The sequence below is a fragment of the Xanthomonas sp. AM6 genome (assembly GCF_025665335.1).
Classification (GTDB): Bacteria; Pseudomonadota; Gammaproteobacteria; order Xanthomonadales; family Xanthomonadaceae; genus Xanthomonas_A.
Map to the genome: position 1 here is coordinate 2,285,312 of NZ_CP106869.1, position 56,358 is coordinate 2,341,669.

Genomic DNA, 56,358 nt, shown 5'->3' on the forward strand with positions numbered 1-56,358 from the left:
GGTGTTCCTGCTGGCCGGCCTGGTCATTGGATCGCTGAATTCGCAGCAGATCGTCGTCAGTTTCGGTTTCACCGACATCCATACCACCTCCGGTATCGCCATCATCGTGTCGCTGTTCGCCGGCGTGGTGATCGGTGCGGCGCTGGTGCTGGCCGCGCTGGTGATCCCGCTGTACGCCAAGCTGCGCCGCGCCAACAAGGCCGCGATCGCCGCTTCCGCGCCGGCCGTCGCGCCGGCACCGACCTACACCCAGCCCGTGGACGGACGCTGATCTTCGATGGACTTCCTGACCGAGTGGTTCTGGTTCTTCCTGTTCCTTCCGCTGGCAGCGCTGAGCGGTTGGGTCATCGGCCGCCGTGGCGGCCAGCGTCACGGCGACACGCAGGTCAGCCGGCTTTCCAGCACCTATTTCCGCGGCCTGAACTACCTGCTCAACGAAGAGCCGGACAAGGCGATCGAGCTGTTCCTGCACATCGCCGAACTGGACAAGGAAACCTTCGAGACCCAGGTCGCGCTCGGCCATCTGTTCCGCCGGCGCGGTGAAGTCGACCGCGCGATCCGCCTGCACCAGGGCCTGGTGCAGCGCGCCGACCTGAGCGATCCGCAACGCGTGCAGGCCTTGCTGGCGCTGGGCGAGGACTACATGAAGTCCGGCCTGCTGGACCGGGCCGAGACCGTGTTCACCGAGCTGGCGCAGATCGACCAGCGCGCGCCGCAGGCGCTCAAGCACCTGATCGGCATCTACCAGGCCGAACGCGACTGGGAAAAGGCGATCGACAACGCCACCCGCTACGAAGAAGTGACCGGCGAGCCGATGGGCAAGCTGATCGCGCAGTTCGAATGCGAGCTGGCCGACCGCTACCGCGCGTCCGGCAATTCCGAGCTGGCGCGCGCCGCGATCGCGCGTGCCTACCAGGCCGACGCCACCTCGGTGCGCGCCGGCATCCTGGAAGGGCGCATCGACGTGGACGACGGCAACGACGAGGCCGCGATCCGCGCCTTCGAGCGCGCCGCGCGGCACGATCCGGACTACCTGCCGGAGATCATGCCGGCGCTGATGGACTGCTACCGGCGCGGCCATGATCTCAGCGGCGCGCGCGCGTTCCTGTCGGAAATGACCGAGCACTACCGCGGCATCGCCCCGGTGCTGGCGCTGACCCGGCTGATGGAATCGCAGGAAGGCGTGTCCGCGGCGCGCGCGTACCTCGGGCGGCAGCTGAAGGACCGGCCCTCGGTGCGCGGCGAGTCGGCGCTGATCGACCTGACCCTGGCCGAAGGCGCCGATTCCACGGCCACCCTGCAGGACCTCAAGCACATCACCGACCAGCTGCTGGTGCGCAATCCCAGCTACCGCTGCACGCGCTGCGGCTTCGGCGCACGCACCCACCATTGGCAATGCCCGAGCTGCAAGGAGTGGGGCACGGTCAAGCCGCTGCTCAACTACGCGGTGGTGTAGGTGCCGGTTGCAGGGTGGGCGCTGCTCGCGGCGCTGGCGGCGCTCAGCGCGATCGGGACGTGGCTGTCGCGCCGCTACGCACTCAAGCGCAAGTTGATGGACGCGCCCGGCGAGCGTCGCAGCCATGCGATCGCAACGCCGCGCGGCGGCGGCGTCGCTATCGTGGCGGCGGTGCTGGCGGCATGCGCCTATGCGGCATCGGTCTGGCCTCAGCACGGCGTGGCCATCGCCATGTTCGCTGCCGGGCTGGCCTTGGTCGCCGGCATCGGCTGGTGGGACGACCACCGCCCGCTGTCGGCCGCACTGCGTCTGCTGGTGCATGCGGTAGCCGCCAGCCTGCTGGCCGCACTTGTCTACCGAATGCACCAAAACCCGTGGCTGGCCGCGCTGACCTGGTTGGCGACCATCTCGCTGATCAACATCTGGAACTTCATGGATGGCATCAATGGCCTGGCGACCAGCCAGGCGATGCTGGTGGCGCTGGGCTTCGCCGGGTTCCTGTCCGGGCCGCTGCGCTGGGCATGCCTGGCGCTGATCGTGGCCTGCGCCGGCTTCCTGCCGTTCAACTATCCGCGCGCGCGGATCTTCCTGGGCGACGTGGGCAGCGGGGCGCTGGGCTATCTGGTCGCCGCGCTGTTCGCCTTGTGCAACGTCGCGACCGGGCTCACGCCATGGTTGCTGTTGATACCGATCTCGGCGTTCGCCATCGACGCCGGCTTCACGTTGTTGTCGCGCATGCTCGCCGGCGAACGCTGGTGGCAACCGCATGCGCAGCATGTGTACCAGCGTTGGGTCCGCGCGGGCAGCAGCCACACGGTGGTGACGCTCGCCTATGCCCTGTTCAGCGTTGTCGCGATTACAATTGCCTGGTTTGGTGGAACGCTGCGAACCGGGGGGCAGGTTGGATTGGCGCTTGTCTGGTATCTCTCGGCAAGCGCGCTTTGGCTGACTTTGCGTAAGGGAGTGCGCTGAACTCATATGGATAACTGATGCTTTCGATCCGCGACCGTTTCACCGAGATGTTCCCCAAGGCCTCCGTGGTCGTCCACGATCTGGTGATCGTGTGGATCTGCTGGCAGTTGCTGCACGCGGCGCGCTATACGATGCTGCCCGGCGAGCATCCGCTGCCGTTGTGGAACCTCAACACCGCCATCGTGCTGGCGGCGCAGGGGCTGGTGTTCTGGAAGGTCGGCCTGTACCGCGGGCTGTGGCGCTTCGCCAGCGTTCCGGACCTGCTGAACATCTTCAAGGCCAGCTTCTACGGCCTGGTGGCGATCGTGCTGGGGCTGGCCTACAGCCGCTTCGATTCCATCCCGCTGTCGGTATTGATGGTGTATCCGTTCGCGCTGTCGGCGCTGCTGGGCGCGCCGCGGCTGCTGTACCGCGCCTGGAAGGATTACCAGATCGCGCATTCGGACGAGACCGCGCGGCGCGTGCTGATCGTCGGCGCCGGCCGCGCGGCCGAGGCGCTGGTGCGCGACCTGCGCCGTTCCGGCGCCTACCACCCGGTCGGCTTCGTCGACGATGCCGGCCATCTGCACGGCGCCAAGCTGCAGGGCCTGCCGATCCTGGGCCGGATCGACGAGGCCGGGGCGATCGCCAAGGAGACCGCGGCCAAGCTGCTGGTCATCGCGATCCCGTCGCTGGACGCGGCCGGCATGCAGCGGGTGGTGGCGATCTGCGAAGGCACCGGGCTGCCGTTCCGCACCGTGCCGCGCCTGCTCGACGTGCTCGAAGGCCACTACCTGCCGGGCGAACTGAAGGAGGTCGCGATCGAGGACCTGCTCGGGCGCAAGCCGGTGACCCCGGACTGGAAGCTGATCAAGGGCTGGCTGTCCGGGCGCACGGTGATGGTCACCGGCGCCGGCGGCTCGATCGGTTCGGAACTGTGCCGGCAGTGCGCGCGGCACGGCGCGCGCAAGGTGGTGCTGCTGGAGATCGACGAACTGGCGCTGATCACCATCCATGCCGACCTGCACCGCACCTTCCCCGACCTGGAAATCGAGTGCGTGCTGGGCGATTGCGGCGATCCGGCGGTGACCCGCCACGCGATGCGCATCGCCGAGCCGGACGCGGTGTTCCACGCCGCGGCCTACAAGCAGGTGCCGCTGCTGGAGCGGCAGTTCCGCGAAGCGGTCCGCAACAACGTGCTGTCCACCGAGACCGTGGCCCGCGCCTGCGTCGCCGCCAAGGTCTCGACCTTCGTGTTCATCTCCACCGACAAGGCGGTGAACCCGGTCAACGTGCTCGGCGCCTCCAAGCGCTACGCGGAAATGGTGTGCCAGTCGCTGGACGACCAGGCGGTGGGCACGCGCTTCGTCACCGTGCGCTTCGGCAACGTGCTGGATTCGGCCGGCAGCGTGGTGCCGCTGTTCCGCGAGCAGATCCGCCAGGGCGGCCCGGTCACGGTGACCGACCCGCAGGTGACCCGCTACTTCATGACCATTCCCGAGGCCTGCCAGCTGATCGTGCAGGCCGCCGCCTCGGCGTCGCATGGCGCGATCTACACGCTGGACATGGGCGAGCCGGTGCCGATCCGCCTGCTCGCCGAGCAGATGATCCGCCTGGCCGGCAAGCAGCCCGGGCGCGACATCGCGATCGTCTACACCGGCCTGCGCCCGGGCGAGAAGCTGCACGAAACCCTGTTCTATGCCGACGAGAACTATCGGCCCACCTCGCATCCGAAGATCCTGGAAGCCGGCGCGCGCAGCTTCTCGCGCGAGGACATCCTGCAGGGCCTCCAGCAATTGCGTGCCGCGGTGGCCGACTACGACAGCGACGGCATCGAAAAAGTGCTGCGCACGACCATGCCCGAATTCGCGCCGCTGCGACAACAGGGCAGTCACGATAGCTCCGCTACAATCGTTCCTTTCCCCGCACGCGAGGCCAGAAGGCTCTGATGAGCAAGAGAATCCGCAAGGCAGTTTTCCCGGTCGCAGGACTGGGTACCCGCTTTCTTCCCGCCACCAAGACGGTGCCCAAGGAAATGCTGCCGATCATCGATCGGCCGCTGATCCAGTACGCCGTCGACGAGGCGATCGAGGCCGGTTGCGACACCCTGATCTTCGTCACCAACCGCTACAAGCACGCGGTTGCGGATTATTTCGACAAGGCCTACGAGCTGGAGCAGAAGCTCGAGCGCGCCGGCAAGCTCGAGCAACTGGAGCTGGTGCGCCACGTGCTGCCCAACGGCGTGCGCGCGATCTTCGTGACCCAGGCCGAGGCGCTCGGGCTCGGCCATGCCGTGCTGTGCGCCAAGCCGATCATCGGCGACGAGCCGTTCGCGGTGCTGCTGCCCGACGACCTGATCTGGAACCGCGGCCCTGGCGCGCTGACGCAGATGGCCGACGTGGCCGAGCGTTCCGGCGCCAGCGTGATCGCGGTGCAGGACGTGCCGCACGAGAGCACCGGCAGCTACGGCATCGTCGCCACCGAGGCGTTCGACGGCAGCGAAGGCAAGATCACCGCGATCGTCGAGAAGCCCAAGCCGGCCGATGCGCCGAGCGACCTGGCGGTGGTGGGCCGCTACGTGCTCAGTTCCAAGATCTTCGACCTGCTGGAGAAGACCGTGCCGGGTGCGGGCGGCGAGATCCAGCTGACCGACGCGATCGCCGCGCTGATCCAGAGCGATCCGGTGCATGCCTACCGCTTCGAGGGCACCCGCTTCGATTGCGGCACCCACATCGGCCTGATCGAGGCGACCATCCGCTATGCGCTGGACCACGAGAAGTTGAGCAAGCCGGCGCAGGAAATGATGCGCAAGGCGCTGGCCGACGTCGAAGCCGGCGCCAGGTAAGCGCGGCCGCGTTGCCGAAGCGCGCGGGTCCGCCGCGTCGCGTACGGGGTTCGGCAGCCAAACGCCGTCGCAAGAAAAAGGGCAGCCTGGGCTGCCCTTTTTCGTTGCCGAAGCCAGACGCTCAGAGCGCTTCGATGATCCCGGCCGCGCCCATGCCGGTGCCGATGCACATGGTGACCATGCCGTACTTCTGCTGGCGGCGGCGCAGGCCGTGCACCAGGGTCGCGGTGCGGATCGCGCCGGTGGCGCCGAGCGGATGGCCGAGCGCGATCGCGCCGCCCAGCGGGTTGACCTTGGACGGGTCCAGGCCGCTGTCGCGGATCACCGCCAGCGACTGCGCGGCGAAGGCTTCGTTGAGTTCGATCCAGTCGATCTGGTCCTTGCTCAGGCCGGCCTGCTTGAGCGCCTTGGGGATCGCCGCGATCGGGCCGATGCCCATCACTTCCGGGCGCACGCCGGCGACGGAGAAGCTGACGAAGCGGGCGAGGGGGGTGAGCCCGTAGTCCTTGATCGCCTGCTCGGAGGCCAGCAGCACCGCACCGGCGCCGTCGCTCATCTGCGAGGAGTTGCCGGCGGTGACGCTGCCGCCGAACTGGCCGTTGCGGAACACCGGACGCAGCTTGGCCAGGCCTTCGATCGAGCTGTCCGGGCGCGGGCCTTCGTCGGTATCGACCAGGCGCTTGCGCAGCGCGATCACGTTGCCGGCCAGGTCGGGCTGGTGCGAGAGGATCTCGTACGGGGTGATCTCGTCGCGGAATTCGCCGGCGGCGATCGCGGCGATGGCCTTCTGGTGCGAGGCCAGCGCGAACGCATCCTGGTCCTCGCGCGACACCTTCCATTCCTCGGCCACCTTCTCGGCGGTGATGCCCATGCCGTAGGCGATGGCGACGTGGTCGTCGGCGAACACGCTCGGCGACAGCGCGACCTTGTTGCCCATCATCGGCACCATCGACATCGACTCGGTGCCGCCGGCCAGCATCAGGTCGGCGTTGCCCAGGCGGATCTGGTCGGCGGCCAGCGCCACCGCCTGGATGCCGGAGGAGCAGAAGCGGTTGATGGTCTGCCCGGCCACCGAATTGGGCAGGCCGGCCAGCAGCACGCCGATGCGCGCCACGTTCATGCCTTGCTCGCCCTCGGGCATCGCGCAGCCGATGATCGCATCGTCGATGCGCGAGGTGTCGATGCCCGGCGCCTGTGCGACCACCGCGCGCAGCACGTGCGCCAGCATGTCGTCCGGACGGGTATTGCGGAACACGCCCTTGGGCGCCTTGCCGACCGGGGTGCGGGTGGCGGCGACGATGTAGGCGTCTTGGATTTGCTTGCTCATGGCTTTCTCCGAAAGCCGGGATTGGGGATTCGGGATTGGGGATTCGTCGGAGCGGATCCCGGTGCCCGAATGTCTTGTGCCCGGCGGATGAATTGTTGGAGGGAATCGTTGCAGAGGTGGGGAGCCGCAGTTGCGAATCCCCACTCCCCAATCCCGAATCTCAGTTCCTAAGCGGCTTGCCCGTCTTGAGCATGTGCCCGATCCGCGCCTGGGTCTTTTCCTGCTGGGCCAGTTCGACGAAGTGCTTGCGCTCGAGCTTGAGCAGCCACTCCTCGTCGACCAGCGCGCCGCGGTCGACTTCGCCGCCGCACAGCACGGTGGCGATGCGGGTGGCGATCTCGTAGTCGTACTCGCTGATGAAGCGGCCTTCCAGCATGTTGACCAGCAGCATCTTGAAGGTGGCGATGCCGACGTCGCCGGCGACCTGGATGCGCCGTGCCGGCAGCGGCGGGCGGTAGCCGCCCTCGGCCAGCGCGCGCGCTTCGGCCTTGGCGATGTACAGCGCCTCGTAGCTATTGAACACGACCTTGTCGGTGCCGCGCAGCAGGCCCAGTTCCTTGGCGTTGACCGCCGAGGTGGAGACCTTGGCCATCGCCACGGTCTCGAAGGTCTTCTTCAGCTCGGCGAACACGTCGCCGCCGGGGCCGGCCGCCTGCGAGGCGCGCACCGCGATCTCTTTCAGGCCGCCACCGGCCGGCAGCAGGCCGACGCCGGCCTCGACCAGGCCGATGTAGCTTTCCAGCGCGGCCACGGTCTTGGCGCTGTGCATCTGGAATTCGCAGCCGCCGCCCAGGGCCAGGCCGCGCACCGCCGCGACCACCGGCACCAGCGAATACTTGATGCGCTGGCTGGTGGCCTGGAAGTTGGCGACCATCGCCTCGAACGCATCGACCTTGCCGGCCTGCAGCAGGCCCAGCGCGCCGGCCAGGTCGGCGCCGGCGGAGAAGGGCTCCTTCTGCTGCCAGATCACCAGGCCCTTGAAGTCCTTCTCGGCGCGGCCGACCGCTTCCTGCAGGCCGTCGAGCACCTGGTCGGAGACGGTGTTCATCTTGGTCTTGAAGCTGACCACGGCGATGTCGTCGCCGTCGTGCCACAGGCGCAGGCCGTCGTTCTCGAACACGGTCTCGCCCGGGGCGAACTTCTCGCCCAGCAGCGGGTCGGGGAAGCGCTGGCGCTGGTACACCGGCAGCGCCGAGCGCGGCAGCTTGGCGTTGCGCGCCGGGCTGTAGCTGCCCTCGGCGGCGTGCACGCCGTCGCGGCCGTCGAACACCCAGTCCGGCAACGGGGCATTGCTCATGGTCTTGCCGGCGACGATGTCGTCGGCGATCCACTGCGCCACCTGCTTCCAGCCGGCGGCCTGCCAGGTCTCGAACGGGCCCAGCGACCAGCCGTAGCCCCAGCGGATCGCCAGGTCCACGTCGCGCGCGGTTTCGGCGATATCGGCCAGGTGGTAGGCGCTGTAGTGGAACAGGTCGCGGAACGTGGCCCACAGGAACTGCGCCTGCGGGTGCTGGCTCTCGCGCAGCTTGGCGAACTTCTCGGCCGGGTTCTTGATCTTCAGGATCTCGACCACTTCCGGCGCCGCGGCGCGGTCGGCCGGGCGGTAGTCCTGCTTCTCCAGGTCCAGCACCACGATGTCCTTGCCGACCTTGCGGAAGATGCCGGCGCCGACCTTCTGGCCGAGCGCGCCCTTGGCGATCAGCGCGTCCAGCCACTTCGGCGAGGCGAAGTATTGGTGCCACGGATCGTCGGGCAGGGTGTCGGCCATGGTCTTGATGACGTGGGCCATGGTGTCCAGGCCGACCACGTCGGAGGTGCGGTAGGTCGCCGACTTCGGGCGCCCGACCAGCGGGCCGGTCAGCGCATCGACCTCGTCGAAGCCCAGGCCGGACTGCGCGGTGTGGTGGATGGTGGACAGGATCGAGAACACGCCGATGCGGTTGCCGATGAAGTTCGGGGTGTCCTTGGCGTAGACCACGCCCTTGCCCAGGGTGGTGACCAGGAACGCTTCCAGGCCTTCCAGCACGGCGGCATCGGTGCCCTTGGCCGGGATCAGTTCGGCCAGGTGCATGTAGCGCGGCGGGTTGAAGAAGTGCACGCCGCAGAAGCGGTGGCGCAGCTGCTCGGGCAGCACGTCGGAGAGCTTGTTGATGCCCAGGCCGGAGGTATTGGAGGCCAGCACCGCGTGATCGGCCACGAACGGGGCGATCTTCTTGTACAGGTCCTGCTTCCAGTCCATGCGCTCGGCGATGGCTTCGATGATCAGGTCGCAGCCGCGCAGCTGCTCCAGGCCGGAGTCGTAGTTGGCCGGGGTGATCGCCTCGGCCAGTGCCGCGCTGGCCAGCGGCGCCGGGCTCAGCTTGGTCAGGTTGGCGATGGCCTTGAGCACGATGCCGTCGGGATGGCCTTCCTTGGCGGGAAGGTCGAACAGGACGGTGTCGACGCCGGCGTTGGTCAGGTGCGCAGCGATCTGCGCGCCCATCACGCCCGCGCCCAGGACGGCGGCACGGCGGACTAGCAGGGGGTTGGACATAGCGATCAGCCTCTGTGGGTCAACGATTGCGGGTTCGGGTATGAGGAGGGGCTTGCGGGATCAGGGCGCGGCGCGGGCCAGGAAGCCCGCTTCGGCGAAACGGATCAGTTCGCGCGCGGCGTGGGCGCGGTGCGCGCCTTCGCTGACGCCGGCGGGACGCTTGATCAGGCCGAAGTCGGCCATGGCGTAGGTCAGGGCGCCGGCCAGGAAATCCAGGCGCCAGTACAGTTCTTCCTTGCTCAGCTCGGGCACGCACACGGCGATGGCCTTGCCGAATTCGCGCAGCACATGGCCGTAGTGGTCGGACAGGAACTGGCGCAGGCTGTCGTTCTTCTCGGCGTAGGCGCGGGCGATCACGCGCACGAAGGCGCCGCCGCTCTGGCGGTCCTGGGCCATCGCCAGCGCCGGTTCCACGAACGCGGCCAGTACCGGCCCGAGCTGGCCCGGATGCTGGCGCTGCGCGGCCTCCAGCTGCGCCAGGCGCGCGGCGGTCATCTCGTCCATGCGTCGCCGGAACACCTCGTTGACCAGGTTTTCCTTGGAGCCGAAGTGGTAGTTGACCGCGGCGATGTTGACGTCGGCCTGGCTGGTGACCTGGCGCAGCGAGGTGCCGGTGAAGCCGTGCTGGGCGAACAGTTCCTCGGCCGCGCTGAGGATGCGGTCCTTGGTGGAGAAGTGCGCTTGCTTTGCCATGCGGCCGCCGGAATCAATCAAACGATTGTTTGAGTCTAGGCCCGGCCACCGGCCGCGTCATGTTGCAATGCAGCACGATTCAGCCGACACCCGTGCAAACCCCGTTGCGATTGGATAGAATTGTCCATCGCAATTCTGGCTAAGCCCGCGTTTTGACGCGGGTTTTTTTCATGCTAACCTCGGGCCGTCTAGTGGCCCGCCCAACGGAGAACTTCCCATGGCGCTGGAGCGCACCCTGTCCATCATCAAGCCCGATGCCGTCGCCAAGAACGTCATCGGCGAGATCTATTCCCGCTTCGAGAAGGCCGGCCTGAAGGTCGTGGCCGCCAAGTACAAGCAGCTGTCGCGCCGCGAGGCCGAGGGCTTCTACGCCGTGCACCGCGAGCGCCCGTTCTTCAACGCGCTGGTCGAGTTCATGATCTCCGGCCCGGTGATGATCCAGGCGCTGGAAGGCGAGAACGCCGTGGCCGCGCACCGCGACCTGCTCGGCGCCACCAACCCGAAGGACGCCGCGCCGGGCACCATCCGCGCCGATTTCGCCGACTCGATCGACGCCAACGCCGCGCACGGTTCCGACTCGGTCGAGAACGCCGCCAACGAAGTGGCGTATTTCTTCGCCGCCACCGAAGTGGTTTCCCGCTAAGAGGTCATCGTGAACGAGGTCGCCCACACTTCCTTGGCGCTCGCCGATCCGATCCGGACCGGCGCGGCGGCCAAGCAGAATCTGCTCGACCTCGATCGCGAGGGCCTGGAGCGCTTCTTCGCCGAGACCCTCGGCGAGGCGCGCTACCGCGCCCACCAGGTGATGAAGTGGATCCACCACCGCTACGTCACCGACTTCGACCAGATGACCGACCTCGGCAAGGCGCTGCGCGCCAAGCTGCAGCAGCATGCCGAGGTCGTCGTCCCCAATATCGTGTTCGACAAGCCGTCCACCGACGGGACCCACAAGTGGCTGCTGGCCATGGGCACCGACGGCAAGAACGCGATCGAGACCGTGTACATCCCCGACAAGGGCCGCGGCACGCTGTGCGTGTCCTCCCAGGTCGGCTGCGCGCTGAACTGCACGTTCTGTTCGACCGCCACCCAGGGCTTCAACCGCAACCTGTCCACCGCCGAGATCATCGGCCAGGTGTGGGTGGCGGCGCGGCACCTGGGCAACGTGCCGCACCAGCAGCGCCGTCTCACCAACGTGGTGATGATGGGCATGGGCGAGCCGCTGATGAATTTCGACAACGTCGTGCGCGCGATGAGCGTGATGCGCGACGACCTGGGCTACGGCCTGGCCAACAAGCGGGTGACGCTGTCGACCTCCGGCCTGGTGCCGCAGATCGACCGCCTGTCCACCGAGAGCGACGTGTCGCTGGCGGTGTCGCTGCATGCGCCGAACGACGCGCTGCGCGAGACGCTGGTCCCGCTCAACAAGAAATACCCGATCGCCGAGCTGATGGCCTCGTGCGCGCGCTACCTGCGCGCCAACAAGCGCCGCGAGTCGGTGACCTTCGAATACACGCTGATGAAGGGCATCAACGACCAGCCCGAGCATGCGCGGCAGCTGGCGCGGCTGATGCGCCAGTTCGACAACGCGGTGCAGACCAAGGACGCGGGCAAGGTCAACCTGATCCCGTTCAATCCGTTCCCCGGCACGCGCTACGAGCGCTCCGGCGAGACCGAGATCCGCGCGTTCCAGAAGATCCTGCTCGACGCGCAGGTGCTGACCATGGTGCGGCGCACGCGCGGCGACGACATCGATGCGGCCTGCGGCCAGCTCAAGGGGCAGGTGCTGGACCGTACCCGCCGCCAGGCCGACTTCCAGCGCCAGTTGCAGACGCGGGCGGACCGGGATGCGGCGGCCTAGGCATCCGCTGGCCATCGCGGCGTTGGGCGTGGCGCTGCTGGCGCTGGCAGCGTGCGCCGGGCGCGGCACCAAGCCGGGCAAGCTGCGCGGCGTCGAACAGGTCGCGCAGGACTACGATTTCCACGACAGCGGCGCGGTCAAGGCGCGCTACGCGCTGCAGGAGCAGCTGGGCCTGGCCGGCAACCGGCTCAGCGGCGGCGACCTGGCCGGCGCCGAGACCTACGCGCGCAAGGCCTTGGCGCTGGCGCCCGATTCGGTGCAGGCGCATACCTTGCTCGCCGTGGTCGCCGACCGCCGCGGCGATGCCGCCGCCGCCGGCGAGCACTACCGCAAGGCCGCCGAACTGGCGCCGGATCGCGGCGAGGCCTTGAACAACTACGGCGCCTGGCTGTGCGCGAACGGCGCCGCCGCCGAATCGCTGCAGTGGTTCGATCGCGCCCTGGCGGCGCCGGGCTACGCCACGCCGGCGTCGGCCCTGGCCAATGCCGGCGGCTGCGCGCTGCAACTCGGCCAGCGCGAACGCGGCGTGCGCGACCTGCGCAAGGCGCTGGCGCTGGAGCCGGGCAATGCGTATGCGCTGGAGGCGATGGCGCGCGACGAGGCGGCGCAGGCGCGCTTCTTCGAGGCGCGCGCCTTCTCCGAGCGGCGTTTGTCGGCTGCGCCGGCCACCGCATCCGTGTTACAACTTGCTATTCAGATTGAACAAGGGCTGGGCGACAGGGCTGCCGCCGGCCGTTACCAACAGCGGTTGCGCAAGGAGTTTCCCGATGCCGCGACCAAGACTCCCGGGGCTAGTGCATTGTGATCAGTGATTCCAATCCGAACGCTTTCGACGGCGCCAAAGGTTGCGGGCAACACCTCCGCGAAGCGCGCGAAGCGGCGGGCCTGAGCATCGACGACGTCGGTAGCCGCTTGCGCATGCCGGTGCACGTGGTCCGTGCCCTGGAAGAGGAACAGTGGCAGCGCCTGGGCGCGCCGGTGTTCGTGCGCGGGCAGTTGCGCAGCTACGCGCGCCTGCTCGGGGTGGACCTGGAGCCGCTGCTGGAAAGCGCGCGCCTGGCACCGGTGCAACCGGTGGAGCTGATCAGCCACACGCATACGCCGCCGCTGCGGCGCATGCTCGAGAGCGCCACCCGGCGCCTGGTGTACGTGGTGATCACCGCCGGGCTGGCGGTGCCGGTCTGGTATGCGACCCGTACCCATTTCGCCGAGGACGGTCCGAGCACCGCCTCGCTGGACGTGGTGCCCACGGCTCCGGGCGACGCCGCGCAGCCCGCCGCGTCCGCCACCGCCGGCGCCACCAACGCGGCCGCCGCCGCGCCGGCCAACCGCGCCGCGCCCAGCGCCGCGCCGTACATCGCGTCGCTGACCCCGCTGCCGCGTTCCTCGAACGAAACGGAACGCGCTCCCGGCGCGGCGGCGAAGGCCGGCCTGAGCCTGTCGTTCCAGGGCGACAGCTGGGTGCAGATCATCGCGCCGGACGGCACGCCGCTGGAAAAGGCCTTGCTCAAGGCGGGCGAAACGCGCGACTACGCGCCGGGGCAGGTGGGCCGCATCGTGCTCGGCAATGCCTCGGCGGTCCAGGTTCAGCAATCCGGTAGTACCGTGGATCTGACCCCGTACAAGCGCGCGAACGTGGCCCGCTTTGCGGTATCCTCTGACGGTTCCGTGGTGCCAGCGTCCGAGTGACGGCGGCGCGGTTCCTCAATCTCAACATTCCATGTCCCGTCGTTGCGGCGGGGCGAGAGTACGCATGGCGATCGACGACCTGCTCGACGAGCACGAACAAAGCGAACGCGTCCGCACTTGGCTCAGGAAAAACGGCGCCGGCCTGATCGGCGGCATTGCCCTGGGCATCGGCGCGATCATCGGCTGGCAGTGGTGGACCAAGCAGCATTCCAGCGACCTGGCGCAGGCCAATTCCCGCTACGACGCCGTGCTCAAGAGCATCCAGGCCAACCAACTGGACAAGGCGAGCAAGGACATGGCGGCGCTGCAGCAGAGCCCGGCCAACATCTACGCCGAACTGGCCGCGTTGCGCCTGGCCAAGGCGCAGGCCGACGCCGGCAAGTACGACCAGGCCCTGGCGACGCTGCGCGGGCTCAAGACCGAAGGCGAGCTGAAGCGGCTGGTCGACCAGCGCGTGGCGCGGCTGCTGATCCAGACCGGCAAGAGCGACGAAGCGCTGAAGCTGCTGGCCACGGCCGACGACAACCAGAGCCTGGAGATCCGCGGCGATGCGCTGATCGCGCAGGGCAAGCGCGAGGCGGCACGCGATGCGTACGCCAAATCGCTGGCGACCCTGGACGTGGCGGCGCCACAACGGCGACTGCTTGAAACGAAATTGATGGATGCGGGCGGCACCGTGCCGAATCCTGCGGAGCCGATCTGATGAAGGTAGTCATGTTCAAGCGCATCGCGACGGTCGCCCTGCTGGGTTTGGCGCTGTCCGGCTGCAGCACGGTCAAGGGCTGGTTCGCGGGCAAGGACGCGGCCGCCAAGAAGGCCGCCGAGCCGGCCGAGCTGGTCGATTTCAAGCCGTCGGTGAAGGTCGCCAAGCTGTGGTCCACCGATGCCGGCAAGGGCGAGCAGCGCATCGGCGTGCGCCAGCGTCCGGCGGTGGCCGACGGCAAGGTGTACCTGGCCGCGACGTCCGGTTCGGTCTATGCGCTGGACCTGCAGACCGGCAAGACGCTGTGGGAATACGACGCCAAGAAGGCGCGCAAGGAGCGCCTGTCGCAGGTCCAGGAGCAGCCGGAGAGCCAGGTCGAGGGCGAGTCGAGCAAGGGCCTGTCCAAGGACGAGCGCGCCGCCTACAAGCAGCGCCTGCGCAACGAGAAGCAGCAGGCCAAGGAACGCAAGCGGCTGGAGAAGAACCGTCCGCTGCCGCGCTTCGCCGGCGGTCCCGGCGTGGGCGACGGGCTGGTGGTGGTGGGTGGCCTGAACGGCGAAGTGATCGCGCTCGACGCCGCCAGCGGCACCGAGAAGTGGCGCGCCAAGGTGCCCAACGAAGTGATCGCCGCCCCTGTGGTCGCGCAGAACCTGGTGTTCGTGCGCAGCAACGACGGCCACGTCACCGCGTTCGATGCCAGTAACGGGCAGCAGCGCTGGTTCCATACGCAGGAACTGCCGACCCTGACCGTGCGCGGCAACGCGCCGGTGGTGGCCGGCCCGGGCGTGCTGTTCGTCGGCAACGACGATGGCACGCTGTCGGCGCTGGCGATGCAGGACGGGCGCGTGCTGTGGGAGCAGACCATCGGCGTGCCGGAAGGCCGCACCGAACTGGAGCGCATGGCCGACGTGGACGGCGCGCCGGTGCTGGACGGCACTACCGTGTACGCGACCAGCTTCAAGAACCAGACCCTGGCGCTGGAAGGCCCGAGCGGCCGCCCGCTGTGGACCCGCGACCACGGCAGCGCCGGCGGCGTCGGCGTCAGTTCCAGCAGCGTGGTGGTGGCCGACAACGCCGGTTCGGTGTGGGCGCTGGACAAGGCCTCCGGCTCGGCGACCTGGTCGCAGGCCGCGCTGGCGCGGCGCTCGCTGACCGGGGTGGCGATCCAGGGCGATTACGCCGTGGTCGGCGACTACAAGGGCTATCTGCATTGGCTTAAGCTCGACAACGGCGAGATCGCCGCACGCGAGCGGGTGGGACGCAAGGCGCTGGTAGCGCAGCCGGTGGTGGCCGATGGCATCCTGCTGGTCCAGAACACGAAAGGCGACCTGACCGCGTTCCGGTTGGGTCAATAAGGGAAGGAATTCGCGATGCTGCCGCTGGTCGCCCTGGTTGGACGGCCGAATGTCGGCAAGTCCACGCTGTTCAACGCGCTCACGCGCAGCCGCGACGCGCTGGTCCACGACCAGCCCGGCGTCACCCGCGATCGCCACTACGGCGTGTGCCGGCTGGAGCCGGAAACCCCGTTCGTGATCGTCGACACCGGCGGCATTTCCGGCGAGGAAGAAGGCCTGGCCGGCGCCACCGCCGACCAGGCGCGCGCGGCGGCCGGCGAAGCGGACCTGGTGCTGTTCGTGGTCGACGGACGCGAGGGTTCGTCCTCGCTCGACGACGAGATCCTGGCCTGGCTGCGCAAGCTGGCGCGGCCGACGCTGTTGCTGATCAACAAGATCGACGGCACCGACGAGGACCAGGTCCGCGCCGAGTTCGCGCGCTATGGCCTGGGCGAGGCGATCGCGGTCTCGGCCGCGCACCGCCACGGCATCGACGACCTGCTCGAGGAAGTGCTGTCGCGGCTGCCCGAGGAGGGCGCCGGCGAGACGCTGGACACCGATCCCAAGCGCATGCGCATCGCCTTCGTCGGCCGTCCCAACGTCGGCAAGTCGACGCTGGTCAACCGCCTGCTCGGCGAGGAACGGATGATCGCCTCCGAAGTGCCGGGCACCACCCGCGACTCGATCGCGGTGGACCTGCAGCGCGACGACCGCCTGTACCGGCTGATCGACACCGCCGGCCTGCGCCGCCGCGGCCGGGTCGAGGAGGCGGTGGAGAAGTTCAGCGTGTTCAAGACGCTGCAGGCGATCGAGCAATGCGAGGTCGCGGTGCTGCTGCTCGACGCCACCGAAGGCGTCACCGACCAGGACGCCAGCGTGCTCGGTGCGATCCTGGACGCCGGCCGCGCGCTGGTGGTGGCGGTCAACAAGTGGGACGGGCTCACCGACTACCAGCGCGAGCAGGCCGAGGCGCTGCTGTCGCGCAAGCTCGGCTTCGTGCCGTGGGCCGAAGCGGTGCGGATCTCGGCCAAGCACGGCTCGGGCCTGCGCGAGCTGTTCCGCGCGATCCACAACGCGCATGCCTCGGCGATCCGCGAATTTAGCACCAGCGAAGTCAACCAGGCGCTGGAAGTGGCCTATGAGACCAATCCGCCGCCGAGCATCCGCGGCCACGTCTCCAAGCTGCGCTACGTGCATCCGGGCGGCAGCAACCCGCCGACCTTCATCGTCCATGGCACCCGCCTGAAGGTGCTGCCGGAGTCGTACAAGCGCTACCTGGAAAACTTCTTCCGCAAGCGCTTCAAGCTGGTCGGCACGCCGGTGCGCTTCATGTTCCGCGAAGGCGCCAATCCGTACGAAGGCAAGAAGAACGTGCTGACCGAGCGCCAGATCGCCAAGAAGCGGCGGCTGATGAAGCACGTCCGCGGCAAGTAGCCGATGGACGCGCGGCGCGAGGTCACGCTGGGCATCCTCGCCGGCGGCCGCGCGCAACGCCTGGGCGGCCGCGACAAGGCCTGGCTGCAACGCGACGGGCAGCCGCTGGTGCTGGGCCTGGCGCAGGCGCTGGCGCCGTCGGTGGCGGCGGTGCTGGTCAGCGCCAACCGCATGCGGCCGCGCTATGCCGCCGCCGGGCTGCAGGCGCTGCCCGACCGGGTCGCCGCGCCGCCGGGCGCCGCGCGCTCGCTGGGGCCGATCGCCGGCCTGGATGCATTGGCCGCCGCCTGCGCGACGCCGTGGCTGCTGACCTTGCCGGTGGACCTGTGCCGCTTGCCGCCCACGCTGCTGGACAGGCTGATCGCGGCCAGCGGCGCCGGCGAGGGTGCCTATGCCGAGGACGACGACGGCGTGCAGCCGCTGGTGGCGCTGTACCGCGTCGCCGTGCTGCGGCCTGCGCTGGCGGCGGCGCTGGCCAGCGGGCGCTACGCGCCGAGCGCCCTGCAGCAGCGGTTGGCGATGGCCCGCGTGCGCCTGACCGGGGTGACGTTCGGCAACCTCAACACGCCGCAGGACCTGCACGCAGCGGGTATCCTGCCGGCGCCATGAACGACTATCCCACCCGCATTGCCTATTCCGAGGCGCTGGCCATCGTCGCCGCCGTCGCCCAGTCGCGGCCGTTGCCCGCCGAACGCCTGGCGCTGCCGCGCGCCGACGGCCGCATCCTGCTCGAACCGCTGGACGCGCCGATCGACCTGCCGCCGTTCGCCAACAGCGCGATGGACGGCTTCGCGCTGCGCCATGCCGACCTGGCCGCCGATGCGCCGAGCCTGCTGCGCCTGGCTGGCGAGCAGTTCGCCGGCGAGGACCTGCGGCAGGCGCTCGGCGCCGGCGAATGCCTGCGCATCACCACCGGCGCGCCGTTGCCGGCGGGCGCCGATACGGTGGTGATCAAGGAGAACGTGGTCGAGCGCGACGGCCAGGTGCAGGTGCCGGCCGCGCTCGTCGCCGGCGCGCACGTGCGCGCCCGCGGCGAGGACGTGCGCGCCGGCGAGCGCGTGCTCGAGGCCGGCGTGGCATTGACGCCGTCGCGGATCGGCCTGGCCGCCGCGCTCGGCGTGGCGCAGCTGGCGGTGGCGGCGCGGCCGACCGTGGCGGTGTTCGCCACCGGCGACGAGCTGGTCGAGCCGGGCATGCCACTCAGGCCCGGGCAGATCTACAACAGCAACCGCGACATGCTGATGGCGCAGCTGCGCCTGCTCGGCCTGGAGCCGACCGCGTGGCCGACGCTGCCGGACGATCCGCAGCGGATCGAGCGCATGCTCGCCGATGCCGCCTCGGCGTTCGACGTGGTGCTGACCTGCGGCGGCGTGTCCGCCGGCGAGAAGGACTACCTGCCGCGGCTGCTGGCCGAGCGCGGCCGCATCCATTTCTGGAAGGTGCGCATGCGCCCGGGCATGCCGCTGCTGTTCGGCGAGCTGGACCGCGCCCTGTTCCTGGGCCTGCCGGGCAATCCGGTGTCGGTGCTGGCGACCTTCCTGGCGATCGGGCGGCCGTTGCTGGACGCGCTGCAGCAGCGTACCGAGCCGCGCCCGCAATGGCGCGCGCGGCTGGCCTCGGGCTGGGACAAGCGCCACGACCGCCTGGAGTTCCTGCGCGGGCGCATGCGCTGCGACGCGCACGGGCAGCTGTGGGCGGAACCGAACCCCGCCGACGGTTCGCACCGGCTGCGCGGCGCGGCCGACAGCGACGTGCTGCTGCGCCTGGACGAGGGCGCGCGCCGCTTCGACGCCGGCGAGGTGGTCGAGGTGTTCGCGTACTGAGCCGCGTGCATGCGTCGCCGGGCGGGTGTGTGCGTCACGCCGGGCGCCGGCCACCACGTCGCGCCGCTTGCGCGTATTGAGTGCCTGCCGCTTCGGTTCGATGGCGGCGGGACGCGCCACCGGTTTGCGCCGATAATGCGCCCATGAGCATCCGAGAGCTGACCCCGCAGCAGGCCCATGCGCGCATCGCCCGGGGTGCGCGGCTGATCGACGTGCGCGAGGAACACGAGCGTGCATCCGGCATGGCCGAGGGCGCGCTCGGCGTTGCGCGCGCGCAGCTGCAGGACGCGCCGGCCGCGCATCTGGGCGCGACCGACGCCGAGGTGATCCTGATCTGCCAGAGCGGCAGGCGCTCGCACGAGGCGGCGCTGTTCCTGCAGCAGGCGGGTTATTCCGCGGTGGCTTCGGTGCTGGGCGGCACCACGCAGTGGCAGCGCGACGGATTGCCGCTGCAGCGGCCGGCGCTGGCGCCGGAGCAGCAGGAGTTCTTCGAGCGCTATTCGCGCCACCTGCGCCTGCCCGAGGTCGGGATCGAGGGCCAGCGCCGGCTGCAGGGCGCGCGCGTGCTGCTGGTCGGCGCCGGCGGGCTGGGTTCGCCGGCCGGCTTCTACCTGGCCGCGGCCGGGGTCGGCCAGCTGCGCATCGCCGACGACGACGTGGTCGATCGCAGCAACCTGCAACGGCAGATCCTGCACACCGAGGCGCGGGTCGGGCAGCCCAAGGTGGCTTCGGCCGCCGCGGCGCTGGGCGCGCTGAATCCCGGGGTGGCGGTGGAGGCGGTGCGCGAGCGGGTGACCGCGGCCAATGTCGAGCGCCTGCTGCAGGACGTGGACGTGGTACTCGACGGCTCGGACAATTTCCCGGCGCGCTACCTGCTCAACGACGCCTGCGTGAAGCTGGGCAAGCCGCTGGTGTACGGCGCGGTGCAGCGCTTCGAGGGCCAGGTCAGCGTGTTCGACGCCGGCCGCCATCGTGGCCAGGCGCCGTGCTACCGCTGCCTGTTCCCCGAGCCGCCGCCGCCGGAGTTCGCGCCCAGCTGCGCCGAGGCCGGCGTGCTCGGCGTGCTGCCCGGCATCGTCGGCCTGCTGCAGGCCAACGAGGTGCTGAAGCTGCTGCTGGGCATCGGCGAGCCGCTGCGCGGGCGCCTGCTGTACTTCGACGCGCTGGCGATGCGCTTCCGCGAAACCCGCCTGGCCGCCGACCCGCAGTGCCCGCTGTGCGCGCCGGGGCTGGCGTTCCCCGGCTACATCGATTACGCGCAGTTCTGTGGGGCGGAAACCTGAGCGTGACGTCGAGCTGCGACCCCGCGCAACACGCAGTTGCGGTCAGCCGCCGCGCAAACGTCATGAAGCAACAAGCCCTCTCCCCTCGGGAAAGGGGGTGAGGGTATGGCGCGAAAGCGTCTCGCTGTGTTTGAGTGCGCGAGGCTTCGTCCATACCCTCGTCCGCGCCTGCACGGCATCTCGCGCTCGGCGGCGATGGCTTCTTGGTTCCCTCCGGCCAGGATGAGCGATAGATCTCTCAACGTCCTGCCGCAATGCATCGGGACTGAAGTCCCTCCCACAGGCAATGCGCTCGCTTGCAGAGCGGCGGCGATCGCTTTGGCCGCCACGCCGCCTCGCCATGTTGCACGTGCCTGGGCTGGGGCGGTCCCGGCCTTGTGCGTAGAATCGGCGCATGACCAACGCAGTCGACAGCAGTGAATTGATCAAGGTGGTGGCGCTGCTCGGCGCCGCCGTGGTGGCGGTGCCGGTGTTCCGCCGCCTGGGGCTGGGCTCGGTGCTCGGCTATCTCGCCGCGGGCCTGGCGATCGGGCCGTTCGGCTTTGGCTGGTTCGCCGATCCGCAGGCGATCCTGCACGTGGCCGAACTGGGCGTGGTGATGTTCCTGTTCGTCATCGGGCTGGAGATGCGGCCCTCGCACCTGTGGAGCCTGCGCAAGCAGATCTTCGGCCTGGGCACGCTGCAGATCGTGGTCTGCGCCGCGGTGCTGACCGGGGTCGGGCTGGGCCTGGGGATGCCGCTGCCGGTCGCCTTCATCGCCGCGTCCGGGTTCGTGCTCACCTCCACCGCGGTGGTGATGCAATTGCTCGGCGAGCGCGGCGACATCGCGCTGCCGGCCGGGCAGAAGATCGTCGCGATCCTGCTGTTCGAGGACCTGCTGATCGTGCCGTTGCTGGCGGTGGTGGCGTGGATGGCGCCGGTGCCGACCGCGATCGATGCGCCCTCGCGCTGGATCGGCATCGGCATCGGCGCGGCGGCGATCGTCGGCCTGCTGGTGGCCGGGCGCTGGCTGCTGAACCCGCTGTTCCGGCTGCTGGCCGCGGCCAAGGCGCGCGAAGTGATGACCGCCGCGGCGCTGCTGGTGGTGCTGGGCGCGGCGCTGCTGATGCAGCTCGGCGGGCTGTCGATGGCGATGGGCGCGTTCCTGGCCGGGGTGCTGCTGTCCGAGTCCACCTTCCGCCACCAGATCGAAGCGGACATCGAGCCGTTCCGCGGCATCCTGCTCGGGCTGTTCTTCCTCGGCGTGGGCATGGCGCTGAACCTGGCGGTGGTGGCGGCGAACTGGACGCTGATCCTCAGCGGCGTGCTCGCCTTCATGGCGGCCAAGGCCGCCTGCATCTACCTGGTCGCGCGCGTCACCGGCAGCGGCCACGCGCAGGCGCTGGACCGCGGCGTGCTGATGGCGCAGGGCGGCGAGTTCGCGTTCGTGCTGTTCGCCGCGGCCGGCGCGGCCGGGGTCATCGATGCGCAGGTCAACGCCAACCTGACCGCGATCGTGGTGCTGTCGATGGCGCTGACCCCGCTGTTCGTGCTGCTGTACCGGCGCTGGGCGCCGGTGGAGGCGCCGTCGCTGGACGGCGTGGAGGCCGCCGACGGGCTCACCGGCAGCGTGCTGATCATCGGCTTCGGCCGCTTCGGCCAGGTCGCCAGCCAGTCGCTGCTGGCGCGCGACGTGGACGTGACCATCATCGACAACGACATCGAGATGATCCAGAGCGCGGCCGAGTTCGGCTTCAAGATCTACTACGGCGACGGCACCCGGCTGGACGTGCTGCACGCCTCCGGCGCGCACAGCGTGCGCGCGATCGCGGTGTGCATCGACAACCGCGAGGCGGCCAACCGCATCGTCGAGCTGGCCACGCAGGAATTCCCGCACGCCAAGCTGCTGGTGCGCTCGTACGACCGCGAGCATTCGCTGAAGCTGATCGCCGCCGGGGTGGACTACCAGATCCGCGAGACCTTCGAGTCGGCGGTGGAATTCGGCCAGGCCGCGCTGATCGAACTGGGCATGGCCGAGGACGAGGCCGCGGGCATCGCCCGCGAGATCCGCCGCCGCGACGCCGAGCGCCTGGAGCTGGAGATCGCCGCCGGCGACGTGCGCGCCGGCAGCGGCCTGATGTACGGCAACATCACCCCGGCGGTGCCCAGGCCGACGCCGTTCACGCCGCCGCGGCGCGAGAGCCGCACGCTCAATCCGGAAGCGGTGCCGGCGGCGGAGGCGGCGGACGAGCGTCGTGACGACTAAGGCACCGCCGCCCTGTAGGAGCGGCTTCAGCCGCGACCGGGCATCACCGGTAGCGCCCGGTCGCGGCTGAAGCCGCGCCTACAGTGTCTGCGGACTGCGAATGTCCGAGTTGAAGCGTCAGCGCAAGAACCCCCGCAACGCCTGCGCATAGCGCGGATCGGCGCTGATGTCGTCGTGCCCGGCGCGCGGCAGTGCGACCACGGTGGGCGCTTGCGCCAGGGAATCGAGCAGCCGCTGCGTACTCGACGCCGGCACCACCTGGTCGCGCCCGGCGCGCAGCACCAGCAGTTGGCCGCGATAGGCGCGCAGCGCGCTGGCCGAGTCGTAGCGGTCGCGCAGCAGCCAGCGCACCGGCGCCCATGGGTAATGCGCCTGCGCCGCCGAGGCCAGGCTGTCGAACGGGGTGACCAGCACCAGCCGCGCCAGCGGCCGCCGCGCCGCCAGCTGGCTGGCCACGCCGCTGCCCAGGCTGCGGCCGAGCACGGCGATCTCGGCCTGCGGCTGGGCGCTGCGCACGTGGTCGTACAGGGCCAGCGCATCGCCGACCAGCGCGGCCTCGTTCGGCGCGCCGTCGCTGGCGCCATAGCCGCGATAGGCCAGCAGGTACACGCTGTAGTCCGGCAGCAGGGGACCCAACTGCGCGCGGGCCTGGCGCAGGTCTTCGGCATTGCCGCCGAAATACAGCAACACCTTGTCGCGGCCCGGATTGACCCGCCAGCCGCGCAGCGACAGGGCGGGGCTGCGCTGCAGGACGAAGTCGGTCTGCGCCGGCGCCACCCGGGTCGCCTGCGGGAAATACAGCAGTTCGCGCTGGCCGAGGTAGAGCAGGGCGCAGACGACCAGGTAGGCGGCGACGGCGATCGCCGCGACGATGCCCAGGTGGCGCAGCATCTAGCCGTGCCGGCGCTGCGCGTCGGCGAAGGCGGCCAGCTGCTCGGGCGTGGCTTCGGCCTGGAACTGCGCCTTCCACTCGGCGAACGGCATGCCGTAGACGCGTTCGCGCGCCTGCTCCTTGCTCAGCGTCTGGCCTTCGGCGGCGGCGGCCTCGCGGTACCAGTCGGCCAGGCAGTTGCGGCAGAAGCCGGCCAGGATCATCAGGTCGATGTTCTGCACGTCGCTGCGGTCGTGGTTGAGGTGCTGCAGCAGGCGGCGGAACGCGGCGGCCTCGATGCGGGTGGTGTCGGTCATGGCGGAATCGGGGACAATGGGCTCCCCCAGACTCTACACCCGCTCGCCCTGATGACCGACTCCGCGCCCGTCTCCCCCGTTCCGGCCCGCATCCTCGACGGGCGGCGCATCGCCGACGCGCTGCTCGACCAGCTCAAGGCGCGGGTCGACGCGCGGCTGGCCGCCGGGCAGCCGCGGCCGGGCCTGGCGGTGGTGCTGGTCGGCGGCGATCCGGCCTCCACGGTGTACGTGCGCAACAAGCGCCGCGCGGCGGAAAAGGTCGGCATCGAGGCGTTCGACCACGACCTGCCGGCCGGCACCAGCGAAGCCGAGCTGCTGGCGCTGATCGACCGCCTCAATGCCGATCCCAAGGTGCACGGCATCCTGGTGCAGCTGCCGCTGCCGGGCATCCCGGACGCCAGCCGGCTGATCCACCGCATCGATCCGCGCAAGGATGTGGACGGCTTCCATCCGGAGAACGTCGGCCACCTAGCGCTGCGCGAATTCGGCCTGCGCCCGTGCACGCCGCGCGGCATCGTGACCCTGCTCGGGCATACCGACCAGCCGGTGCGCGGCCGCAACGCGACCATCGTCGGGGTCAGCAACCACGTCGGCCGGCCGATGGCGCTGGAACTGCTGATCGCCGGCTGCACGGTCAGCTGCTGCCACAAGTTCACCCCGGCCGACGTGCTGCAGGCGCGGGTGCGCGACGCCGACATCCTGGTGGTGGCGGTGGGCCGCCCGGGCCTGATCCCCGGCGAGTGGGTCAAGCCCGGCGCGGTGGTGATCGACGTCGGCATCAACCGCCTGGACGATGGCCGCCTGGTCGGTGACGTCGGCTTCGACGCGGCCGCGCAGCGCGCCAGCTGGATCACCCCGGTCCCGGGCGGGGTGGGGCCGATGACCGTGGCCACGCTGATGCAGAACACCATCGAGGCCGCCGATGCGGCCGGGATGACCAGCCATTCGGCTGTGTAAAGCCGGGATTCGGGATTCGGGATTCGCTGAAGGCAGTGGACGGGATTTGGGAGTCGGGATTCGGGATTCGTTAAAGGCAACAGCAAAAGCGCGTGGGCTCATCCGGTTCGCAACGCGAACCGGCCGGCCATCGAGATCGGCCTGCTGACAGACACGCAAACGGTCCGGCTGCGCAAGGCGCCGCCGTTGCGAATCCCAAATCCGAATCCCCAATCCCAGCCCCAAATGCGTTAAAATGCCGCGCTTCCCCACATTCGGGTCCGCCGATGCTGCGCATCCAGGCTGAAGCTCTTACCTACGACGACGTTTCGCTCGTCCCCGCCCACTCGATCGTCCTGCCGAAGGACGTCAGCCTGGAAACCCGGCTGACCCGCGACCTGCGCCTGAAATTGCCGATCCTGTCGGCGGCGATGGACACGGTGACCGAGCACCGCCTGGCGGTGGCCATGGCCCAGCTCGGCGGCATCGGCATCATCCACAAGAACCTGACCCCGGCGCAGCAGGCCGCCGAAGTGGCCAAGGTCAAGAAGTTCGAAGCCGGCGTGATCACCGAGCCGTTCACCGTCGGCCCGGAAACCACCATCGGCGAAGTGCTGAAACTGACCCGCGCGCGCAACATCTCCGGCGTGCCGGTGGTCGACGGCAGCGAGCTGGTCGGCATCGTCACCAGCCGCGACATGCGCTTCGAGAAGAAGCTCGACGATCCGGTCCGCCACATCATGACCAAGAAGGACCGCCTGGTCACCGTGCGCGAAGGCGCCAGCGACGAGGAAGTGCTGCAGCTGCTGCACCGCCACCGCATCGAGAAGATCCTGGTGGTCAACGACAGCTTCGAGCTGCGCGGCCTGATCACGGTCAAGGACATCCAGAAGAAGACCGACAACCCCAACGCCGCCAAGGACGCCTCCACGCGCCTGCTGGTCGGCGCGGCGGTGGGCGTCGGCGGCGACACCGAGCAGCGCATCGAGCTGCTCGCCGCGGCGGGCGTGGACGTGGTCATCGTCGACACCGCGCACGGCCACTCGCAGGGCGTGATCGACCGCGTGGCCTGGGTCAAGAAGAACTACCCGCAGCTGCAGGTGATCGGCGGCAACATCGTCACCGGCGATGCCGCGCTGGCGTTGATGGACGCCGGCGCCGACGCGGTCAAGGTCGGCGTGGGCCCGGGCTCGATCTGCACCACGCGCGTGGTCGCCGGCGTCGGTGTGCCGCAGATCACCGCGGTGGACATGGTCGCCGAGGCGCTGCAGGACCGCATCCCGCTGATCGCCGACGGCGGCATCCGCTATTCGGGCGACATCGGCAAGGCGCTGGTCGCCGGCGCCTCCACGGTGATGGTCGGCGGCCTGTTCGCCGGCACCGAGGAAGCCCCGGGCGAGGTCGAGCTGTTCCAGGGCCGCAGCTACAAGAGCTACCGCGGCATGGGCAGCCTGGGCGCGATGGAGAAGGGCAGCAAGGACCGCTACTTCCAGGACGCCTCCGACGCCGACAAGCTGGTGCCGGAAGGCATCGAAGGCCGCGTGCCGTACCGTGGCCCGCTCAGCGGCATCATCCACCAGCTGGTCGGCGGCCTGCGCGCCACGATGGGCTACGTGGGCTGCGCGACGATCGAGGAAATGCGCACCAAGCCCAAGTTCGTCACCATCACCGGTGCCGGCCAGCGCGAAAGCCACGTCCACGACGTACAGATCACCAAGGAACCGCCGAACTATCGGATGGGCTGATCTGCCGTGTTCAGGGCGGCGCTGGCCTATCTTGCGTTGATCGCGCTCCTGACCGCATTGGCGATCGGGGCGTACGCGGTGTCGCCGGGACTGTACGGCGCGACGTTCTTCGGCTTGATGTATCTGTTGGTCGCGCTGTCCCCGGCGGTGCTGGGGATCGGCGCAGCCGCCCGCTTCCAGCGCGCGGCCACGCGCATCGCGATCGCCACGACGCTGGCGATCGCCGTCTATGCGCTGTTTTTCGTCATGGGCACCAATCTGTTGTGGCCGGGGGCGCTCTGCGCGCCGCTGCTTTCCTTGTTTCTGGAGTGGCGCCGGGCGCGCCGCCTTCGCACTGCGAGTAACCATGTCCGACCTGCATAACGACAAGATCCTGATCCTCGATTTCGGCGCGCAGTACACGCAGCTGATCGCGCGGCGCATCCGCGAGCTGGGGGTCTATTGCGAGATCTGGGCCTGGGACCACGACCCGGCCGAGATCGCCGGCTTCGGCGCCAAGGGCATCATCCTGTCCGGCGGCCCCGAGTCGACCACGCTGCCGGGTGCGCCGGTCGCGCCGCAGGAAGTGTTCGACAGCGGCCTGCCGGTGTTCGGCATCTGCTACGGCATGCAGACCCTGGCCGCGCAGCTGGGCGGCGCCACCGAAGCGGCCGACCAGCGCGAATTCGGCCATGCCGAAGTGGACGTGGTCGCGCCCGATGCGCTGTTCTCCGGCCTCAGCGACCATCCCGGCGCCGCGCGCCTGAACGTGTGGATGAGCCACGGCGACCATGTCTCCAAGGTGCCGCCCGGCTTCACCATCACCGCCGTCACCGACCGCATCCCGGTCGCGGCGATGGCCAACGAGGCCAAGCGCTGGTACGGCGTGCAGTTCCATCCGGAAGTGACCCACACGCTGCAGGGACAGACCCTGCTGCGGCGCTTCGTGGTCGACGTCTGCGGCTGCGAGACCCTGTGGACCGCGGCCAACATCATCGACGACCAGATCGCGCGGGTGCGCGCGCAGGTCGGCGACGACGAGGTGATCCTGGGCCTGTCCGGCGGCGTGGATTCGTCGGTGGTCGCCGCGCTGCTGCACAAGGCGATCGGCGACAAGCTGACCTGCGTGTTCGTCGACACCGGCCTGCTGCGCTGGCAGGAGGGCGACCAGGTGATGGCGATGTTCGCCGAGCACATGGGCGTCAAGGTGATCCGGGTCAACGCGGCCGAGCGCTACTTCAGCGCATTGGCCGGCGTCAGCGATCCGGAGGCCAAGCGCAAGATCATCGGCAACCTGTTCGTGGAGATCTTCGACGAGGAATCCAACAAGCTGGCCAACGCCAAGTGGCTGGCGCAGGGCACGATCTATCCGGACGTGATCGAATCGGCCGGCAGCAAGACCGGCAAGGCGCACGTGATCAAGAGCCACCACAACGTCGGCGGCCTGCCCGAGCACATGAAGCTGGGCCTGGTCGAGCCGTTGCGCGAGCTGTTCAAGGACGAAGTGCGGCGCCTGGGCGTGGAATTGGGCCTGCCGCGCACGATGGTCTACCGCCACCCGTTCCCCGGTCCCGGCCTGGGCGTGCGCATTCTCGGCGAAGTGAAGCGCGAGTACGCCGAGCTGCTGGCCAAGGCCGATGCGATCTTCATCGAAGAGCTGCGCAAGGCCGACCTGTACGACAAGACCAGCCAGGCGTTCGCGGTGTTCCTGCCGGTGAAGTCGGTGGGCGTGGTCGGCGACGCGCGCGCCTACGAGTGGGTGATCGCGCTGCGCGCGGTGGAGACCATCGACTTCATGACCGCGCACTGGGCGCACCTGCCGTACGACTTCCTCGGCACGGTGTCCAACCGCATCATCAACGAACTGCGCGGCGTCTCGCGCGTGGTCTACGACATCTCCGGCAAGCCGCCGGCGACGATCGAGTGGGAGTGATCGACCCGGCCATGCGCATGCGCATCGCCGATCGGGACATGCTGCCGGCCTTCCAGAATAGGCGGCTCTACGAAAATCACCGCTGATGACCTGGGCGCCCTCTGCAACAAGGTGGAGGCGCTCGGTGTCCAGCCGCGGCGGTACCCGTCGGCGACATCGTGAAGCAGGCCGATGCCTTCGCCATCCGCATGGCGAGTCCATACACAGGGCAAGCGTGACACGTCGTCCCTCTGCAACCCCTTTCCAGAGCCTAGGGCCGATCGAACGGTTTTCGATCCAATAGACAGTCGATGAACGCACCGAGGAGGGCGGGTCGATGCTGCCTGTTCGGGTAGTAGAGGAACAGCCCCGGGCGCGAAACCGACCAGTCCGCCAGGACTTGGACCAGCCGTCCCTGGGCCAGGAGCTCGCCCACGCTGTCCAGCTCAAAGTGATAGGCAATGCCGAGCCCGTTCAGCGCAGCGGCAATGCCGATGTCGGCATGATTGGTGACGACGGGGCCGTCCACCGCCACGTCGAGCCGTTGCCCTCGTTTCTCGAACTCCCAGCGATAGTGCCTTCCGTCCATCTGGAGCCGCCAGTTGATGCATGCATGGTCATGCAGTTCGGCAGGTGACTTGGGTGTTCCTCGGCGCGCGAGGTAGTCCGGGGAGGCCACGGCCACCATGTTCAGGTCCGGGGTGAGGCGGACGGCAACCATGTCCTTCTCGAGTTGCCCACCCACGCGGATGCCCGCATCGAAGCGGCCAACGACGATATCGGCAAGCGCGTCGTCGACCACGATGTCGAGAATCACGTCAGGGTGTGCCTGATGGAAGCGTGATAGCCGGGGCGCGATGATGGCTCTCGCTGCGATCCCCAGCGTGTTGATGCGCAACGTGCCGCTCATCTGTCCTGTCGCCTCACTGGCTTCGGCGACTGCAGAAGCCATCTCCCGAAACAGCGGCGCTATGCGCCTGTACAGCAGTTCGCCACTTGCCGATGGCGCGACGCTTCGAGTCGTGCGATTCAGAAGACGTGCGCCGATGCGGCCTTCGAGCTGGCGGATGGTCTGGCTGAGCGCCGAGGGCGACAGGCCCAGGTGCTCTGCGGCTCGGGCAAAGCTCTGGCGCTCCACGACGGCCACGAAGGCCTTCAGCTCAGCGAAGTCGGATCCACGCATTATGTATCGTCTGCTTCACAACCCATCAAGATTCTAAGGCATTCACCAACTTCATGTCGGCGCGCATGCTGAGGCCTTCACCGACTCCATGGAGCGAACAACATGAACGCCTTGACCCTTCCTGAGCCAATTGCCGCGTACTTCGCGGCCGAACAAAACCCTGAAGCCTTGGCGCACTGCTTCACGGCGCAAGCCGTCATGAAGGACGACGGCCACACCTATACGGGCGCCGACGCCATCAAGGCCTTCATGGCCGAGGCATCGGCCAAGTACAGCGCGACGAGCGTGCCGTTCGCCATTGAGCGGGAGGACGGCGTCCAACTCGTCCGCGCCAACGTCACCGGCAACTTCCCTGGCAGCCCGATCGTTCTGTCCTACCGGTTTCGCCTGGAGCGCGGCCTGATCGCATCGCTGGAGATCACGGCATGAGCTTCGACCTGCACCTGAAAGGCTTGCGGGCATTGGTCACCGGCGGCACGCTGGGCCTTGGCGCTGCCGTCGTGAAAACCCTGGCGGAGGCCGGCGCTCGGGTGGCGACATCCGCGCGCACCATGCCTGCGGAGCCGGTGAAGGGCGTCAACTATATCGCTGCCGATCTATCGACGGCGGAAGGGACGGGTCACCTTGCTCAGACCATCCTGCAGGATTGGGGCGGCGTCGACATCCTGATCAACGTACTCGGCGGTTCGAACACTCCCGGTGGCGGTTTCGCTGCGATCACCGATGAGCACTGGTTCGCCGAGTTGAGCCTGAACCTGATGCCTGCCGTGCGGCTGGATCGTGCACTGCTGCCAGCGATGCTGGCTCAGGGCTCCGGCGTCATCATCCACGTCAGCTCCATCCAGCGCGTGCTGCCTCTGCCCGAGTCCACGACCGCCTACGCCGCGGCAAAGGGAGCCCTCACGACATACAGCAAGTCGCTGGCAAGAGAGGTGACGCCGAAGGGAGTCCGCGTGCTGAGCGTTGCGCCGGGCTGGATCGAGACCGAGGCGTCCGTGGCGTTTGCGCAGCGGATGGCTGCAGACGCCGGAACGGACTACGAGGGCGGCAAGAAAATCATCATGGATTGGCTGGGAGGAATCCCGGTGGGCCGACCCGCCAAGCCACAGGAGGTTGCCGATTTGATCGCTTTCCTGGCGTCCCCGCGATCCGCTTCGATCGCGGGGTCCGAGTACCGGATCGACGGCGGTACAGTTCCCACTGTGTAGCCACTTGCCGCAACCGACTGAACGACGGCGAACCCTTCGCCTGGATCATTCGCACGATGGTTGCAGCGATGTTGAGCGGCTTGACGCGGATGGTCGACGCGCAGGCGTTGGCCAGCCCGGCGCCGGCTAGCGCGTGGCGGCGCAGGTTCGAAGCAGTCGGTGCAGAGACGTTGACCCGGTACGCGTTGGGGCCTTCGTGGCTTGGATCGTGGTCTCGATGGGAGAGGGCGGTAGCGCCGAAGCCACCCGGCAGGGCGAGGCTTGCAGAAGACCGTGGTACTCGCCTGCGCTATCCTAGAGGGTGATTGACGATGGAGCCGCCATGGCCGTCGCTCCTCGCATCCCTACATCATCGAGGGCGAACATACCTACGGCATCGGGCCCCGACGCGACATGTCGATCTGAGGTGCAATCGTGAGAGTTTTGATTGTTGAGGACGAGGCGGAATTCGCGAACACGCTGCGAATTGCGCTTGAGCGAGAGCGCTTCATTGTCGATCAGGCGGACCGCATATCGATGGCGCAGGAAGCCGCCATGTCGGGGTCTTATGACCTGGTGCTGCTCGATCGCACGCTGCCGGATGGGGATGGGCTGTCGCTCTTGCCAATGTTGCGTGACACACACCCGGGTCTTCCGGTCATTGTGTTGAGCGCGCGCGGCGAAGTGATCGACCGTATTGCTGGTCTCGACCGAGGCGCTGACGACTATCTCATCAAGCCGTTCGACATAGACGAGATGTTTGCCCGCATCCGCGCCGTACGACGGCGTCCCGCAGAGTTGGGGAGCGAGGAAATCCATGTTGGCGCGCTCGTGTTCGACGTTACCAATGACGAGGCGAGCGTCGGAGGTGCCAGGCTTGATCTTACCCGCCGAGAGCTGCGCGTTCTGACGGCGCTCGTGAAGCGTCGCGGCAGAACGGTACTGAGAGAGTCTATCGAGCAGGCGGTCTACGGTTTCGACGATGAGGTGCAGTCGAACACGCTGGACTCCCACATCTCGCGTCTTCGCCGCAAGCTCGCCGAAGCGGGTGCGCAGGTCGAGATCCACGCGATCAAGGGCGTTGGCTACCTGTTGAAAGATCTGTCATGAAGCGAGGTCCGCCTTCGCTGAAGCGCCCGCTGATCGTCAAGCCGCTGATCTTCCAGCTCGCGACATTGCTCATCGCGTGCACATTCTTCATGGCCTTGGCGCTTCGCACGGACAGCGGCGGCCTCTACACCGACGAGGCAATTACGCCGGTGATCGCACGCGCGATCGTCCGTGATCAGAACGGGAATCTCTCGGTTCGCGAGACGCCAGAACTGGCCGAGCTTCGCGAGAAATCTCCCGATCTCTGGTTTGTGGCCGAGGACGATTCCGGCCGAACCGTGGCGTCGGGCAGCATCCCGTCGCAATATGCATCGCTTCTCGGGCGGCTACGTAATCTATCCTACGCGCACCTGCGCGATCGGTCTCCGCCTTACCGCCTGTCGGCCGTGATCCGGCGAGAGGTCGCTCCGGCCGGAACCCTGACGATTCTGGGACATGGCAAGCTGACCGGCGTCAGTCTCGTCGTTCTTCTCGCGTCCAATTTTATCGTCGTCCCTATCTTCCTCGCACTGGCGCTGATCTCGCTGCTGGTGACGCCGTGGATCGTTCGGCAAGCGCTCGCCGGCGTATCCAAGATCGCCCAGGAGGCCGAGCAGATCGATGCGAACCGGCGTGGGCGCAGGCTGAGCGAGGCGCATGTGCCAATTGAGATCGCACCGCTGGTGCGAGCCGTGAACGACGCCCTGCGGAGGCTTGACGAGGGCTATGAGCGGCAGCGGCGTTTCATCGCCTCCGCCGCGCACGAGCTACGCACGCCCATCGCCATCCTGCGCTTGAAAGTGGACACCGCAATTGAACCGGCCACGCGCAAGCTGAGTGGCGATGTGGCACGACTGAGCAATCTCGCCGAGCAGATGCTCGATATTCAACGATTGGATGCCGACAGGAGCGGCGAAAGCGTCGACCTCGGGGCGCTCGCCCGTCGCGTGGCAGCGGATCTGGCGCCGCTGTTGATCGCATCAGAGCGCACGATCGAGGTGCAGATCGAAGGCATGCCATCGCTTCGCGGTGATGCGGGTGCGATCGAGCGGGTGATGACGAATCTCGTCCAGAATGCCATCGAGCACGGCGGGCATCATGTCGTTCTGCGCGTACTGGAATCGGGCTTCGAGGTGGAGGACGACGGTCCGGGTATACCTCCAGAGGAGCGTGAGCGCGTATTCGAGCCATTCCATCGCCTGCGACCACGTTCGACAGGGAGCGGACTCGGCCTCAACTTGGTGCAGCAGATCATTGAAAGGCACGACGGGCGGGTTTCGATCCTGAACGCGCCTGGCGGCGGCACGATCGTGCGTGCCGAGTTTGCTTTGCGCTGACGTTCTGCGCTCGAGCCCATGTTCCCGCAATCTTGCCCTGCTTTCCTGGCGGTGTCGCCGATGACGGCGCCAAAAGGAGTGCAAGGAAATGACAAGAAAAAATCCTATCAGTCGGTATCGACCTGCCTTGATGGCACTCGCCGCGCTCGTGAGCACTGCCGGCATCGTGGGCAGTGCATCCGCGATCGATTGGGGTCGCGAAGCTCACCGGGAAGACAGCAGAACCTGCGAGCGTTTCGGTGCGGTTCACGGCAGGGAGTACACGAGATGCATGATTGAACAGCAGCGCCGCCGCGACGACGCGTTGCTCAACGCTTCCGAGCAGCAGCGGAACAACGCGGAAGCCGCGCGGAACAATGTGGAGACAGTCCGCAGGATGCGCTGCAACCGCGAAGCCGAACGCGCGCGCGAACGTGGGGATCGTCCGCAGTGGTGCCAATGATGTCCTGGCGGCGTTTCGGGAAGGCAATCTGCGTGTTCGCCGTGTTGGCGGGTACGCAGACGGCTTGCTTCGACGGCGTGAGCACGGCGAAAGAAGCCGCATCCGACCCGGGCGACATGCAGATCGACTACCCGGAAACAAAGCGCGATACGGTGGTCCAAACCCAGTTCGGCGTCTCTGTTCCCGACCCTTATCGCTGGTTGGAAGGGGATCCCCGCACCGACAAGAACGTCGCAGCGTGGGTCGACGCGCAGCGACGCCTGACGACACGCTATCTTTCCGGCCTTCCCGGCCGGGACGTCTTCCGCCGATCGCTCGCCTCGACCTATGACTATGAGCGCCTTGGCGTTCCGCAGAAGAGCGGGGGCCGCTACTTCTTCACGCGCAAAGCGGGCAATCAGAACCAACCCGTGCTGGTCACGCGCGACGGGACGGGCGCCGAGCGTATTCTGATCGATCCCGCGACATGGTCGAAGGACGGCACCGTCGCGTTTGCGGAATGGAGAGCATCACGAGACGGGACGCGTGTGGCCTATGCCGTGCAGGACGGTGGAAGCGACTGGCGCACGATCCGCGTCCTCGACGTGGCGACTGGCAAGGCGGCGAGTGACGTCGTGCAGTGGGCACGGTTCACGCAGATCGCATGGGCGAATGACGGATCGGGGTTCTATTATTCCCGATATCCCGAACCCAGGCGCGGCGTCGCCGACGATGCAGGTCTTGTCGATCACGCCATCTATTTCCATCGGATCGGTACGCCACAGGCGGACGACACGCTGTTCTTCGCGACGCCATCGAAGCCTGGGCGGATCAACTCCGCCGGCCTCACCGCCGACGGCCGTTACGCGATCATCTATTCGAGCGACGACTTGGTGCATGCCGACGTGTCGGTGGTCGACCTGGAGCGTCGCGGCCGATCGCCCCGCCCATTGATCCAGAACGCGCAGGATCGGTGGTCGGTCATCGGCAATGTCGGCACGAGGCTCCTGCTGATGACCGACACGGGCGCCGAACGATCGAAGATCGTGAGCGTGGATCTCGACGCGTCGAGGCCGGTCTTTACGGACCTGCTGCCGCAGCAAGACGCTATCTTGACCGGCGCGTATCTGTCCGGGGGCCGGCTCCTCGCGACCTACCTTGTCGACGCCAAATCGGAGATCCGCCGCTTCAGGCTTGATGGCAGCGCCGACGGCGTGGTGAATCTGCCCGGCATCGGCAGCGTGAGCGCTGTCTTCGGCGAACCGGAGGACCGCGAAGCGTTCTTCGTCTACGCCAGCTTCAACCAGCCCAATACGGTCTATCGTTACGATGTTGCGAGCGGACGATCGGGTGCATGGGTAACGCCGGAGATCGGCGCCGACCTGACGTCGATCGTTGTCGAACAGCGTTTCTTCCGATCGAAGGACGGGACGCGCGTGCCGATGTTCATCGCGCGGCGGAAAGGCACGTCCGGCCCGGTTCCGACCCTCCTGACCGGCTATGGCGGCTTCGCGATCAGCATGCCGCCGGGTTATTCCGCCATGCTGACTCCGTGGATGCTGCAGGGCGGCGCTGTCGCGTTCGTCAACATGCGCGGCGGCGGCGAATATGGCGCGGCGTGGCATGCGGCAGGGCGAGGCTTGAACAAGCAGAACGGTTTCGACGACATGATCGGCGCGGCCGAGTATCTGCACGCGAGCAAGATGGCGCCGCCGGACGGTGTCGCAATCTATGGTGACTCGGCGGGCGGATTGATGGTCGGCGCGGTCGTCAACCAGCGTCCCGACCTGTTTGCGGCGGCACTGCCGAGTGTCGGCGTCATGGACATGCTGCGTTTCGGCAGGTTCACCGGCGGCGCCTTGTGGCTTGGCGAGTACGGCAACAGCGAGCGCGAGGCCGATTTCCGCAACCTGCTGTCCTATTCGCCCTATCATAATGTCAGGGCAGGCAAGCCGTATCCCGCGATCCTGGTGACCACGGCCGACGCGGACAATCGCGTCGTGCCGGCGCACAGTTTTAAATATGCCGCTGCACTGCAAGCTGCGGATCTGGGCTCCCGCCCGCGGCTGCTGCGGGTCGATGCCCGAGCGGGCCATGGCACGGGCAAGCCGACCACCAAGGTGATCGAAGAAGCGGCCGACATGCTGGCTTTCGCCGCCCGTTGGACGGGCCTCAAAGCAGGGGGATGAGACCGAGCGAGAGGCAGAATGTCCCAGCCGCGGTCTGTGCGTTGCTTTCGCGCATACCTGACGCCTCAGGATGCGTCTTGGAACACTGGGTCGGAGACTGCAGTTCTCCGCGTTCGATCCGATCATGCGCATCCACGGCGCCAACGTCGAGCGCGAGCCGTGCCGGTTCAAGTCGACGGACCCGGCGGTCCATGCCTCGCTGCTCAAGAGCACGCAGTTGCGCTATCGCTTGCTGCCCAGCCGGCGCCGGCCAGGAAGCGCATTTCCTGCACCGGCAAGCCTGTCGCCGTCCGGTTCTGACTCCGCCTTTCATCGTCGAAGGCGTCAAGATGCAATCCGTACGCGAATGGTTCAGCGGCCGCCGGTGCGCGCATCCCAGCCCAGCATCGCCACTTCGGCCACGGCCTCCAGCTCGGCGCGGCTGGCACCGTCGCGGGCCAGGATCGACATGCCGCTCTGCACGGTCTGCACGAAGCGGGCGAGGGCGTGCACGTCGGTCGCGGCCGGAATCTCGCCCTCGGCGATGCCGCGGCGCAGGCATGCCGTGAGCCGGTCGAGGGTCACGGTCCGTGCCGATTTCACCAGTTCGCCGAGCTCCGCATGGCCTTCGCTGCCGACCGAGGAGAGCGTGACCATGCAGCCGCGCGGGATGTCGGCCAGGCACCCGGTGAGGGCCGCGGCCGAATCCCGCAGCAGCGACTCCACCGCCTCGCGGGCGGTGCCGGCGGCAAGGAAATTTCGCCACGCCAGCGCCTCGTAGCGGGCGCGATAATGCTGCACGGCCTCGGCATAGAGCGCCTCCTTCGAGCCGAAGGCCGCGTACAGGCTGGGCGAGCCGATGCCCATCGCCGCGGTCAGGTCGGCAATCGACGTGGCCTCGTAACCCTTGGTCCAGAACAGGTGGGTGGCCTGCAGGAGGGCGGTCTCGCGGTCGAATGCGCGAGGGCGGCCGCGCGGGCGGCGCTTGGCCGTTCCCGTGGCTGGCGGTGTGGGTCCGGAATTTTGCATCAGACGCTATATAAACCTATTGACGGTGGGTGGCAACGCTTCTACTATTTATGAATCGATCGATTCATAAATATGTTCGCAGTCCAAGTCACTCGCATCTGGCTGCGCCTGACTTATGTATCGATCAATCGATACATAAGTCAGGCCACAGACGGGCGGTCCAGGCACCGCTCGCTGCCCGGGCCGAACTCGACGCTCTCCCGCAAAGGAAAACGACATGACAAGCAACACGAACCGCCAGATCCTCATCGCAGCCCGACCCAATGGCGATCCCACGTTGCGCGATTTCGCGTTCGTCGAACGCGCGCTGCCGTCGCCCAAGGACGGCGAGGTGCTGTTCCGCAACACGCTGGTCTCGATCGATCCCTACCAGCGCAACCTGATGGGCAACGGCTCGTCCGAGTGGCCCGCGCTCGAGGTCGGCGACGTGATGCAGGGGCCGACGGTCGCGGTGGTGGAGGAGAGCAGGAACCCGGCTTTCCGGGTCGGCGACCATGTGCAGACCTGGTCGGGCTGGCAGCAGTACGCGGTGTCGGACGGGTCCGACCTGCGCAAGCTCGATCCTGCGGCAGCGCCGGTGTCCACCGCGCTCGGGGTGCTGGGCCATACCGGCCTGACCGCCTGGTTCGGCGCGACCAAGGTCCATTCGCTCAAGCCCGGCGGCACCTTCGTGGTGACCGGCGCGGCCGGCTCGGTCGGCTCGATGGCGGCGCAGCTGGCGAAACTGCGCGGGCATCGCGTCGTCGGCATCGCCGGCGGGGCGGCCAAGGTGGCCTATCTGCGTGACGAACTCGGCCTGGACGCGGCGGTCGACTACAAGGCCGGCGACTTCGCGGACCAGCTCGAGCGCGCGCTGCCCGACGGCATCGACATGTTCTACGAGAACGTCGGCGGCCCGATCTTCCCGGTGCTGATGGAGCACTTCAACCCGCACGCGAAGATGGTCGTCTGCGGCACGATCTCCGACTACAGCCACGCCGATCTTCCGCAGGGAACCAATTACCTGCCGCGGCTGATCACCCTGATCCACTATCGCTACGTGGACATCAAGGCGTTCTCGATTCCCGACCATCTCGACAAGTACCCCGACTTCCTGGCCGAGGTGGCGCCCTTGGTCGAGCAGGGCCGGATCAAGTACGCCGAAGAGTTCGTCGAGGGCTTCGAGGCGATCCCGGACACCTTCCTGAAACTGTTCGACGGCCGCCACAGCGGCGGGAAGCTGATCGTGAAGATCGGTTGAGGCGATTCACGCGATCGGATCGTGGATCGCCATCGCGCAAGATGGGCAGCCCGAGGCGCTTGGCGGCGCGGCCATGCCTTTGTCTTGCCGGTTCGCCGGCCGGCATGGCGCCGGTGCCTCCGGTCGCGGTGCCCAGGCGGTCCAATCATGGCGGTGCGCGCCGGGTTGTGCACGTCCGCTCGGCAGGCGAGCGGGTCGCCCGGGCGACTACGCTCGCAGCGCGCCCGCCCGTTCGCGCGCATAGCGCCCCGGCGTCACGCCGACATGGCGGGTGAAGGCGACGTTGAACGTGCTCGCCGAGCTGTATCCGACGCGTTGCGCGACCTCGGCGAGGCGCGTTTGCTGGTGCCGCAGCAGGCGTTTTGCCAGGGCCATTCGCCAGGCCAGCAGGTATTCCATCGGCGCGACGCCGACCGCGCGGCTGAAGCGCTCGAAGAACGTCGAGCGCGAGAGCGCCGCTTCCTTGGCCAGTTGCGCGACCGTCCACGGCTGGGTCGGGCGTTCGTGCATCCGCCGGATCGCGACCGCGAGGCGTGGGTCGGCCAGCCCGCGGACCAGGCCCGGCGATGCCGAGGTGCCCGCGGTGGAGCGCAGCGCTTCGATGAACAGCACGTCGAGCAGGCGCGCCAGGACCACGTCGCGCGCCGGCCGCTGCGCGCGCGACTCGTCCGCCACCAGCTGCACGAGCGCGGTCAGCCTGCTTTCGCCGCGGACATGGATGCGCTCGGGCAGCAGCGCGACCAGCAGCGCCGCATCCGGCGAACCCAGGACGCAATAGCCCACCAGCATGCGCACGTCGGGCGGGCCGTCCGGCGTGCCGTGCCGGGTTTCCCCGCCGGGGAGGGAGATGGTCGTGGCATCCATCGCTTCCGCTGGCGGCTGCAGGCCCGACATCGTGAAGCCGCGCGCCGACGGGATCAGCACGAAGTCGCCGGGCTGCAGGGTGAGCGGCGTCTGCGCGTCCACCGCCAGCCGGCACGCTCCCTCAAGGATCAGGCAGTAGAACGGCTGCCCGGCCTCCTCGCGGCGGACCGTCCACGGGCCTGCGCCGCTGGCGATCTTGGAGGACTGGGCGCCTGGCTGCAGCAGGCCGACCACTTCGGCAAGGGGGTCGGCCATTTCGGACGCTTGCACAATAGATTCGGATTTTCAGCGGTAGATGGTCCGGATGATGCGCCGTATCGTCGCAGCACCGCAACCTCCGCAGGAGTTCCCCTTGAAAACCGTCCTCATCAGCGGCTGCTCGTCCGGCTTCGGCCTGGAGACCGCCCGCTATTTCCTCGAACGCGACTGGCACGTCGTCGCCACGATGCGCACGCCGCGCGAGGACGTGCTGCCTCGCTCCGAGCGCCTGCGGGTCCTCGCCCTCGACGTCACCGATGCCGACAGCATCGGCCAGGCCGTGGCGGCCGCCGGGCCGGTCGACGTGCTGGTCAACAACGCAGGGATCGGCTTGCTGGGCATTGTCGAAGGCAGTCCGGTGCAACTGGCCCGCGAGCTGTTCGAAACCAACATGTTCGGCACGCTGATGCTGACCCAGGCGCTGCTGCCCCAGTTCAGGCAGCGCCGTTCGGGCGTGATCGTGAATGTCTCCTCGGGCGTCACCCTGAAGCCGCTGCCGCTGCTGTCCCTCTACAGCGCGAGCAAGGCGGCGGTCAACGCGTTCAGCGAGTCGCTCGCGCTCGAACTGCGGCCGTTCGGCATCCGGGTGAACCTGGTGCTTCCCGGGCGCTCGCCCGAAACCGCGTTCGGCACGAACGCGCAGCCGCGCATGCAGGCCGGGATTCCGGAGGCCTACGCCGGGTTCGCGCAGGAGGTGTTCGGCGCGATGCGCGGGGCGGCGGGGCCGGTCACGCACGCCCTGGACGTGGCGCAAGCCGTGTGGCGCGCAGCGACCGACCCCAGCTGCCCGATGCGCCTTCCCGCCGGTGCCGACGCCGTGGCGCTGGCCGGAAGCTCCTGAGCCCGGCCTGCCGGCGACGCCAGGAACGCAGGCGCCCCGGCCAGTTCCGGGACGCCGGACTGCGCAGAACGCCCTGCGCCCCGGCCCGCCGGTACCGGGCGCAGCGAGGCAGGTGGGACGCGCGGCAGCAATCCACAAAAAACTAACAAATGGCTGGCTACTTTGAGTGCACTTCACAGCGCCACCTTGATTGAATGCGTATTCCGCTTGCGACCGAAGCAGACCGCCTGCTCCTGCAGAGCGTGACCGACTACGCGATCTACATGCTCGACCCGGACGGCTTCATCCTCAGCTGGAACACCGGCGGCCGGCACATCAAGGGCTACGAAGAGGCCGAGATCATCGGCCAGCATTTTTCCAAGTTCTACACTCCGCAGGACGCCGCCGACGGCTTGCCGTGGAAGGGGCTGGACGCGGCCAGGCGCGAAGGCCGCTACGAGGCCGAAGGCTGGCGGGTGAGGAAGGACGGTTCGCACTTCCGCGCCAGCGTGGTCATCGATCCGGTCTGGAAGGACGGCGCCCTGGTCGGCTACGCCAAGGTCACCCGCGACGTCACCGAGAAGTTCAACGCCGCGGAGAATCTGCGCAAGGCCGAACGCGCCCTGGCGCAGGCGCAGAAGGTGCAGGCCATCGGCCGCTTGACGCTGGGCATCGCCCACGATTTCAACAATCTGCTGGCGATCATCGTCAGCAGCCTGGACCTGCTGGCCAGGACCCAGCACGACGATCGCAGCAAGCTGCTGATCGGCGCGGCGACCGATGCGGCGGAGCGGGGCAGCCGGCTGTCGCAGCAGATGCTGGCCTTCGCCCGCGGGCAGGACCTGGTGCCCGAGCCCAACGACGTCAACGCGCTGATCGTCGAGGCCGCCGAGCTGTACCGGCGCGTGGCCGGCGAGACCGTTTCCTGCGAGTTCGCGCTCGCCGACGCGCTGCCGACGGTGGTGGTCGACGCCAGCCAGTTCGAGGCGGCGCTGATGAACCTGGTCGCGAACGCGCGCGACGCCATGCCGCAGGGCCGGATCGTGATCTCCACGCGGCTGTGCCGCTCCGATGCGACCCTGCACGTGGAAGCCAGGCCCGATTGCGACTACGTGTGCGTGGCGGTGCAGGACGACGGCCCGGGCATGTCCGAGGAAGTGCGGCTGCGCGCGATGGAGCCGTTTTTCACCACCAAGGACGTCGGCAGCGGCAGCGGCCTGGGATTGAGCCAGGTGTTCGGATTCGCCGGCCAGTCCGGCGGGTTCGCCACCATCGAAAGCGAGGAGGGCGAGGGCACCCTGGTCACCATGTACATTCCGGTTGCGAAATGACCCCATGACCACGAGAAAGATTCTCTACGTCGAGGACGATGCATTGCTGCGGATGGTGACGGTCCTGGCGCTGAAGGACGCCGGGTTCGACGTGCTCGAGGCGGCCAACGGCGTCCAGGCGCAGGCGGAACTGGCCATCGGCCAGTTCGACTGCGTGATCAGCGACATCAGCATGCCCGGCGGCGTCAGCGGCATCGAGGTCGCGCGCACCGCGCAGGCGATGAATCCGGGTTGCGTGACGGTCCTGCTGTCCGGCTACGCGCTGTCGCAGCTGCCGCCCTTGCCGCCCACGGCGCGTTTCCTGTCCAAGCCGTATCGCATGCACGATCTGTTGGGCACGCTGGAATCGGAAGGCCGTGCATGATCGTTGCCGGCGCACGCCCGCGATGCTTGAACTGCAGCGGCACCGCGATCGTCGTGGCGTCTTGAGGACGCGCCGTTTCGGCAACCGGTGCGCGAGCGCGGCATCGCGTCTGGTCGAAACCAGCGGCGTGCGGTAAGGCTTTCTGGTTCCGAAACGCCGGGCGCCGGCACCGTTCCGGGCGCGTGTGCCTACACAAAAAAATCACTTTGCCGAACGTAGTGTGCTTGGCGTCGCTGCTACGTGAGTATGGCGATACGCCCCAGGCAAGGCGCGCGTGGGGCGCGGCATCGGGCAACGCATGCTGGCGAAGGGTGCGGCCCGGATCGAACCGCTGCACGCGGCCCCGCAGCGGGCCGCGGAACCCACGCCTTCCCATCCAAACGCAACCAACAAGGACCACCATGACGCCCCATCGGCAGCCTGATCACGAGAATGGCGATGATCTGCCGCGCATCTCGACCGGCAGTGTGGGTCTGGACAACATCCTCGGCGGCGGCGTCGACGCCAACCGCCTCTACCTGTACGAAGGCCGCCCCGGCACCGGCAAGACCACCATCGCCCTGCAGTTCCTGCTGGAAGGCGCGCGGCACGGCGAGCGCGTCCTCTACATCACCTTGTCCGAAACCCAGCGCGAACTGCACCTGGTGGCGACCCGCCACGGCTGGAGCATGGACCAGGTCGATGTGTTCGAGCTGGTGCCGCCGGAGACCGCGCTGGACCCGGACCGCGAGCTCACCGTGTTCCATCCGGCGGAAATGGAACTGACCGAGACCACCAAGCTGATCTTCGACAAGGTCGAACAGCTCAATCCCAGCCGCGTGGTCCTGGACAGCCTGTCGGAACTGCGCCTGCTGGCGCAGAGTCCGCTGCGCTACCGCCGCCAGGTGCTGGCGCTGAAGCATTTCTTCGCCAGCCGCCAGTGCACGGTGATCCTGCTCGACGATCTGTCCTCGCAGGAAAACGACCTGCAGCTGCATTCCATCACCCATGGCGTGGTGCTGCTGGAGCAGCTGGCCATCGACTACGGCGCCGAACGCCGGCGCCTGCGCGTGATCAAGATGCGCGGCATCCAGTTCCGCGGCGGCTACCACGACTTCACCATCGAGAAGGGCGGACTGGCGATCTATCCGCGCCTGGTCGCGGCCGAATACAAGCACCACCACATCGACGACGTCGCCCCCAGCGGCAACGCCGAGCTGGACCGGCTGCTCGGCGGCGGGCTGGAGCGCGGCACCAATGTCCTGCTGCTGGGCGCGGCCGGCGTGGGCAAGTCCTCGCTGGCGTTGAGCTTCGCCATCGCCGCGGCCGAGCGCGGCGAACACAGCGTGTTCTTCGCCTTCGACGAGGGCCGCAGCACGGTGGAGGCGCGCGCCCGCACCCTGGGGCTGCCGCTGCAGGAAAAACTCGTCAACGGCCTGATCCGCTTCCAGCAGATCGATCCGGCGGAGATGTCGCCGGGCCAGTTCGCCGCGACGGTGCGCCGCAGCGTGGAGGTGGACGGGGCCAAGGTGATCGTCATCGACAGCCTCAACGGCTACCTCAATGCGATGCCGGACGAGCGCTTCCTGATCCTGCAGATGCACGAGCTGCTCAGCTACCTGGGCCAGCAGGGCGTGCTGACCATCCTGGTGCTGGCGCAGCACGGCCTGGTCGGCCCGATGGAAACGCCGCTGGATCTGAGCTACCTGAGCGATTCGGTGCTGATGCTGCGCTATTTCGAGGTGAACGGCATGGTGCGGCGTGCGCTGTCGGTGGTGAAGAAGCGCAGCGGCAGTCACGAGAACACCATCCGCGAATTCCGCCTCAGCGGCGGCGGCATCCATGTCGGCCCGCCGCTCAAGGGCTTCAGCGGCATCTTCTCCGGAACGCCACGCTACAGCGGAGAGGATCTGCCGCTGCTGGATACCCCTGCATGAGCAGCAGTGCTGCGACCGAGCACCGCGTTCTCGTCCATGCTCCGATCGGGCGCGACGGCGCGGCCTCGGTGGAACTGCTGCGGCGAGGCGGGGTGGTGGCCTACAACTGCGCGGACCTGGACGCGCTGGTGCGCGAGCTGGACATCGGCGCCGCGGCGGTGTTCATTGCCGAGGAAGGCCTGTTCGGCAAGGACGCGGCGGCGCTGTACGCCTGGGCCGACGCGCAGCCGGCATGGTCGGACCTGCCGTTCCTGGTACTGACCAGCCATCAGGAACAACCGTCGGTGGTGGCCTGGCGGCGCAACCTGGTGGCCTCGCTGCGCAACGTGGCGCTGCTGGAGCGGCCGGTGCAGGCCATCACCTTCACCAGCACCATCCGCGCCGCGCTGCGCGCCCGCGCCCGCCAGTACGAAGTGCGCTCGCTGCTGCAGGCGCAGGCCTCGGCGGCGCAGGAACTGGAAGCGCAGGTGGTGGCGCGCACGCGCGAGCTGGAAGAGGCCAACCGCCTGCTGCGCACGCAGATGGACGAGCGCGCGCGGGTCGAGGAAACCCTGCGCCAGGCGCAGAAGATCGAGGCGATCGGGCAGTTGACCGGCGGCGTCGCGCACGATTTCAACAACCTGCTGATGGTGATCTCCGGCGGTCTGGCGATGCTCGACACGCAGGCCGATCCGGCGGTGCGCAAGCGGCTGATGGACGGCATGCAGAAGGCGGCGCAGCGCGGCGCGGGGCTGACCCGGCAGCTGCTGGCGTTCTCGCGGCGGCAGGAACTCAAGCCCGAACCGGTCGACCTGACCCAGCAGATCGGCGGCATGCGCGAACTGCTGGACCGCAGCCTGCGCGGCGACGTGCACGTGGACTTCGATTTCGCCGACGGCCTGTGGCCGATCGAGGTGGATCCGGGCGAACTGGAACTGGTGGTGCTCAATCTCACGGTCAACGCGCGCGACGCGATGCCCAACGGCGGCACCATCGTGGTGCGGGCGCAGAACGTGCCGGGCACCGGCAAGGGCGATCCCGATTTCATCCGCCTGTCGATCATCGACACCGGCACCGGCATGGCGCCGGAGGTCAAGGCGCGGGTGTTCGAGCCGTTCTACACCACCAAGGACATCGGCAAGGGCTCGGGCCTGGGCCTGGCGCAGGTGCACGGATTCGTGCAGCAGTCCGGCGGTTCGATCCACATCGACAGCGACGTCGGGCAGGGCACGGCGATGCACCTGCTGCTGCCGCGCTCGTTCCGCGCGCCGGCGGCGGACGAGCGGCACCTGGTGGACGTGCAGGTCGCGCGCCGCTCCCCGGGCGAAGCCGGCTTTGTGCTGCTGGTGGAGGACGACGACGAAGTGGCGGCCCTGGTCGGCGAGATGCTGCGCCAGCTGGGCTACCAGGTCACCCGCGTGGCCAGTGCGGCGGCGGCGTTGGGCGCGCTGGCCAACGAGCGCGCGGTGGACATCGTGTTCTCCGACATCATGATGCCCGGCGGCATGAACGGCCTGGAACTGGTCCACGAGATCCGCGCGCGGCGCGAGGCGCTGCCGATCCTGCTCACCAGCGGTTATGCGGAAGCGGTCAAGTCCGCGGCCGAAGCCGAAGGCGTGCAGATCCTGTCCAAGCCCTATCGGCTGGACGAACTGGCGGCGGCGCTGCAACAGGTGCGGGCCAATGCGGGCACGCCCGGCAAGTCGGAAGCCACGACGCTGTGTTCGTGACCGGACGGGCGGCGCAGCGGCAGCGTCGCGGCGCCGTCTAGGCCGGCAGTCGCGCCAGCGCGGCGCGCACGTCGTTGAGGAAGCGCCGCGTCTCGTCGGGCGAGGCCAGGTTCGTGGCCAGCTGCTCCAGTTGCGTCTGCAGCTCGCCCGGCACGTCGAACACTTCGTCGCAGAGCATGCCCGCGATCGGGCCGAAATACTGCAGCGCGACCTGCTCGATGGTCTGCCGCTGGCGCGGGTCGGGCGCGTGCGCGCCGGAGGCGATGTCCTGCGCGACCGACGGCGATGGTGCCGATGCAGGCTCCGGCGCCACCGGCACCGGCGCCGGCGGCGCCCCCAGGTCGTGCTCGAAGCCGCCGAGCAGCCACTGCCGCGACGCCTCGCTCAAGCTGCCCCTGGCGTTGCCGCCGTGGCTGGCCGGATCGGCCTGGAAGCGCGCCCGCGCCGCGGCCACCATCGACAGCCGCTGCACCGCCTCGTCGTTGCGCAGCATGCGGAACACCACTTCCTCCACCTGGCCGGCATGCAGGCGGATGATGCACGAATGGGTTTCCTCGGTGACCACGAAGAAGAAGCCGGAGGCCTGGCGCGCGGCGAGCGCCTTGAGCTCGCGCAGGATCTCGATCAGTGGTCTGAATTCAGTGGCCATGGCGTCCTCGGTCGGTCGGCAAGCGTCGGCGGTCGCAATCGCCTCAGCGCTTGCTCAGCCGCTCCATCGCCAGCCGCACGCTGTTGGACAGGCGCGCGATGGCGCGGGCGAGCGTGCCGATTTCGTCCTTCAGCGCGACCTCGCCGATGCTGTGGTTCCACTTGCCCAGGCTCAGCTCCTCGGCCACGGTGGTCAGGTTCTGGATCGGGCGCAGCACGCGGGTCCAGATCAGCATCCACTGCAGCCCCAGCAGCAGCGCGCACACCAGCAGGCCGATGCCGCCGATCCACAGCGACTGGCGCACGATCACCCGGTCCACGTCGCTCTTGGGATAGGCAGACACCAGGGTGAAGCCCCAGCCCGGCACCTCCTCGCGGGTCACCACCCAGTCGGCCGGGCGCTGCGCGACGATGCGCTCGATCGCGGCCGGATCGGTGGTGGCGCCGGTCTTGGACTGGAAGCGCAGCTTGCCGGTGCTGTCGAACAGCGCGATGAAGCCGGAGTCGAGCACGTGCGCGGCGCCGATCACCTTGTCCAGCGCCTGCAGGTCGGTCTTGTAGCCGACGTACCAGATCCCGATCGGCTCGCCGGCCGGTCCCGGCACGATCGGCTCGTAGCCGGTGACGTAGGGGGTGCCGAGGATGTCGACCACGCCGTAGAAGCTCTCGCCCTTGCGGATGCGCCCGATCACCTGGCCGCGCGGGTCGAGCACGGTGCCGACCGCGCGGCCGCCCTGGGCGTTGGTCACGTTGGTGGAGATGCGCACGTAGTCGTCGCCGGCGCGCGAGAAGATCGTGGCGGTGCCGTCCAGCGTGCTGGTCACGCCGTCGACCAGCGCATGGTTGCCGGCCTGCGAATGGGAACCGAACAGCAGGTCGGGGGCAGGGCGGCCGGCGACGTCCACCTGCACGCCGACGCTGGGCTCGCCGAGCGCCGCGCCTTGCTGGCGCAGCAGGCGCATGGAGCCCTGCACGCGTTCGAGCATGATCGAGCGGGTCACCGCCAGCAGGCTCTGCAGGGCCGACTGCTGGCGCACGATCGAGGCGCCGGCGTCGCGCTTGACCCGCTCGGCTTCGCTGACCGCCAGCACCAGGGTGAGCACGACGACCACGATCAGGACCAGGGCGAGTACCGGCAGCAGCAGGCGTACCCGCAAGGAGTGTCGAAGCATGGCAGCCTCCAGGAGGGAGAAGAGGGGAGCGGAATGCCGTCGCCGGCATTCGGAGGTTCGGGCAAAACGCTGAAGGGGGTAGCGGCCGCGCGGCCGCCGACTTGAGCGCCGCGAGCCGCGCCGCGTGCGGCAGGATGTCGTGGACGAAGGCAGCAGCGGCACCGCGCCGTGGCGGCGAGCGGATGCGCGGGCGTTGCGGTCGCGGCACGCGAGGGCGTCCGCGCGCAGCTGCCGGCATGTCCGCAGCGGCGTCGCCGGTCAGCCGATTTCCGGCGGCCGCTGCCGCCGGCCATGCACTGCGACGGTGCACGGCGCACCCACCGTCAGCCGCCCGTTACCGCCTGCGGCCGAGGGTCGGCGAACGTCGGTGCCGGGCGGGCGTCGATGCGGCCTGCTCAGTGCAGCAGCGTGTCCGCGAGCAGTTTCACGTTCAGCGCCACGATCAACGTGGCGATCGCCCACGACAGCCAGACCAGCCAGCGCGGCGCCACCAGCGCGCCCATCTTGCGTTTGTCGGCGACGAAGCGCACCAGCGGGATCACCGCGAACGGCAGCTGCATCGACAGCAGCACCTGGCTCAGCACCAGCAGCTTGGCGGTGCCTTGCTCGCCGTACAGCCAGGTCACCACCACCACCGGCACGATCGCCAGGCCGCGGGTCAGCAGGCGCCGCGCCCACGCCGGGATGCGCAGGTGCAGGAAGCCCTCCATCACGATCTGCCCGGCCAGCGTCGCGGTCACCGTGGAATTGATGCCCGAGGCCAGCAGCGCCACCGCGAACAGGGTCGAAGCCACGCCGACCCCGAGCATCGGCGCCAGCAGTTCGTAGGCCTGCTCGATTTCCTCCACGTCGGTGCGGCCGTGCGCATGGAACACCGCGGCGGCCAGCACCAGGATCGCGGCGTTGACGAACAGCGCCAGGCTCAGCGCGATGGTGCTGTCGGTCAGCGCCCAGCGCAGCGCCGAGCGGCGGCCGCTGTCGTTGCGCTCGTAGGCGCGGGTCTGCACGATCGACGAATGCAGGTACAGGTTGTGCGGCATCACCGTCGCGCCGATGATCCCGATCGCCAGGTACAGCGCGGCCGGGTTGGTCACCACCTCGGCGCGCGGGATGAAGCCGGCCAGCACCTCGCGCAGCGGCGGCGCGGCCAGCGCGATCTGCACCATGAAGCAGGCGAAGATCACCAGCAGCAGCGCGATCACGAACGCTTCCAGGGTGCGGAAGCCGCGCCGCATCAGGTACAGCACCAGCAGCGCGTCGATCGCGGTGATGATCGCGCCCAGGGTCAGCGGAATGCCGAACAGCAGTTTCAGCGCGATCGCGGTGCCGATCACCTCGGCCAGGTCGCAGGCCACGATCGCCGCCTCGCAGGCCAGCCACAGCAGGAAGTTGACCGGCCTGGGATAGTGCTCGCGGCAGGCCTGCGCCAGGTCGCGGCCGGTGGCGATGCCCAGCCGCGCCGCCAGGCCCTGCAGCACGATCGCCATCAGGTTCGACAGCAGGATCACCGACAGCAGCAGGTAGCCGAAGTGCGAACCGCCGGCGAGGTCGGTGGCCCAGTTGCCCGGGTCCATGTAGCCCACCGACACCATGTAGCCAGGCCCGAGGAAGGCCAGGAAGCGGCGCCAGCCGAGCCCGCCGCCGGGCACGGCGACGCTGCCGTTCATGCGTCCCAGGCTGCGCCGCGGCGGGCCGCCGGCCTGCGGCCAGGCGGCGTGGGAATCGGACAGGGGCAAGGGATCGGCCATGGCGGACGCAATGCGTGGGAAGGCGAGCTCAGTATATAGCACTGGCTATTCTCCTTAGCATTGGCAAATCCAATCGCTGCGATAGGCGCGATTTCGTCCAGAATAGGCGGCGGCCGGCGTTCGCCGGCACCGGACAAGGGCGTTGCGATGCAGAAAAGCGGGAAGTTGACGGCGCCAGGGGCGGCGCTGCTCGACGCGCAGGTACAGGTCGAGAGCTTCCGCCAGGTGCGCGAGGCGCACCGCCTGGAACTGATCGAGGATTACGTGGAGCTGATTTCCGACCTGCTGGCCGACGGCGGCGAGGCGCGGCAGGTGGACATCGCCGCGCGCCTGGGCGTGGCCCAGCCGACCGTGGCGAAGATGCTCAAGCGGCTGGTCAAGGGCGGATGGGCGGTGCAGCGGCCGTATCGCGGCGTGTTCCTGACCCCCGAGGGCGAGGCGCTGGCCGCCGCCAGCCGGCAGCGGCACCAGACCGTGGAGCAGTTCCTGCTGGCCCTGGGCATCGACGAGGACACCGCGCGCCGCGACGCCGAGGGCATCGAGCACCACGTCAGCGAAGCCACGCTGGCGGTGTTCGCCGAGTTCGTGCGCAAGCACGCCGCGGCGCGATGAACGGCACGGACGACAGCGCCGCGCGCGACGAGCGCTGGATGCGGCACGCGCTGGCCCTGGCCGACCGCGCCGAGCGCGAGTTCGACGAGATCCCGGTCGGCGCGGTGCTGGTCTCGGCCGCCGACGAGGTGCTGGGCGAGGGCTGGAACCTCAACATCGCCGAGCACGATCCCAGCGCGCACGCCGAGATCGTGGCCATGCGCCAGGCCGGGCGCCGGCTCGGCAACCACCGCCTGGTCGGCAGCACCCTGTACGTGACCCTGGAGCCGTGCGCGATGTGCGCGATGGCGGTGGTGCATGCGCGCGTGGCGCAGCTGGTCTACGCGGCGTCGGACCCGAAGACCGGCGCCTGCGGCAGCGTGTTCGACCTGCTCGCCGATCCGCGCCACAACCACCGCGTGCAGGTGCGCGGCGGCGTGCTGGCGGCGCCGGCCGGGCTGCGCCTGACCAACTATTTCCGCGCCAAGCGCGGCAGGCCGCTGCTCGGCGGCTGAGCGAGCACGGCGCGGCCGCCGCGCGATGTGAAGCCGCTGCGCCACGCGCGGTATCATGCGCGACCGATACGAAACCCCCGCGCCGGCAGCGCCGCCGCGAACGACTGGATGGTGCTATGGCGGAACCGCGTGTGGACAGCGATCGTCTGATCTGGATCGACCTGGAAATGACCGGATTGGATACCGACAAGGATTCGATCATCGAGATCGCCACGGTGGTCACCGACGCGCAACTCAACGTATTGGCCGAAGGGCCGGAATTCGCCATCGCCCATCCGCTGCAGACGCTGCAGGCGATGGACGAGTGGAACCGCAACCAGCACCGCCATTCCGGGCTGTGGCAGCGCGTGCTCGACAGCCAGGTCACCCTGGCCCAGGCCGAGGCGCAGACCGTGGCGTTCCTGGCGCAGTGGTGCAAGCCCGGCGCCTCGCCGATGTGCGGCAATTCGATCTGCCAGGACCGGCGCTTCCTGCACCGGCAGATGCCGCGGCTGGAACGCTTCTTCCACTACCGCAACCTGGACGTGTCCACGTTGAAGGAACTGGCGCGGCGCTGGGCGCCGGCGATCGCCTCGGGACTGAACAAGACCTCCTCGCACACCGCGCTCAGCGACGTGCACGATTCGATCGACGAACTGCGCTACTACCGGCCGTTCATGGGCGCGCTGGGCGGGCAGGGCGGCAACGCGCGCTGAGGGCACGCGCGGCGCGCCGTGCCCGCCCGGCACCGCCCTGCGCGCCGGGATCGCATCAACGCGCCAGCGGCGGCCCCGGCTTGGTCTCGCCGTCGTCGGTCACGCCCTTCAGCAGCAGCTCGGCGATCGGTCGGCCGTCGGCATCGTGGTGGTACACGTGCAGGTCGCGCTGCGGGTAGGGGATGCTGAGCCCGTTCTCCAGCAGCTGGTTGCGGATGTTCTCCAGCGTGGTGCTCTTGGCCGCGCCGAAGTCGCCGTTCCTGGCGTAGGCGAACAGCATCAGGTCCACCGTGCTCTCGCCCAGGTTGGTGACCTGCACGAACGGCGCCGGCGTCTCCAGGATGTTCGGGTTGTCCTGGGCGATCTGCAGCAACAGCTGCTGGGCCTTCTTCAGGTCGTCGCCATAGCCGACGCCGACGGTGATCTCCAGGCGCCGGTTGGGCAGGGTGCTGTAGTTGACGATCGGCGCGGTGGTGATGGTGCTGTTGGGCAGGGTGATCATGCGCTCGTCGAAGCTGCGGATGCGGGTCTGGAAGATCCGGATCTCGTCGACGATGCCTTCCTGCCCGGCCACCACCACGTGGTCGCCGTCGCGCATCGGCCGCAGCACGATCAGCATCACCCCCGAGGCGATGTTGGACAGCGAATCCTTCAGCGCCAGGCCGACCGCCAGGCCGGCCGCGCCGAGCACCGCGAACAGCGAGGTCGGCGGCACCCCGACCTTCTGCAGCGCCGACACGAACACCAGCACCAGCAGCAGCGCATAGGCGACGTTGCGCAGGAAGTTGCTGAGCGTGGTCTCCACCCGCGCGCGCACCAGCGCGCGGTGCAGCCACTGGCTCAGGCGCTTGGCGATCCACATCCCCAGTACCAGGATGACCAGCGCCACGCCCCAGTTGAGCGCGTACTGCGCCCAGTCCAGGTCGCGCCAGTCGAAGGATTGCCGCGCCCGCGCCGGCGCGGCGGGGGCGGCCGCCGCAGCCGCAGCTGCCGCCAGCCAGGTTCCCGCCATGCCCATCAGCCCTGGCTCTTCAGCTTGGCCAGGCGCAGCCAGGTATCGACCACGGTATCGGGGTTCAGCGACACCGACTCGATGCCTTCCTGCATCAGCCACTCGGCCAGGTCGGGATGGTCCGACGGACCCTGGCCGCAGATGCCCACGTACTTGCCCTTGGCGCGCGCGGCCTTGATCGCCATCGACAGCATCTTCTTCACCGCCGGATTGCGCTCGTCGAACAGGTGCGCCACGATCGACGAATCGCGGTCCAGGCCCAGGGTGAGCTGGGTCAGGTCGTTGGAGCCGATCGAGAAGCCGTCGAAGATCTCCAGGAACTCGTCGGCCAGCAGCGCGTTCGACGGCACCTCGCACATCATGATGATCTTCAGGTTGTTCTCGCCCTGGCGCAGCCCGTTCTGGGCCAGCACCTCGATGACCTTGCGGCCTTCCTCGAGGGTGCGCACGAACGGGATCATCACCCACATGTTGTCCAGGCCCATCTCGTTGCGGACCTTGAGCACCGCCTTGCATTCCAGCGCGAACGCGGCCGAGAAGCTCGGATCGACGTAGCGGCTGGCGCCGCGGAAGCCGATCATCGGGTTCTCTTCGTGCGGCTCGTAGTTGCTGCCGCCGATCAGGTTGGCGTACTCGTTGGACTTGAAGTCCGACAGGCGCACGATCACCGGGTTCGGCGCCACCGACGCGGTCAGCGTGGCGATGCCTTCGGCCAGGCGGTTGATGTAGAACGTGACCGGATCGGCGTAGCCGGCGATCTTCTCGTCGATCTTCTTCTTGGTCGCCGCGTCCTGCTTGGCGTATTCCAGCAGCGCGTTGGGATGGATGCCGATGTGCGCGGCGATGATCATCTCCAGCCGCGCCAGGCCGATGCCGGCGTTGGGCAGCTGGCCGAAGTCGAACGCGCGCTCCGGGTTGGCCACGTTCATCATGATCTTCAGCGGCGCCGGCGGCATGTTGCCCAGGTCGGTGGTGGTGCGCTCGAACGGCAGCACGTCGGCGTAGATGAAGCCGGTGTCGCCCTCGGCGCAGCTGACCGTGACCTCGCGGCCATCCTCGATCAGCTCCATCGCGTTGCCGGTGCCGACCACCGCCGGCACGCCCAGCTCGCGGGCGATGATCGCCGCGTGGCAGGTGCGGCCGCCGCGGTTGGTGACGATCGCCGAGGCGCGCTTCATCACCGGTTCCCAATCGGGGTCGGTCATGTCCGCGACCAGCACGTCGCCGGGCTGCACCCGGCTCATGTCCTCCAGGCTGCGCACCACGCGGGCCACGCCGGCGCCGATCTTCTGGCCGATGGCGCGGCCTTCGGCGATCACCGTGCCGCGCTTTTCCAGCGCGAAGCGCTCGATCTGGGTGGCATGGCCGCGCGACTTCACCGTCTCCGGCCGCGCCTGCACGATGAACAGCTTGCCGCTGACGCCGTCCTTGGCCCACTCGATGTCCATCGGCCGCTGGTAGTGCTTCTCGATCACCAGCGCCTGCTTGGACAGTTCCTGCACGTCCTCGTCGCTGATCGAGAAGGTGTTGCGCAGTTCGGCCGGGGTGTCCTCGATGCGCACGCGCTCGCCGGGCACGTCCGAGTACACCATGCGGATCAGCTTGCTGCCCAGCGAACGGCGCAGGATCGCCGGCTTGCCGGCATTGAGGGTGGGCTTGTAGACGTAGAACTCGTCGGGATTGACTGCGCCCTGCACGACCATCTCGCCGAGGCCGAAGCTCGAGGTAACGAACACCACGTCGCGGAAACCGGACTCGGTGTCGAGCGTGAACAGCACGCCGGAGGCGCCGACGCCGGAGCGCACCATCAGCTGCACGCCGGCCGACAGGAACACGTCCTCGTGCTTGAAGCCGTGGTGCACGCGGTAGGCGATGGCGCGGTCGTTGTACAGGCTGGCGAAGACTTCCTTGACCTTGTGCAGCACGTCGTCGGCGCCGGTCACGTTGAGGAAGGTCTCCTGCTGGCCGGCGAAGCTGGCGTCGGGCAGGTCCTCGGCGGTGGCCGAGGAGCGCACCGCCACGGCGACTTCGCCGCCGCCGTTCTCGGCGCACAGCTGCGCATAGGCCTCGCGGATCGCCTGGTCCAGCTCGGGCTGCAGCGGCGCCTCGGTGACCCAGCCGCGGATTTCCTTGCCGGCCGCGGTCAGCGCGCCGACGTCTTCCACGTCCAGCGTTTCCAGCTTGTCGAAGATGCGCTGGTAGAGGTTGTTGTGGGCGACGAACGCCTTGAACGCTTCGGCAGTGGTGGCGAAGCCGCCGGGTACCGAGACTCCCAAACCCGCCAGGTTGCCGATCATTTCGCCGAGGGAAGAGTTCTTGCCACCGACGCGGGCCAGGTCGGTCAAGCGCAACTCGTGCAACCAAAGGATGTTCTCGTTCAAGCGCGATGCTCCGTTGGGCCATCGCCCGAGGCGGGCAGAGTGGCCGCGTCCATGGGGGAAGAAGCCGATATCATGCAGTGCGCACCCGAGTCGGCACAAGCGCGGGCGGGTGCATCCGTTGGGTTTCAGCAGGGAGAATTCAGGCTATGTCGACGATCCGACCGGTGTTCTACGTGTCCGATGGAACCGGTATCACCGCTGAAACCATTGGGCATAGCCTGCTCACCCAGTTCAGCGGTTTCAGCTTCGTCACCGACCGCATGTCGTTCATCGACGATCCGGAAAAAGCGCGCGAAGCGGCGCAGCGCATCCATGCCGCGGGCGAGCGTTACCAGGTGCGGCCGATCGTGGTCAACTCCTGCGTCGATCCGCAGCTGAGCATGCTGCTGTCCGAAAGCGGCGCGCTGATGCTCGACGTGTTCGCGCCGTTCATCGAGCCGCTGGAGCGCGAATTGAACGCGCCGCGGCATTCGCGGGTGGGGCGGGCGCACGGCATGGTCGATTTCGAGACCTACCACCGCCGCATCAACGCGATGAACTTCGCGCTGGCCCACGACGACGGCATCGCGATCAACTACGACGAGGCCGACCTGATCCTGGTCGCCGTCTCGCGCGCCGGCAAGACGCCGACCTGCATCTACCTGGCGCTGCACTACGGCGTGCGCGCGGCCAACTATCCGCTGACCGAGGAGGACCTGGAGCACGACCGGCTGCCGCCGCGGCTGCGCCCGTACCGCAACAAGCTGTTCGGGCTGACCATCGATCCGGACCGCCTGCAGCAGATCCGCCAGGAGCGGCGGCCGAATTCGCGCTATTCCAACCTGGAGACCTGCCGTCGCGAGGTGTCCGCGGCCGAGACCATGTTCAGGATGGAGCGGATCCCGACCCTGAGCACCACGCATACCTCGATCGAGGAGATTTCCAGCAAGGTGCTGGCGACGCTGGGCCTGCAGCGCGAGATGTTCTGAATGCGGCGGGGGCTGGCGACGGCGCAGGACCTGCGTGTCGGGCAGGGGCTCCAATCGCGCTGCCGAGACTTCCAAGGTAGGCCGCCGCGGGCGATCCGTCAATGCTGCCGCGCGGGCGGCGCAGCGTGTAGCATCGGCCCCATGCAGCACGCCCTGACCCGCAGCGAACGCATCCCCCGGCTCAGCCGATTCGGCTGGCTGATGGGGCTGTATGCCGAGAACTTCGTGCACCTGAACCGCCTGTTCGTGCCCTCGGACCTGGCCGTGGGCAGCTACCTGTCCTCGGTCGGCGACGGCCTGGACCTGCGCCTGGACGTGATCGAGCACCACCGCTACACGGTGGAGCTGCGCCTCACCTACGACCTGTGCGACCCGCTCACCGGCGAGCCGGACCCCTCGGCCTACGTGCGCCTGTACCGCGACGCGCGCCAGGCCGAGACCACGCACTGCTACGTCGGCCGCCGCTGGCAGGACGTGATGGGGCTGTATCCGCCGCCGGCGGAGCTGATCAGCCACCGCATGCGCATGAACACCTTCCTCAGCAAATGGCTGGAGTACCTGGCCGAGCGCGGCCATGGCGTGGCCACGCTGAAGCCGGCCGCGCCGTTGCCGCGGCCGGCGCAGGGCGCGCCGACGCCGGTGGCCTAGACCGCGCGCCGCGGCGGATGCGGCATACTGCGCGCCCGCCGACTCGCCCGACCGCCGCATGCCCTACACCCCGATCGTCGCCACCCTGGGCTACGTGCTCTCGCCCGACCGTTCCAAGGTGCTGCTGATCCATCGCAACGCGCGGCCCGGCGACCATCACCTGGGCAAGTACAACGGCCTGGGCGGCAAGGTCGAGGCGGACGAGGACGTGCTCGACGGCATGCGCCGCGAGATCCGCGAAGAGGCCGGCATCGAATGCGAGGCGCTGCAGCTGCGCGGCACCATCAGCTGGCCCGGCTTCGGCAAGCATGGCGAGGACTGGCTGGGCTTCCTGTTCCTGATCAGCGCCTACCGCGGGGAGCCGTTCGCCGAGAACGCCGAAGGCACTTTGGCCTGGGTGCCGGTGGCGGAGATGGAATCGCTGCCGCTGTGGGAGGGCGACCGCCATTTCCTGCCGTTGGTGTTCGACGGCGATCCGCGCCCGTTCCACGGGGTGATGCCGTATCGCGACGGGCGCATGCTGTCGTGGCGCTACTCGCGGGTCTGAGCGCGCCGCGCCTGCGCGCCGCTGCGCTCGGCTTGTCCACAGCGGCTGTGGATCGATCCTGCACAAGCCTGTGGGCAAGCATGGCAAGTCGCTGAATTCGCTGCCTGGTTTTTCCGGATGGCGAAAATTTCACCAGGCCTTGCCGGGCTTCTCCACAGCGGGTGTGGATGGAATCGGCCAAAGTCTGTGGATAAGGGCGGCGCCGCGTTGCAGCGCGACGCCTGCCGACGTATTGGCGAAAAATTCGCCAGCGCCGATCGCCGCCCTGGCCGATGCCGGCCTTGCCGAAACGCGCCGCGCCGCTACTGCGCGGTCCAGCCGCCGTCGATCGCGATGGTCTGCGCGGTGATGTTGCGCGCCGCCGGCGAGGCCAGGAACGCGACGCAGCCGGCCAGCTCGTCGTAGGCGATGAACACGCCCTTGGGCATCGGCTTGAGCATCACCTGCGCGATCACGTCGGCCTCGGAAATGCCGCGGGTGCGCGCCTGGTCGGCGATCTGGCTGTCCACCAGCGGCGTCTTCACGTAGCTGGGGCACAGCGTGTTGATGGTGATGTCGGTATCGGCGGTCTCCAGCGCGATCG

General features: G+C 68.5%; 52 protein-coding genes and 1 pseudogene (2 of these 53 only partly in view). 39 read left to right on the plus strand and 14 right to left on the minus strand.

The features are described from left to right. The 5 genes in view from OCJ37_RS09520 to galU are tightly spaced (at most 17 nt apart) and all read left to right on the plus strand, a layout consistent with a single transcriptional unit that may run on beyond the window. Positions 1 to 271, plus strand: the 3' portion of a protein-coding gene (locus tag OCJ37_RS09520) for a hypothetical protein (RefSeq protein WP_263113393.1). The gene continues 29 nt to the left of window position 1, outside the view; the window shows 271 of its 300 coding nt (coding positions 30-300); the start codon falls outside the window, past its left edge; its stop codon occupies positions 269 to 271. 6 nt (positions 272 to 277) lie between these two features. Then, on the plus strand, positions 278 to 1,456 hold the full coding sequence (gene lapB / locus OCJ37_RS09525) for a lipopolysaccharide assembly protein LapB (protein WP_263113394.1): 1,179 nt from the start codon (positions 278 to 280) through the stop codon (positions 1,454 to 1,456). Continuing rightward, positions 1,457 to 2,428: an MraY family glycosyltransferase gene (locus OCJ37_RS09530; RefSeq protein WP_263113395.1), complete on the plus strand. Its 972-nt coding sequence runs from the start codon at positions 1,457 to 1,459 to the stop codon at positions 2,426 to 2,428. A 17-nt stretch (positions 2,429 to 2,445) separates the two neighbouring features. Next, on the plus strand, positions 2,446 to 4,356 hold the full coding sequence (locus OCJ37_RS09535) for a polysaccharide biosynthesis protein (protein ID WP_263113396.1): 1,911 nt from the start codon (positions 2,446 to 2,448) through the stop codon (positions 4,354 to 4,356). After that, positions 4,356 to 5,252 carry a UTP--glucose-1-phosphate uridylyltransferase GalU gene (gene galU / locus OCJ37_RS09540; RefSeq protein WP_263113397.1) on the plus strand — a complete coding sequence of 299 codons (897 nt, stop codon included), beginning with the start codon at positions 4,356 to 4,358 and terminating at the stop codon, positions 5,250 to 5,252. Before OCJ37_RS09535 ends, galU begins: the two co-directional genes overlap by 1 nt. Positions 5,253 to 5,373: 121 nt before the next feature. Here galU and OCJ37_RS09545 read toward each other — a convergent pair whose 3' ends face one another. The 3 genes from OCJ37_RS09545 to OCJ37_RS09555 all read right to left on the minus strand — a co-directional run bounded on the left by OCJ37_RS09545 (position 5,374) and on the right by OCJ37_RS09555 (position 9,805). Further along, positions 5,374 to 6,579: an acetyl-CoA C-acyltransferase gene (locus OCJ37_RS09545; protein WP_263113398.1), complete on the minus strand. Its 1,206-nt coding sequence runs from the start codon at positions 6,577 to 6,579 to the stop codon at positions 5,374 to 5,376. A gap of 160 nt (positions 6,580 to 6,739) precedes the next feature. Then, positions 6,740 to 9,112 (minus strand): 3-hydroxyacyl-CoA dehydrogenase/enoyl-CoA hydratase family protein, encoded by a 2,373-nt coding sequence (locus OCJ37_RS09550; RefSeq protein ID WP_263113399.1) that lies wholly within the window; start codon positions 9,110 to 9,112, stop codon positions 6,740 to 6,742. 60 nt (positions 9,113 to 9,172) lie between these two features. Beyond that, positions 9,173 to 9,805: a TetR/AcrR family transcriptional regulator gene (locus OCJ37_RS09555; protein ID WP_263113400.1), complete on the minus strand. Its 633-nt coding sequence runs from the start codon at positions 9,803 to 9,805 to the stop codon at positions 9,173 to 9,175. Between the two features lie 217 nt (positions 9,806 to 10,022). Between OCJ37_RS09555 and ndk the strand changes: the two genes are divergently transcribed. The 11 genes from ndk (at position 10,023) to OCJ37_RS09610 (ending at position 22,174) form a co-directional block, all read left to right on the plus strand. Further along, positions 10,023 to 10,448, plus strand: coding sequence for a nucleoside-diphosphate kinase (gene ndk, locus OCJ37_RS09560; protein ID WP_002812972.1), 426 nt, complete (start codon positions 10,023 to 10,025; stop codon positions 10,446 to 10,448). 33 nt (positions 10,449 to 10,481) lie between these two features. After that, positions 10,482 to 11,663, plus strand: coding sequence for a dual-specificity RNA methyltransferase RlmN (rlmN, locus tag OCJ37_RS09565; RefSeq protein ID WP_263113640.1), 1,182 nt, complete (start codon positions 10,482 to 10,484; stop codon positions 11,661 to 11,663). Between the two features lie 13 nt (positions 11,664 to 11,676). Then, positions 11,677 to 12,468, plus strand: a complete 792-nt coding sequence (locus OCJ37_RS09570) for a tetratricopeptide repeat protein (protein ID WP_263113641.1) — start codon at positions 11,677 to 11,679, stop codon at positions 12,466 to 12,468. After that, positions 12,465 to 13,352 carry a helix-turn-helix domain-containing protein gene (locus OCJ37_RS09575; protein ID WP_263113401.1) on the plus strand — a complete coding sequence of 296 codons (888 nt, stop codon included), beginning with the start codon at positions 12,465 to 12,467 and terminating at the stop codon, positions 13,350 to 13,352. The genes OCJ37_RS09570 and OCJ37_RS09575 overlap by 4 nt, the downstream gene beginning before the upstream one ends. 64 nt (positions 13,353 to 13,416) lie before the next feature. Further along, entirely contained in the window at positions 13,417 to 14,055 is a 639-nt protein-coding gene (locus OCJ37_RS09580) for a YfgM family protein (RefSeq protein ID WP_263113402.1), read from the plus strand. Next, positions 14,052 to 15,410, plus strand: coding sequence for an outer membrane protein assembly factor BamB (bamB, locus tag OCJ37_RS09585; RefSeq protein WP_263113642.1), 1,359 nt, complete (start codon positions 14,052 to 14,054; stop codon positions 15,408 to 15,410). Before OCJ37_RS09580 ends, bamB begins: the two co-directional genes overlap by 4 nt. Before the next feature lie 15 nt (positions 15,411 to 15,425). Continuing rightward, entirely contained in the window at positions 15,426 to 16,823 is a 1,398-nt protein-coding gene (der, locus tag OCJ37_RS09590; protein WP_263113403.1) for a ribosome biogenesis GTPase Der, read from the plus strand. A 3-nt stretch (positions 16,824 to 16,826) separates the two neighbouring features. Continuing rightward, positions 16,827 to 17,432 carry a molybdenum cofactor guanylyltransferase gene (locus OCJ37_RS09595; protein WP_263113404.1) on the plus strand — a complete coding sequence of 202 codons (606 nt, stop codon included), beginning with the start codon at positions 16,827 to 16,829 and terminating at the stop codon, positions 17,430 to 17,432. After that, the gene (gene glp / locus OCJ37_RS09600; RefSeq protein ID WP_263113405.1) at positions 17,429 to 18,646 is read left to right on the plus strand and encodes a molybdopterin molybdotransferase MoeA; all 1,218 of its coding nucleotides are present in this window, start codon (positions 17,429 to 17,431) and stop codon (positions 18,644 to 18,646) included. Before OCJ37_RS09595 ends, glp begins: the two co-directional genes overlap by 4 nt. Positions 18,647 to 18,789: 143 nt before the next feature. After that, on the plus strand, positions 18,790 to 19,929 hold the full coding sequence (gene moeB / locus OCJ37_RS09605; protein WP_263113406.1) for a molybdopterin-synthase adenylyltransferase MoeB: 1,140 nt from the start codon (positions 18,790 to 18,792) through the stop codon (positions 19,927 to 19,929). A gap of 394 nt (positions 19,930 to 20,323) precedes the next feature. Beyond that, positions 20,324 to 22,174, plus strand: a complete 1,851-nt coding sequence (locus tag OCJ37_RS09610; protein ID WP_263113407.1) for a monovalent cation:proton antiporter-2 (CPA2) family protein — start codon at positions 20,324 to 20,326, stop codon at positions 22,172 to 22,174. Positions 22,175 to 22,291: 117 nt separating this feature from the next. On the opposite strand, the gene OCJ37_RS09615 is transcribed toward OCJ37_RS09610, so the two are convergent. Continuing rightward, positions 22,292 to 23,065 (minus strand): alpha/beta hydrolase, encoded by a 774-nt coding sequence (locus OCJ37_RS09615; protein ID WP_263113408.1) that lies wholly within the window; start codon positions 23,063 to 23,065, stop codon positions 22,292 to 22,294. Continuing rightward, positions 23,066 to 23,362: a DUF1244 domain-containing protein gene (locus tag OCJ37_RS09620; protein WP_263113409.1), complete on the minus strand. Its 297-nt coding sequence runs from the start codon at positions 23,360 to 23,362 to the stop codon at positions 23,066 to 23,068. Positions 23,363 to 23,413: 51 nt separating this feature from the next. Here OCJ37_RS09620 and folD point away from each other — a divergent pair, with 51 nt between their 5' ends. The 4 genes from folD (at position 23,414) to guaA (ending at position 27,955) form a co-directional block, all read left to right on the plus strand. Continuing rightward, entirely contained in the window at positions 23,414 to 24,319 is a 906-nt protein-coding gene (folD, locus tag OCJ37_RS09625) for a bifunctional methylenetetrahydrofolate dehydrogenase/methenyltetrahydrofolate cyclohydrolase FolD (protein WP_263113410.1), read from the plus strand. 266 nt (positions 24,320 to 24,585) lie between these two features. Continuing rightward, positions 24,586 to 26,043 carry an IMP dehydrogenase gene (guaB, locus tag OCJ37_RS09630; protein WP_263113411.1) on the plus strand — a complete coding sequence of 486 codons (1,458 nt, stop codon included), beginning with the start codon at positions 24,586 to 24,588 and terminating at the stop codon, positions 26,041 to 26,043. A 6-nt stretch (positions 26,044 to 26,049) separates the two neighbouring features. After that, complete coding sequence (locus OCJ37_RS09635; RefSeq protein WP_263113412.1) at positions 26,050 to 26,406, plus strand: hypothetical protein; 357 nt, start codon at positions 26,050 to 26,052, stop codon at positions 26,404 to 26,406. Then, positions 26,390 to 27,955, plus strand: a complete 1,566-nt coding sequence (gene guaA / locus OCJ37_RS09640) for a glutamine-hydrolyzing GMP synthase (RefSeq protein ID WP_263113413.1) — start codon at positions 26,390 to 26,392, stop codon at positions 27,953 to 27,955. Before OCJ37_RS09635 ends, guaA begins: the two co-directional genes overlap by 17 nt. A gap of 250 nt (positions 27,956 to 28,205) precedes the next feature. Here the strand turns inward: guaA and OCJ37_RS09645 are convergent, their stop codons facing one another. Next, entirely contained in the window at positions 28,206 to 29,117 is a 912-nt protein-coding gene (locus OCJ37_RS09645) for a LysR family transcriptional regulator (RefSeq protein ID WP_263113414.1), read from the minus strand. 102 nt (positions 29,118 to 29,219) lie between these two features. On the opposite strand from OCJ37_RS09645, the gene OCJ37_RS09650 reads away from it, so the two are divergent. From OCJ37_RS09650 to OCJ37_RS21040, 7 genes and pseudogenes are all read left to right on the plus strand, one after another. Continuing rightward, positions 29,220 to 29,546 carry a nuclear transport factor 2 family protein gene (locus tag OCJ37_RS09650; protein ID WP_263113415.1) on the plus strand — a complete coding sequence of 109 codons (327 nt, stop codon included), beginning with the start codon at positions 29,220 to 29,222 and terminating at the stop codon, positions 29,544 to 29,546. Continuing rightward, on the plus strand, positions 29,543 to 30,325 hold the full coding sequence (locus tag OCJ37_RS09655; protein WP_263113416.1) for an SDR family oxidoreductase: 783 nt from the start codon (positions 29,543 to 29,545) through the stop codon (positions 30,323 to 30,325). The genes OCJ37_RS09650 and OCJ37_RS09655 overlap by 4 nt, the downstream gene beginning before the upstream one ends. A gap of 414 nt (positions 30,326 to 30,739) precedes the next feature. Next, the gene (locus OCJ37_RS09660; protein ID WP_263113417.1) at positions 30,740 to 31,414 is read left to right on the plus strand and encodes a response regulator; all 675 of its coding nucleotides are present in this window, start codon (positions 30,740 to 30,742) and stop codon (positions 31,412 to 31,414) included. Then, positions 31,411 to 32,730 carry a sensor histidine kinase gene (locus OCJ37_RS09665; RefSeq protein WP_263113418.1) on the plus strand — a complete coding sequence of 440 codons (1,320 nt, stop codon included), beginning with the start codon at positions 31,411 to 31,413 and terminating at the stop codon, positions 32,728 to 32,730. Before OCJ37_RS09660 ends, OCJ37_RS09665 begins: the two co-directional genes overlap by 4 nt. A gap of 130 nt (positions 32,731 to 32,860) precedes the next feature. Continuing rightward, on the plus strand, positions 32,861 to 33,172 hold the full coding sequence (locus OCJ37_RS09670) for a hypothetical protein (RefSeq protein WP_263113419.1): 312 nt from the start codon (positions 32,861 to 32,863) through the stop codon (positions 33,170 to 33,172). Positions 33,173 to 33,204: 32 nt separating this feature from the next. Continuing rightward, a complete protein-coding gene (locus OCJ37_RS09675) occupies positions 33,205 to 35,340 on the plus strand; it encodes a prolyl oligopeptidase family serine peptidase (RefSeq protein ID WP_263113420.1) in 2,136 nt (711 codons plus the stop codon). A 124-nt stretch (positions 35,341 to 35,464) separates the two neighbouring features. After that, positions 35,465 to 35,518: pseudogene (locus tag OCJ37_RS21040) on the plus strand (hypothetical protein); the annotation flags it as partial. A 173-nt stretch (positions 35,519 to 35,691) separates the two neighbouring features. On the opposite strand, the gene OCJ37_RS09680 reads toward OCJ37_RS21040, so the two are convergent. Next, complete coding sequence (locus tag OCJ37_RS09680; protein ID WP_263113421.1) at positions 35,692 to 36,348, minus strand: TetR/AcrR family transcriptional regulator; 657 nt, start codon at positions 36,346 to 36,348, stop codon at positions 35,692 to 35,694. A gap of 217 nt (positions 36,349 to 36,565) precedes the next feature. On the opposite strand from OCJ37_RS09680, the gene OCJ37_RS09685 reads away from it, so the two are divergent. Next, a complete protein-coding gene (locus OCJ37_RS09685) occupies positions 36,566 to 37,588 on the plus strand; it encodes an NADP-dependent oxidoreductase (protein ID WP_263113422.1) in 1,023 nt (340 codons plus the stop codon). Between the two features lie 207 nt (positions 37,589 to 37,795). Here OCJ37_RS09685 and OCJ37_RS09690 read toward each other — a convergent pair whose 3' ends face one another. Next, positions 37,796 to 38,707: an AraC family transcriptional regulator gene (locus tag OCJ37_RS09690; RefSeq protein WP_263113423.1), complete on the minus strand. Its 912-nt coding sequence runs from the start codon at positions 38,705 to 38,707 to the stop codon at positions 37,796 to 37,798. Between the two features lie 97 nt (positions 38,708 to 38,804). Between OCJ37_RS09690 and OCJ37_RS09695 the strand changes: the two genes are divergently transcribed. The 5 genes from OCJ37_RS09695 to OCJ37_RS09715 all read left to right on the plus strand — a co-directional run bounded on the left by OCJ37_RS09695 (position 38,805) and on the right by OCJ37_RS09715 (position 44,850). Then, the gene (locus OCJ37_RS09695) at positions 38,805 to 39,551 is read left to right on the plus strand and encodes an SDR family oxidoreductase (RefSeq protein ID WP_263113424.1); all 747 of its coding nucleotides are present in this window, start codon (positions 38,805 to 38,807) and stop codon (positions 39,549 to 39,551) included. A 194-nt stretch (positions 39,552 to 39,745) separates the two neighbouring features. After that, a complete protein-coding gene (locus OCJ37_RS09700) occupies positions 39,746 to 40,861 on the plus strand; it encodes an ATP-binding protein (protein ID WP_263113425.1) in 1,116 nt (371 codons plus the stop codon). Positions 40,862 to 40,865: 4 nt separating this feature from the next. Continuing rightward, positions 40,866 to 41,225 (plus strand): response regulator, encoded by a 360-nt coding sequence (locus OCJ37_RS09705; protein ID WP_263113426.1) that lies wholly within the window; start codon positions 40,866 to 40,868, stop codon positions 41,223 to 41,225. 401 nt (positions 41,226 to 41,626) lie between these two features. After that, positions 41,627 to 43,141, plus strand: coding sequence for an ATPase domain-containing protein (locus tag OCJ37_RS09710; protein ID WP_263113427.1), 1,515 nt, complete (start codon positions 41,627 to 41,629; stop codon positions 43,139 to 43,141). Continuing rightward, on the plus strand, positions 43,138 to 44,850 hold the full coding sequence (locus tag OCJ37_RS09715) for a response regulator (protein WP_263113428.1): 1,713 nt from the start codon (positions 43,138 to 43,140) through the stop codon (positions 44,848 to 44,850). Before OCJ37_RS09710 ends, OCJ37_RS09715 begins: the two co-directional genes overlap by 4 nt. Before the next feature lie 37 nt (positions 44,851 to 44,887). Here the strand turns inward: OCJ37_RS09715 and OCJ37_RS09720 are convergent, their stop codons facing one another. From OCJ37_RS09720 to OCJ37_RS09730, 3 genes are all read right to left on the minus strand, one after another. Continuing rightward, the gene (locus OCJ37_RS09720) at positions 44,888 to 45,499 is read right to left on the minus strand and encodes a DUF8082 domain-containing protein (RefSeq protein WP_263113429.1); all 612 of its coding nucleotides are present in this window, start codon (positions 45,497 to 45,499) and stop codon (positions 44,888 to 44,890) included. A gap of 43 nt (positions 45,500 to 45,542) precedes the next feature. Further along, positions 45,543 to 46,670, minus strand: a complete 1,128-nt coding sequence (locus OCJ37_RS09725; RefSeq protein WP_263113430.1) for a Cache 3/Cache 2 fusion domain-containing protein — start codon at positions 46,668 to 46,670, stop codon at positions 45,543 to 45,545. A gap of 395 nt (positions 46,671 to 47,065) precedes the next feature. Further along, positions 47,066 to 48,418 (minus strand): Nramp family divalent metal transporter, encoded by a 1,353-nt coding sequence (locus tag OCJ37_RS09730; RefSeq protein WP_263113431.1) that lies wholly within the window; start codon positions 48,416 to 48,418, stop codon positions 47,066 to 47,068. A gap of 147 nt (positions 48,419 to 48,565) precedes the next feature. Between OCJ37_RS09730 and mntR the strand changes: the two genes are divergently transcribed. The 3 genes from mntR to orn all read left to right on the plus strand — a co-directional run bounded on the left by mntR (position 48,566) and on the right by orn (position 50,219). After that, on the plus strand, positions 48,566 to 49,030 hold the full coding sequence (gene mntR / locus OCJ37_RS09735; protein WP_263113432.1) for a manganese-binding transcriptional regulator MntR: 465 nt from the start codon (positions 48,566 to 48,568) through the stop codon (positions 49,028 to 49,030). Continuing rightward, positions 49,027 to 49,524, plus strand: coding sequence for a tRNA adenosine(34) deaminase TadA (gene tadA / locus OCJ37_RS09740; protein ID WP_263113433.1), 498 nt, complete (start codon positions 49,027 to 49,029; stop codon positions 49,522 to 49,524). Before mntR ends, tadA begins: the two co-directional genes overlap by 4 nt. Before the next feature lie 116 nt (positions 49,525 to 49,640). After that, entirely contained in the window at positions 49,641 to 50,219 is a 579-nt protein-coding gene (orn, locus tag OCJ37_RS09745; protein WP_263113434.1) for an oligoribonuclease, read from the plus strand. 55 nt (positions 50,220 to 50,274) lie between these two features. Here orn and OCJ37_RS09750 read toward each other — a convergent pair whose 3' ends face one another. Further along, entirely contained in the window at positions 50,275 to 51,237 is a 963-nt protein-coding gene (locus OCJ37_RS09750; RefSeq protein WP_263113435.1) for a mechanosensitive ion channel family protein, read from the minus strand. Then, positions 51,237 to 53,612, minus strand: coding sequence for a phosphoenolpyruvate synthase (gene ppsA / locus OCJ37_RS09755; RefSeq protein WP_263113436.1), 2,376 nt, complete (start codon positions 53,610 to 53,612; stop codon positions 51,237 to 51,239). Before ppsA ends, OCJ37_RS09750 begins: the two co-directional genes overlap by 1 nt. A 146-nt stretch (positions 53,613 to 53,758) precedes the next feature. On the opposite strand from ppsA, the gene OCJ37_RS09760 reads away from it, so the two are divergent. The 3 genes from OCJ37_RS09760 to OCJ37_RS09770 all read left to right on the plus strand — a co-directional run bounded on the left by OCJ37_RS09760 (position 53,759) and on the right by OCJ37_RS09770 (position 55,775). Then, positions 53,759 to 54,580 carry a posphoenolpyruvate synthetase regulatory kinase/phosphorylase PpsR gene (locus tag OCJ37_RS09760; RefSeq protein ID WP_263113437.1) on the plus strand — a complete coding sequence of 274 codons (822 nt, stop codon included), beginning with the start codon at positions 53,759 to 53,761 and terminating at the stop codon, positions 54,578 to 54,580. A 141-nt stretch (positions 54,581 to 54,721) separates the two neighbouring features. Beyond that, positions 54,722 to 55,228 (plus strand): DUF1249 domain-containing protein, encoded by a 507-nt coding sequence (locus tag OCJ37_RS09765; protein ID WP_263113438.1) that lies wholly within the window; start codon positions 54,722 to 54,724, stop codon positions 55,226 to 55,228. Positions 55,229 to 55,286: 58 nt separating this feature from the next. Then, complete coding sequence (locus tag OCJ37_RS09770; RefSeq protein WP_263113439.1) at positions 55,287 to 55,775, plus strand: NUDIX hydrolase; 489 nt, start codon at positions 55,287 to 55,289, stop codon at positions 55,773 to 55,775. A 302-nt stretch (positions 55,776 to 56,077) separates the two neighbouring features. Here OCJ37_RS09770 and OCJ37_RS09775 read toward each other — a convergent pair whose 3' ends face one another. After that, positions 56,078 to 56,358, minus strand: the 3' portion of a protein-coding gene (locus tag OCJ37_RS09775; protein WP_263113440.1) for a 3-hydroxybutyrate dehydrogenase. Its footprint extends 478 nt past the window's final position; the window shows 281 of its 759 coding nt (coding positions 479-759); its start codon lies beyond the right edge, outside the window; its stop codon occupies positions 56,078 to 56,080.

Bases quoted from the DNA above. Each gene is read 5' to 3' on its own strand.
- lapB (WP_263113394.1), top strand. From the start codon at position 278: ATGGACTTCCTGACCGAGTGGTTCTGGTTCTTCCTGTTCCTTCCGCTG.
- OCJ37_RS09535 (WP_263113396.1), top strand. From the start codon at position 2,446: ATGCTTTCGATCCGCGACCGTTTCACCGAGATGTTCCCCAAGGCCTCC.
- galU (WP_263113397.1), top strand. From the start codon at position 4,356: ATGAGCAAGAGAATCCGCAAGGCAGTTTTCCCGGTCGCAGGACTGGGT.
- OCJ37_RS09545 (WP_263113398.1), bottom strand. From the start codon at position 6,579: ATGAGCAAGCAAATCCAAGACGCCTACATCGTCGCCGCCACCCGCACC.
- OCJ37_RS09550 (WP_263113399.1), bottom strand. From the start codon at position 9,112: ATGTCCAACCCCCTGCTAGTCCGCCGTGCCGCCGTCCTGGGCGCGGGC.
- OCJ37_RS09555 (WP_263113400.1), bottom strand. From the start codon at position 9,805: ATGGCAAAGCAAGCGCACTTCTCCACCAAGGACCGCATCCTCAGCGCG.
- ndk (WP_002812972.1), top strand. From the start codon at position 10,023: ATGGCGCTGGAGCGCACCCTGTCCATCATCAAGCCCGATGCCGTCGCC.
- OCJ37_RS09580 (WP_263113402.1), top strand. From the start codon at position 13,417: ATGGCGATCGACGACCTGCTCGACGAGCACGAACAAAGCGAACGCGTC.
- der (WP_263113403.1), top strand. From the start codon at position 15,426: ATGCTGCCGCTGGTCGCCCTGGTTGGACGGCCGAATGTCGGCAAGTCC.
- OCJ37_RS09595 (WP_263113404.1), top strand. From the start codon at position 16,827: ATGGACGCGCGGCGCGAGGTCACGCTGGGCATCCTCGCCGGCGGCCGC.
- glp (WP_263113405.1), top strand. From the start codon at position 17,429: ATGAACGACTATCCCACCCGCATTGCCTATTCCGAGGCGCTGGCCATC.
- moeB (WP_263113406.1), top strand. From the start codon at position 18,790: ATGAGCATCCGAGAGCTGACCCCGCAGCAGGCCCATGCGCGCATCGCC.
- OCJ37_RS09610 (WP_263113407.1), top strand. From the start codon at position 20,324: ATGACCAACGCAGTCGACAGCAGTGAATTGATCAAGGTGGTGGCGCTG.
- OCJ37_RS09615 (WP_263113408.1), bottom strand. From the start codon at position 23,065: ATGCTGCGCCACCTGGGCATCGTCGCGGCGATCGCCGTCGCCGCCTAC.
- OCJ37_RS09620 (WP_263113409.1), bottom strand. From the start codon at position 23,362: ATGACCGACACCACCCGCATCGAGGCCGCCGCGTTCCGCCGCCTGCTG.
- folD (WP_263113410.1), top strand. From the start codon at position 23,414: ATGACCGACTCCGCGCCCGTCTCCCCCGTTCCGGCCCGCATCCTCGAC.
- guaB (WP_263113411.1), top strand. From the start codon at position 24,586: ATGCTGCGCATCCAGGCTGAAGCTCTTACCTACGACGACGTTTCGCTC.
- guaA (WP_263113413.1), top strand. From the start codon at position 26,390: ATGTCCGACCTGCATAACGACAAGATCCTGATCCTCGATTTCGGCGCG.
- OCJ37_RS09645 (WP_263113414.1), bottom strand. From the start codon at position 29,117: ATGCGTGGATCCGACTTCGCTGAGCTGAAGGCCTTCGTGGCCGTCGTG.
- OCJ37_RS09650 (WP_263113415.1), top strand. From the start codon at position 29,220: ATGAACGCCTTGACCCTTCCTGAGCCAATTGCCGCGTACTTCGCGGCC.
- OCJ37_RS09655 (WP_263113416.1), top strand. From the start codon at position 29,543: ATGAGCTTCGACCTGCACCTGAAAGGCTTGCGGGCATTGGTCACCGGC.
- OCJ37_RS09665 (WP_263113418.1), top strand. From the start codon at position 31,411: ATGAAGCGAGGTCCGCCTTCGCTGAAGCGCCCGCTGATCGTCAAGCCG.
- OCJ37_RS09670 (WP_263113419.1), top strand. From the start codon at position 32,861: ATGGCACTCGCCGCGCTCGTGAGCACTGCCGGCATCGTGGGCAGTGCA.
- OCJ37_RS09680 (WP_263113421.1), bottom strand. From the start codon at position 36,348: ATGCAAAATTCCGGACCCACACCGCCAGCCACGGGAACGGCCAAGCGC.
- OCJ37_RS09685 (WP_263113422.1), top strand. From the start codon at position 36,566: ATGACAAGCAACACGAACCGCCAGATCCTCATCGCAGCCCGACCCAAT.
- OCJ37_RS09690 (WP_263113423.1), bottom strand. From the start codon at position 38,707: ATGGCCGACCCCCTTGCCGAAGTGGTCGGCCTGCTGCAGCCAGGCGCC.
- OCJ37_RS09700 (WP_263113425.1), top strand. From the start codon at position 39,746: ATGCGTATTCCGCTTGCGACCGAAGCAGACCGCCTGCTCCTGCAGAGC.
- OCJ37_RS09705 (WP_263113426.1), top strand. From the start codon at position 40,866: ATGACCACGAGAAAGATTCTCTACGTCGAGGACGATGCATTGCTGCGG.
- OCJ37_RS09710 (WP_263113427.1), top strand. From the start codon at position 41,627: ATGACGCCCCATCGGCAGCCTGATCACGAGAATGGCGATGATCTGCCG.
- OCJ37_RS09715 (WP_263113428.1), top strand. From the start codon at position 43,138: ATGAGCAGCAGTGCTGCGACCGAGCACCGCGTTCTCGTCCATGCTCCG.
- OCJ37_RS09720 (WP_263113429.1), bottom strand. From the start codon at position 45,499: ATGGCCACTGAATTCAGACCACTGATCGAGATCCTGCGCGAGCTCAAG.
- OCJ37_RS09725 (WP_263113430.1), bottom strand. From the start codon at position 46,670: ATGCTTCGACACTCCTTGCGGGTACGCCTGCTGCTGCCGGTACTCGCC.
- OCJ37_RS09730 (WP_263113431.1), bottom strand. From the start codon at position 48,418: ATGGCCGATCCCTTGCCCCTGTCCGATTCCCACGCCGCCTGGCCGCAG.
- mntR (WP_263113432.1), top strand. From the start codon at position 48,566: ATGCAGAAAAGCGGGAAGTTGACGGCGCCAGGGGCGGCGCTGCTCGAC.
- tadA (WP_263113433.1), top strand. From the start codon at position 49,027: ATGAACGGCACGGACGACAGCGCCGCGCGCGACGAGCGCTGGATGCGG.
- orn (WP_263113434.1), top strand. From the start codon at position 49,641: ATGGCGGAACCGCGTGTGGACAGCGATCGTCTGATCTGGATCGACCTG.
- OCJ37_RS09750 (WP_263113435.1), bottom strand. From the start codon at position 51,237: ATGGGCATGGCGGGAACCTGGCTGGCGGCAGCTGCGGCTGCGGCGGCC.
- OCJ37_RS09760 (WP_263113437.1), top strand. From the start codon at position 53,759: ATGTCGACGATCCGACCGGTGTTCTACGTGTCCGATGGAACCGGTATC.
- OCJ37_RS09765 (WP_263113438.1), top strand. From the start codon at position 54,722: ATGCAGCACGCCCTGACCCGCAGCGAACGCATCCCCCGGCTCAGCCGA.
- OCJ37_RS09770 (WP_263113439.1), top strand. From the start codon at position 55,287: ATGCCCTACACCCCGATCGTCGCCACCCTGGGCTACGTGCTCTCGCCC.